The 47663-nt window shown below is 37.2% G+C and carries 54 protein-coding genes and 2 pseudogenes (1 of these 56 only partly in view); 37 read left to right on the forward strand and 19 right to left on the reverse strand.

Annotated features, from left to right (window positions below; all coding sequences use genetic code 11):
* Positions 1-1060, forward strand: the 3' portion of a protein-coding gene (gene mutL, locus CYJ36_RS05250; protein ID WP_101565450.1) for a DNA mismatch repair endonuclease MutL. 785 nt of this gene lie to the left of the window's left edge; 1060 of the gene's 1845 nt are visible here — the last part of the coding sequence; the start codon falls outside the window, past its left edge; the stop codon is at positions 1058-1060.
* 554 nt (positions 1061-1614) lie between these two features.
* Here mutL and CYJ36_RS05255 read toward each other — a convergent pair.
* Positions 1615-2535 carry a S66 peptidase family protein gene (locus tag CYJ36_RS05255; RefSeq protein ID WP_101565452.1) on the reverse strand — a complete coding sequence of 307 codons (921 nt, stop codon included), beginning with the start codon at positions 2533-2535 and terminating at the stop codon, positions 1615-1617.
* A 92-nt stretch (positions 2536-2627) separates the two neighbouring features.
* Here CYJ36_RS05255 and CYJ36_RS24295 point away from each other — a divergent pair, with 92 nt between their 5' ends.
* Positions 2628-2750 carry a DUF6877 family protein gene (locus CYJ36_RS24295; RefSeq protein ID WP_257962391.1) on the forward strand — a complete coding sequence of 41 codons (123 nt, stop codon included), beginning with the start codon at positions 2628-2630 and terminating at the stop codon, positions 2748-2750.
* A 200-nt stretch (positions 2751-2950) separates the two neighbouring features.
* A complete protein-coding gene (locus CYJ36_RS05260; RefSeq protein ID WP_101565454.1) occupies positions 2951-3175 on the forward strand; it encodes a hypothetical protein in 225 nt (74 codons plus the stop codon).
* A gap of 168 nt (positions 3176-3343) precedes the next feature.
* Here the strand turns inward: CYJ36_RS05260 and CYJ36_RS05265 are convergent, their stop codons facing one another.
* Complete coding sequence (locus tag CYJ36_RS05265) at positions 3344-3823, reverse strand: hypothetical protein (protein ID WP_101565456.1); 480 nt, start codon at positions 3821-3823, stop codon at positions 3344-3346.
* A gap of 177 nt (positions 3824-4000) precedes the next feature.
* On the opposite strand from CYJ36_RS05265, the gene CYJ36_RS05270 reads away from it, so the two are divergent.
* From CYJ36_RS05270 to spoVK, 4 genes and pseudogenes are all read left to right on the forward strand, one after another.
* Positions 4001-4378, forward strand: coding sequence for a YmaF family protein (locus CYJ36_RS05270; protein ID WP_101565458.1), 378 nt, complete (start codon positions 4001-4003; stop codon positions 4376-4378).
* A 112-nt stretch (positions 4379-4490) separates the two neighbouring features.
* The gene (miaA, locus tag CYJ36_RS05275) at positions 4491-5426 is read left to right on the forward strand and encodes a tRNA (adenosine(37)-N6)-dimethylallyltransferase MiaA (protein WP_101565460.1); all 936 of its coding nucleotides are present in this window, start codon (positions 4491-4493) and stop codon (positions 5424-5426) included.
* A 42-nt stretch (positions 5427-5468) separates the two neighbouring features.
* Complete coding sequence (gene hfq / locus CYJ36_RS05280; protein WP_101565462.1) at positions 5469-5693, forward strand: RNA chaperone Hfq; 225 nt, start codon at positions 5469-5471, stop codon at positions 5691-5693.
* Between the two features lie 380 nt (positions 5694-6073).
* A pseudogene (spoVK, locus tag CYJ36_RS05285) lies at positions 6074-6892 on the forward strand (stage V sporulation protein K); the annotation flags it as partial.
* Positions 6893-6911: 19 nt separating this feature from the next.
* On the opposite strand, the gene CYJ36_RS05290 reads toward spoVK, so the two are convergent.
* Positions 6912-7514: a trimeric intracellular cation channel family protein gene (locus tag CYJ36_RS05290; protein WP_101565466.1), complete on the reverse strand. Its 603-nt coding sequence runs from the start codon at positions 7512-7514 to the stop codon at positions 6912-6914.
* Between the two features lie 169 nt (positions 7515-7683).
* Between CYJ36_RS05290 and hflX the strand changes: the two genes are divergently transcribed.
* From hflX to CYJ36_RS05335, 7 genes and pseudogenes are all read left to right on the forward strand, one after another.
* Positions 7684-8967 carry a GTPase HflX gene (hflX, locus tag CYJ36_RS05295; protein ID WP_224773296.1) on the forward strand — a complete coding sequence of 428 codons (1284 nt, stop codon included), beginning with the start codon at positions 7684-7686 and terminating at the stop codon, positions 8965-8967.
* Positions 8960-10228 carry a methionine gamma-lyase family protein gene (locus CYJ36_RS05300; RefSeq protein WP_101565468.1) on the forward strand — a complete coding sequence of 423 codons (1269 nt, stop codon included), beginning with the start codon at positions 8960-8962 and terminating at the stop codon, positions 10226-10228. The genes hflX and CYJ36_RS05300 overlap by 8 nt, the downstream gene beginning before the upstream one ends.
* Positions 10229-10318: 90 nt before the next feature.
* Positions 10319-10720 carry a MerR family transcriptional regulator gene (locus tag CYJ36_RS05305; RefSeq protein WP_101565471.1) on the forward strand — a complete coding sequence of 134 codons (402 nt, stop codon included), beginning with the start codon at positions 10319-10321 and terminating at the stop codon, positions 10718-10720.
* Positions 10721-10786: 66 nt separating this feature from the next.
* Positions 10787-12121, forward strand: a complete 1335-nt coding sequence (glnA, locus tag CYJ36_RS05310) for a type I glutamate--ammonia ligase (protein WP_101565473.1) — start codon at positions 10787-10789, stop codon at positions 12119-12121.
* A 581-nt stretch (positions 12122-12702) separates the two neighbouring features.
* On the forward strand, positions 12703-12900 hold the full coding sequence (locus tag CYJ36_RS05325) for a hypothetical protein (RefSeq protein ID WP_101565481.1): 198 nt from the start codon (positions 12703-12705) through the stop codon (positions 12898-12900).
* A 338-nt stretch (positions 12901-13238) separates the two neighbouring features.
* A complete protein-coding gene (locus CYJ36_RS05330; protein ID WP_101565482.1) occupies positions 13239-14171 on the forward strand; it encodes an L-lactate dehydrogenase in 933 nt (310 codons plus the stop codon).
* Positions 14172-14212: 41 nt separating this feature from the next.
* A pseudogene (locus CYJ36_RS05335) lies at positions 14213-15789 on the forward strand (L-lactate permease).
* Positions 15790-15864: 75 nt separating this feature from the next.
* On the opposite strand, the gene CYJ36_RS05340 reads toward CYJ36_RS05335, so the two are convergent.
* Positions 15865-17322: a hypothetical protein gene (locus tag CYJ36_RS05340; RefSeq protein ID WP_101565484.1), complete on the reverse strand. Its 1458-nt coding sequence runs from the start codon at positions 17320-17322 to the stop codon at positions 15865-15867.
* 95 nt (positions 17323-17417) lie between these two features.
* A complete protein-coding gene (lexA, locus tag CYJ36_RS05345; protein ID WP_101565486.1) occupies positions 17418-18038 on the reverse strand; it encodes a transcriptional repressor LexA in 621 nt (206 codons plus the stop codon).
* 159 nt (positions 18039-18197) lie between these two features.
* Between lexA and yneA the strand changes: the two genes are divergently transcribed.
* The 6 genes from yneA to CYJ36_RS05375 all read left to right on the forward strand — a co-directional run bounded on the left by yneA (position 18198) and on the right by CYJ36_RS05375 (position 22535).
* Entirely contained in the window at positions 18198-18509 is a 312-nt protein-coding gene (gene yneA / locus CYJ36_RS05350; protein ID WP_191561597.1) for a cell division suppressor protein YneA, read from the forward strand.
* A gap of 17 nt (positions 18510-18526) precedes the next feature.
* Positions 18527-19177: a YneB family resolvase-like protein gene (locus CYJ36_RS05355; RefSeq protein ID WP_101565490.1), complete on the forward strand. Its 651-nt coding sequence runs from the start codon at positions 18527-18529 to the stop codon at positions 19175-19177.
* 63 nt (positions 19178-19240) lie between these two features.
* Complete coding sequence (locus CYJ36_RS05360) at positions 19241-19471, forward strand: DUF896 domain-containing protein (RefSeq protein ID WP_101565492.1); 231 nt, start codon at positions 19241-19243, stop codon at positions 19469-19471.
* Between the two features lie 174 nt (positions 19472-19645).
* Positions 19646-21652, forward strand: a complete 2007-nt coding sequence (tkt, locus tag CYJ36_RS05365) for a transketolase (RefSeq protein ID WP_101565494.1) — start codon at positions 19646-19648, stop codon at positions 21650-21652.
* A 132-nt stretch (positions 21653-21784) separates the two neighbouring features.
* Entirely contained in the window at positions 21785-22231 is a 447-nt protein-coding gene (gene sirA, locus CYJ36_RS05370) for a sporulation inhibitor of replication protein SirA (RefSeq protein WP_101565496.1), read from the forward strand.
* Between the two features lie 85 nt (positions 22232-22316).
* Entirely contained in the window at positions 22317-22535 is a 219-nt protein-coding gene (locus CYJ36_RS05375) for a YneF family protein (RefSeq protein WP_029281123.1), read from the forward strand.
* 352 nt (positions 22536-22887) lie between these two features.
* On the opposite strand, the gene CYJ36_RS05380 is transcribed toward CYJ36_RS05375, so the two are convergent.
* Positions 22888-22986 carry a YjcZ family sporulation protein gene (locus tag CYJ36_RS05380; protein WP_101565498.1) on the reverse strand — a complete coding sequence of 33 codons (99 nt, stop codon included), beginning with the start codon at positions 22984-22986 and terminating at the stop codon, positions 22888-22890.
* A gap of 618 nt (positions 22987-23604) precedes the next feature.
* Positions 23605-23784 (reverse strand): aspartyl-phosphate phosphatase Spo0E family protein, encoded by a 180-nt coding sequence (locus tag CYJ36_RS05385; RefSeq protein WP_101565500.1) that lies wholly within the window; start codon positions 23782-23784, stop codon positions 23605-23607.
* Between the two features lie 269 nt (positions 23785-24053).
* On the opposite strand from CYJ36_RS05385, the gene CYJ36_RS05390 reads away from it, so the two are divergent.
* The 3 genes from CYJ36_RS05390 to CYJ36_RS05400 all read left to right on the forward strand — a co-directional run bounded on the left by CYJ36_RS05390 (position 24054) and on the right by CYJ36_RS05400 (position 25819).
* Complete coding sequence (locus tag CYJ36_RS05390; protein WP_101565502.1) at positions 24054-24761, forward strand: cytochrome c biogenesis protein CcdA; 708 nt, start codon at positions 24054-24056, stop codon at positions 24759-24761.
* Between the two features lie 115 nt (positions 24762-24876).
* Positions 24877-25236, forward strand: a complete 360-nt coding sequence (locus CYJ36_RS05395; protein ID WP_101565504.1) for a response regulator — start codon at positions 24877-24879, stop codon at positions 25234-25236.
* 100 nt (positions 25237-25336) lie between these two features.
* Positions 25337-25819, forward strand: coding sequence for a CcdC family protein (locus CYJ36_RS05400; protein WP_101565506.1), 483 nt, complete (start codon positions 25337-25339; stop codon positions 25817-25819).
* A 186-nt stretch (positions 25820-26005) separates the two neighbouring features.
* On the opposite strand, the gene CYJ36_RS05405 is transcribed toward CYJ36_RS05400, so the two are convergent.
* The 3 genes from CYJ36_RS05405 to CYJ36_RS05415 all read right to left on the reverse strand — a co-directional run bounded on the left by CYJ36_RS05405 (position 26006) and on the right by CYJ36_RS05415 (position 27010).
* The gene (locus CYJ36_RS05405) at positions 26006-26431 is read right to left on the reverse strand and encodes a DUF2621 domain-containing protein (RefSeq protein ID WP_101565508.1); all 426 of its coding nucleotides are present in this window, start codon (positions 26429-26431) and stop codon (positions 26006-26008) included.
* A gap of 71 nt (positions 26432-26502) precedes the next feature.
* Positions 26503-26697 (reverse strand): hypothetical protein, encoded by a 195-nt coding sequence (locus CYJ36_RS05410; protein ID WP_101565510.1) that lies wholly within the window; start codon positions 26695-26697, stop codon positions 26503-26505.
* Between the two features lie 148 nt (positions 26698-26845).
* Positions 26846-27010, reverse strand: coding sequence for a DUF2639 domain-containing protein (locus CYJ36_RS05415; protein WP_101565707.1), 165 nt, complete (start codon positions 27008-27010; stop codon positions 26846-26848).
* A gap of 140 nt (positions 27011-27150) precedes the next feature.
* On the opposite strand from CYJ36_RS05415, the gene CYJ36_RS23555 reads away from it, so the two are divergent.
* Complete coding sequence (locus tag CYJ36_RS23555) at positions 27151-27303, forward strand: hypothetical protein (RefSeq protein WP_180850080.1); 153 nt, start codon at positions 27151-27153, stop codon at positions 27301-27303.
* 256 nt (positions 27304-27559) lie between these two features.
* Here CYJ36_RS23555 and CYJ36_RS05420 read toward each other — a convergent pair whose 3' ends face one another.
* Positions 27560-27964: an Hsp20/alpha crystallin family protein gene (locus tag CYJ36_RS05420; RefSeq protein WP_180850082.1), complete on the reverse strand. Its 405-nt coding sequence runs from the start codon at positions 27962-27964 to the stop codon at positions 27560-27562.
* Positions 27965-28222: 258 nt separating this feature from the next.
* Positions 28223-28369: a small acid-soluble spore protein P gene (locus tag CYJ36_RS05425; RefSeq protein WP_101565513.1), complete on the reverse strand. Its 147-nt coding sequence runs from the start codon at positions 28367-28369 to the stop codon at positions 28223-28225.
* Positions 28370-28502: 133 nt separating this feature from the next.
* Between CYJ36_RS05425 and CYJ36_RS05430 the strand changes: the two genes are divergently transcribed.
* Positions 28503-28766 (forward strand): hypothetical protein, encoded by a 264-nt coding sequence (locus CYJ36_RS05430; protein WP_101565515.1) that lies wholly within the window; start codon positions 28503-28505, stop codon positions 28764-28766.
* A gap of 28 nt (positions 28767-28794) precedes the next feature.
* Here the strand turns inward: CYJ36_RS05430 and sspO are convergent, their stop codons facing one another.
* Entirely contained in the window at positions 28795-28944 is a 150-nt protein-coding gene (gene sspO, locus CYJ36_RS05435) for a small acid-soluble spore protein O (RefSeq protein ID WP_101565517.1), read from the reverse strand.
* Positions 28945-29186: 242 nt separating this feature from the next.
* Here sspO and acnA point away from each other — a divergent pair, with 242 nt between their 5' ends.
* From acnA to CYJ36_RS05470, 7 genes are all read left to right on the forward strand, one after another.
* Entirely contained in the window at positions 29187-31913 is a 2727-nt protein-coding gene (acnA, locus tag CYJ36_RS05440; protein ID WP_101565519.1) for an aconitate hydratase AcnA, read from the forward strand.
* A 163-nt stretch (positions 31914-32076) separates the two neighbouring features.
* Positions 32077-32583: a redoxin domain-containing protein gene (locus CYJ36_RS05445; protein ID WP_101565522.1), complete on the forward strand. Its 507-nt coding sequence runs from the start codon at positions 32077-32079 to the stop codon at positions 32581-32583.
* A gap of 115 nt (positions 32584-32698) precedes the next feature.
* Positions 32699-32830, forward strand: coding sequence for an FbpB family small basic protein (locus CYJ36_RS05450; protein WP_101565524.1), 132 nt, complete (start codon positions 32699-32701; stop codon positions 32828-32830).
* A gap of 67 nt (positions 32831-32897) precedes the next feature.
* The gene (locus CYJ36_RS05455; RefSeq protein WP_101565526.1) at positions 32898-33041 is read left to right on the forward strand and encodes an acid-soluble spore protein N; all 144 of its coding nucleotides are present in this window, start codon (positions 32898-32900) and stop codon (positions 33039-33041) included.
* A gap of 83 nt (positions 33042-33124) precedes the next feature.
* Positions 33125-33358, forward strand: coding sequence for a small acid-soluble spore protein Tlp (tlp, locus tag CYJ36_RS05460; protein WP_374702772.1), 234 nt, complete (start codon positions 33125-33127; stop codon positions 33356-33358).
* A 125-nt stretch (positions 33359-33483) separates the two neighbouring features.
* The gene (locus tag CYJ36_RS05465) at positions 33484-33900 is read left to right on the forward strand and encodes an acyl-CoA thioesterase (RefSeq protein WP_101565528.1); all 417 of its coding nucleotides are present in this window, start codon (positions 33484-33486) and stop codon (positions 33898-33900) included.
* A gap of 9 nt (positions 33901-33909) precedes the next feature.
* Positions 33910-34212, forward strand: coding sequence for a hypothetical protein (locus tag CYJ36_RS05470; RefSeq protein ID WP_101565530.1), 303 nt, complete (start codon positions 33910-33912; stop codon positions 34210-34212).
* Positions 34213-34226: 14 nt separating this feature from the next.
* On the opposite strand, the gene CYJ36_RS05475 is transcribed toward CYJ36_RS05470, so the two are convergent.
* From CYJ36_RS05475 to plsY, 3 genes are all read right to left on the reverse strand, one after another.
* The gene (locus CYJ36_RS05475) at positions 34227-34526 is read right to left on the reverse strand and encodes a HesB/YadR/YfhF family protein (RefSeq protein WP_101565532.1); all 300 of its coding nucleotides are present in this window, start codon (positions 34524-34526) and stop codon (positions 34227-34229) included.
* Positions 34527-34595: 69 nt separating this feature from the next.
* Positions 34596-35702, reverse strand: a complete 1107-nt coding sequence (locus tag CYJ36_RS05480) for a CapA family protein (RefSeq protein ID WP_101565534.1) — start codon at positions 35700-35702, stop codon at positions 34596-34598.
* Between the two features lie 182 nt (positions 35703-35884).
* Entirely contained in the window at positions 35885-36469 is a 585-nt protein-coding gene (plsY, locus tag CYJ36_RS05485) for a glycerol-3-phosphate 1-O-acyltransferase PlsY (protein ID WP_224768290.1), read from the reverse strand.
* 116 nt (positions 36470-36585) lie between these two features.
* Here plsY and CYJ36_RS05490 point away from each other — a divergent pair, with 116 nt between their 5' ends.
* The 3 genes from CYJ36_RS05490 to parC all read left to right on the forward strand — a co-directional run bounded on the left by CYJ36_RS05490 (position 36586) and on the right by parC (position 41883).
* Positions 36586-36999 (forward strand): CoA-binding protein, encoded by a 414-nt coding sequence (locus tag CYJ36_RS05490; RefSeq protein ID WP_374702773.1) that lies wholly within the window; start codon positions 36586-36588, stop codon positions 36997-36999.
* A gap of 485 nt (positions 37000-37484) precedes the next feature.
* Entirely contained in the window at positions 37485-39452 is a 1968-nt protein-coding gene (parE, locus tag CYJ36_RS05495) for a DNA topoisomerase IV subunit B (protein WP_101565536.1), read from the forward strand.
* A gap of 4 nt (positions 39453-39456) precedes the next feature.
* Positions 39457-41883: a DNA topoisomerase IV subunit A gene (gene parC, locus CYJ36_RS05500; protein ID WP_101565538.1), complete on the forward strand. Its 2427-nt coding sequence runs from the start codon at positions 39457-39459 to the stop codon at positions 41881-41883.
* Positions 41884-42070: 187 nt separating this feature from the next.
* Here parC and CYJ36_RS05505 read toward each other — a convergent pair whose 3' ends face one another.
* Positions 42071-42388, reverse strand: a complete 318-nt coding sequence (locus tag CYJ36_RS05505) for a hypothetical protein (protein WP_101565540.1) — start codon at positions 42386-42388, stop codon at positions 42071-42073.
* Between the two features lie 175 nt (positions 42389-42563).
* Here CYJ36_RS05505 and CYJ36_RS05510 point away from each other — a divergent pair, with 175 nt between their 5' ends.
* A complete protein-coding gene (locus tag CYJ36_RS05510; RefSeq protein WP_101565542.1) occupies positions 42564-43985 on the forward strand; it encodes an alanine/glycine:cation symporter family protein in 1422 nt (473 codons plus the stop codon).
* Positions 43986-44712: 727 nt separating this feature from the next.
* On the opposite strand, the gene CYJ36_RS05515 is transcribed toward CYJ36_RS05510, so the two are convergent.
* Positions 44713-44931: a spore germination protein gene (locus CYJ36_RS05515; protein ID WP_101565543.1), complete on the reverse strand. Its 219-nt coding sequence runs from the start codon at positions 44929-44931 to the stop codon at positions 44713-44715.
* A gap of 522 nt (positions 44932-45453) precedes the next feature.
* Positions 45454-46470: a hypothetical protein gene (locus CYJ36_RS05520; RefSeq protein ID WP_101565545.1), complete on the reverse strand. Its 1017-nt coding sequence runs from the start codon at positions 46468-46470 to the stop codon at positions 45454-45456.
* A 232-nt stretch (positions 46471-46702) separates the two neighbouring features.
* Between CYJ36_RS05520 and CYJ36_RS05525 the strand changes: the two genes are divergently transcribed.
* The gene (locus CYJ36_RS05525) at positions 46703-47524 is read left to right on the forward strand and encodes a glycerophosphodiester phosphodiesterase (protein WP_101565547.1); all 822 of its coding nucleotides are present in this window, start codon (positions 46703-46705) and stop codon (positions 47522-47524) included.
* The last annotated feature ends 139 nt before the right edge of the window (positions 47525-47663 follow it).

A 47663-nucleotide genomic window follows, 5' to 3' on the forward strand; every position in this document is an offset into this window, starting at 1 on the left:
GCTTGTTAAAGCGATTCAGTCGGGCTATCATACATTGCTTCCGATTGGCAGATTCCCGATCGTCTTCCTTGAAATCAATATGGATCCAATATTAGTAGATGTAAATGTTCATCCTGCAAAAATGGAAGTTAGATTGAGTAAAGAAGCTGAATTAAATGAACTGATTACTTCAGGCATTAAAGATGCTTTTTCACACAAAAAGCTGATTCCTGAAGCCGCACAGCCTAAAAGGAAAGAAAAAAGCTTTGATGAACAGCAGACCTTTTCTTTCAGTCATACTGAAAAAAAACCAATGAATTTATCACCGCAAGTGTCTGAGATAACTGAAAAAAAATCTCTGCCGGTATTCGAATTAGATGAGGAATCAGTTCAAATAGCTCCAAGCATACCGATTATTGAAGAAGAAACTGAAACCTATCATGATACGTTAGAAGAAAATCAAGAATTTCAGGAAACAGCAGCAGCGGAATCCGAATCTAGAGTCCCTGCTCTTTATCCTATTGGGCAAATGCATGGCACGTACATTCTTGCTCAAAATGAAACTGGATTATATATTATCGACCAGCATGCTGCGCAAGAAAGAATCAACTATGAATACTTTAAAGAAAAAGTGGGACAAGTTGAAACAGAGGTTCAAGAGCTTCTTGTTCCAATAACGCTTCACTACTCTGCAGATGAAGCTTTGATAATAAACGAGCAAATGCTTGCATTAGCTGAAGTAGGAATCTTCCTGGAGCCTTTTGGGGGAAACAGCTATATTGTCCGCTCTCATCCGCAATGGTTTCCGCGCGGGGATGAAAAGAATCTGATGGAAGAAATCATTCAGGAAGTTCTTGATCATAAAAAGGCGGATATCAAAAAACTTCGGGAAAAAGCTGCAATCATGATGAGCTGCAAAGCTGCGATAAAAGCAAATCATTACCTAAGAAATGATGAAATGTTTGCCTTGCTTGCGACACTTAGGAAAACAACTGATCCATTCACATGTCCTCATGGAAGACCGATTATCATCCATTATTCTACTTATGAAATGGAAAAGATGTTTAAACGTGTGATGTAGAAAGGTGTGAAGCAGGGGAGGTAATGTTTTGTCCACCTAGTTCCTTAAATACCTTTCTAACTTCATTACATTTTCATCTTCATATTTCTTTGTAATGTGAAGATAAACATCAGCTGTCATGTTGACAGTAGTATGGCCTAAACGTTCACTAACAAACTTATATCTGCGCCACTTTCTAAAAGAATGATTGCATGAATGTGTCATAAACCATGCGGAGAAATGTGGTGCAGTTTTGTTTTTTCTAAATTGTATCTATGATTTTATTCATTCAAAATAATCCCATCGTTTTTTCGTTTGGAGAGGTAATTTAAAAATCTGAATCTATATAGTTTGCACAATACTTCATTTTATTTTTATTTTTTGCCAAGTTTAGTATTTCTTTAGGTCCAAAATTAAAGATTCATCTATAACAATTTTTCTAATACTTGAATTAGTTTTTGTCTTCTTGACAAATTGAAAGGAATCATGAAGCAAATGGCTTCAGGTCAGCATCAGGAAACATTCGATGTATCAAACATCCTTAACCGTACCCGAAAACTACTTTTTTCAAATCACTAAGAAACGGTTGGTTCAAGCACAGTCAATGTAGCATCTGTCGAATTGAGATTAACATTAGCACCAATAGGAATAGCAGCTTTATAAAAGCCATGCCCTGTTGCTAGGTTGACTATCAGTGGTTTTCCCAGGGGGACTAACAAATCATTAATTAAATCATCATAAGTTGTATCATAAGATACTAGGCAATTTGTACATTCTCCCATGATAATACCAAGACAATCTTGAAATTTACCTGACATCAATAATTGAGTTAGATACCGAAAAACCATTGTGGTAGGAGAATGGACCTCTTCTAAAAAAAGTATTTTCCCTTTTGTATTAATTTCATATGGGGTACCAAGAGTATTGACTAAAGAAGTCATATTTCCACCTACTATTTGACCCGTTACATTTCCTGGTACTAAACTCGTTAGGGACATATTCGGTGGATTTTGGATAATCCTGGGAGAAGTCAATGTGGAATTTGCTTCAAAGAATTGATTAAAATTATAAGCAGGTGTCTCAATTCTAAAATCAATAAGCATTAGGCTATGGAACGTAATTAAATTACTAAATTGATACAAACTATTTAGTAATACTGTAATGTCACTATAACCAGATATAATTTTAGGGTTCTCTCTTATGACTTCAAAATCCAGGTAAGGAAGAATAGTCTGAACCCCAGTCCCTCCTCGTGTGGATAGTATCATTTTGACGCTCGGATCTTTGAACATATTCATTACATCTTCGGCTCTTTGCCTAGCAGATGCAGCTGTGATGCCCTCATAAGAATAAACGTACCTTCCAAAAACTATATTAAAGCCGATATCTCTCAAATATTGTACTCTGGCATTAATAGTATTTGCATCAAGAGGGCTCCCAGGTGTAACCAGCCCAATCGTATCACCTCTTTGCAGCATCGGAGGTCTTATTGCCATATTTTCCTCTCCCTGTATTTGATTCATTTATTATTTACGATAATAAAAGGTATTAGAAGGTGATCTGATATATGTCATATTGGAGTGAGGAAATGACTAAATCGAACGCAATTAATGAAATTTCTTCAATAGCGAATCATTTACCTTTCGATGTTTTGCAAGACATTAAACACCGTATTGGGGATTGGTTAGAAAGTGGGGGCAATGAAATTTAAATCTTTTTCTAAGGTATCCACCAGGCAAATCTTATGTATGTACTCGCATATCATAACTTCTTGTGGGATTGGAGCTTTCATTGGTAAACTCCTTTACTCATTTCTATCCATAGATTATACGAATGTATGTTTGTAAAATCATTTGTATTCAAATGTATGTTCGTATATAATTAAAGTACAACAGAGGAGCTGATAATAATATGAAGGGCTTATTAGAAAGATCAAAAGAGCAGCAGGCGCCAGTTGAAATAATTTATCTGTCTGACAAAGGGGCTATTACTCACCGAACAGTAATTGTGAACAAAGTCAAAGAGAATCACATAAAGGCTTTCTGCTTCTCTAAACAGCAGGTCCGTATTTTTAAGCTCGACAATATATTATCAGCTGCAAAGACAAAGAGAAGAGATGGGGTCAAATATGCGTAGCGATAATCTAACGGTGAGGCGTCAGAGGTATTTAATGCTTTGTGAGTTTATAGCTAAAGAGGGGCTGCCGCCTTCATACTCGGATAATTCTACTTATGAGATGGATAAGATATTTAAAAGGATCATATAAAAGGAAAGCCATTGGATGTCTTTCCTTTTTATCTATTATTAATCGAGCTGACTGCAGCTTTTTCCGTATTTAAGAACGTCATATATCGATCTTCCATCAGAAGAATGCGTTTCAGAATACTTTATTGGCAAAAGAGAAAAGAAAACAAAAGAAACAGAAAAATAAACAAATTGATAGAAAAAAATATGCGGTTGAAGGAAGCCTTTATGAATCAACAGATTAATAATCAAGATTGAAGAAAGATTAAACAGGGACCCAGCTGCGTAAACAAGTGCATGTGTGTATCGATTATCCCACTTTAAATTATCGTATTGACAGAATGAATCTAGAAAATAGTATTGATTCACTTCGAATTTTCCAAACTTAAAAAGAAGGTTTCCTCTGCCAAGAATAAAAATGGCCTTTCCCCCAAACATCCAAACGAAAACAAAATGTCCAAGCTGATGAATAAACGCAACAAGAGGCAGTACAAAAAAGAAAGCCCAAAAAAATGAAATCATATCCTCCAGCTGAAACATGAAAATGCGCCTCCTATAATTATTACTAAGGATTAAATTCCCTTACATATCAGATTAAAACTGAAAAATATAAGATGAATTCTTTATACTAGAAATATGAAAATATTTTCCTCATTCATGCGCCTTAATGCTTAAAGACTCATAGCTTATAGCAGAAGAAAAAGAGGAGTGTTCATCATGGAATGTACTCGGCAGCCGCTTCAAATTCCTCACGCGCATTTTTTTCAAGGAGTAACAGAAATGAAAGAAGGCCACTTTCATAATTTGACTGGCTTTAGCAAACCATTAAATGGAAATTCGTATGACGGCCATTTTCACTACATTGAAGGATTAACAACATTCGATAATCAGCATTATCACCGTTATTATGCAAAAACCGGTCCTCCCATTCCAATGCTGGATGGATCTCATTATCATTTGTTTTTTGGGAAATCCTACCGCAATTACACGGACTCGGAACCAACTCAGTTTGGAGGAGTTGTTTATTCTCAGCAGCAGCGCCCTGTTCACCAGCATTTTTACAGCGGGCGTACAAGTGGACCTATCGGATATTAGAAAAAGTGAGTTTGACAGAAACGAAAACTGGAAATAATAAACTGGTATTCACTGATTTAAAGTGATAAGATGTTGAAAAGTGGACTAAATGTAACGAAAGAGTGGTTGCAAGTTGAAGAAAGAAAAGCTGGTCGTAATCATTGGACCAACTGCTGTCGGCAAAACGAATCTCAGTATTCAGTTAGCCAAAAAACTGAATGGTGAAATCATTAGCGGAGACAGTATGCAAGTTTACCGTGAATTAGATATAGGAACTGCAAAAGTTATGCCAGATGAAATGGACGGGATTGAACACCATTTAATCGATATAAAAGACCCGGATGAAGACTTTTCCTCGGCTGAATTTCAGCAAATCGTCCGGCCCTTAATTACAGAAATCCATTCAAAAAAGAAGCTGCCGATCATTGTTGGAGGAACTGGATTATATATTCAGTCTGTCATTTATGATTATCAATTTACTGAAGCAGCGTCTGATCCTGAATTCAGGGAACAGCTTGAAACGCAGAGCAAAAATGACGGAAATGAAGTGCTTCATCAACAGTTAGCAAAGATTGATTCTAAATCTGCAGAAAGAATTCATCCTAATAATGTAAGACGCGTCATCAGAGCGCTTGAAATTTTTCATTGTACGGGTCAAACCATGACAGAATATCTTCAGAATCAAGAACAAATTCTGCTTTATGATGTTGTCATCGTAGGACTTACAATGGAAAGAGAACAGCTTTACACAAGGATTAACCAAAGAGTTGACAGGATGATGGAACAAGGTTTACTCAATGAGGTAACCGCCCTATATCAGGAAGGATTACGCGATTGTCAGTCGATTCAAGCCATTGGCTATAAAGAATTATATGAATACCTCGACGGCTGGATTTCGCTTGATGAAGCCACAAACCAGCTAAAACAAAATTCAAGACGATATGCAAAGCGCCAGCTGACGTGGTTCCGAAATAAAATGGATGTAAAATGGTTTGATATGACTCAGCCATTAGATATGGATAAGAGATTCAATGAAATTTTTACATATATAGCAGGAAAGCTTGACTGAAGCTAGAATACATAACATATAGAGAAAAGAGGAGGACGAAACATGAAGCAATCAGTAAATATTCAAGACCAATGTTTAAATTCAATGCGTAAAGATGGTACATTTGTAACGGTTTTTTTGCTTAATGGATTTCAATTGAGAGGACTTGTTAAAGGGTTTGACAACTTTACGGTTCTTTTAGAAACAGATGGAAAACAGCAGCTTATTTATAAGCACGCAATTTCAACTTTTGCACCGCAGAAGAATATAACGCTTGAATTAGAATAGCTTGATAAGAAAAGCAGCCTCCGTAAATTCGGAGGCTGCTTTTTACACATACGACGAAAATATTTCATCCTGAATCCCAGATGGAAATAGTGAAATTATTTCTCGGGAAAGCGCATAATCCAACAAAACACCTCAAATACTAACAATTTTTTTCGACATTTAAAATTATTTTCATATTTTATATAGGCATCTGTCACGATTTGGGACCATGCGACGTATAGTAGTAAAAGAATGTGAGGTGAACATCTTTGGATCAAGCAGTCACATTTAAAAACAATGGTCAAATTAATGTGATTTTGAATGGACAAAAAAAGACTCATCAAGAACGAATAAGCGAAACTTCAACTTATGAAATTAAAATTCCGAAAACACAGCCTCAGCATGTCATCCTTAAAGAAATGGAAGCTGAATTGAACACACTTGTAGGCATGGAAGAAATGAAACGGATGCTGAAGGAAATCTATGCCTGGATCTTTATTAATAAAAAGAGGGAAGAACAAGGGCTTAAAGCTGGAAAACAGTCGCTTCATATGATGTTCAAAGGAAATCCCGGAACAGGTAAAACAACAGTTGCCAGGCTGATCGGCAAATTGTTTTTTGAAATGAATGTTCTCTCAAAGGGACATCTGATTGAAGCTGAACGGGCAGATTTAGTAGGAGAATATATTGGCCACACCGCTCAAAAAACAAGAGATCTGATAAAAAAATCGCTTGGCGGGATTCTTTTTATAGATGAAGCATATTCACTTGCACGCGGCGGAGAAAAAGATTTTGGCAAGGAAGCTATTGATACGCTTGTAAAGCATATGGAAGATAAACAGCATGAATTTATTTTGATTTTAGCAGGGTACTCTAGAGAAATGGAACATTTCCTCTCTCTTAATCCGGGTCTTCATTCCAGATTTCCGCTTGTTGTTGATTTTCCCGACTATTCGGTCGATCAATTAATGGAGATATCGAAAAGAATGATGGCAGAAAGAGAATATGCATTCAGCAAAGAAGCAGAATGGAAGCTGCGCGATCATTTAAATTTGATTAAAACGAATATGGCTCCCGCAAAATTTTCAAATGGAAGATACGTTCGAAATGTCATTGAAAAATCAATCAGATCTCAGGCAATGAGATTATTAACTTCTGATCAATATCATCGCGATGACTTGGTTATGATTAAAAGCCAAGATCTCGTCATAAAAGAATAAAGCCGCAGCTGCGGCTTTATTAGTGATGGATCGATTTATTCGGCAAGCGCCATTTATTTGTATACGAAAGAACTCTGCACACAACAAGCATGATAAAGAGAGTATAAAGATGCAAGGAAGAATGTGCAAGATCAAATCCGATGACAAGGCCGGCGAGCACTGCCCAGACTGCATAGATTTCTGATTTCAGGACAAGCGGTTTTCGCCCTGCCAATAGATCGCGAATGATTCCGCCGCCACTTCCGGTTAGAACTGCTGCTACTACGACAGCACTTATCGGATGATTCATATCTGATGCATATAAAGCACCTTGAATGGCGAATGCAGACAGGCCGATTGCATCTGTGAAATTCCCCCATTTTTGCCAGTGTCGAAGTAAGTTATTCGGAAATAAAAACACAGTTGTCATAGCAAGTAATGCAATTTGAAAAAGCATTCCCTGTTCCCATAGTGCATAGATTGGTTCACCAATCAGCAAGTTTCGAATGGCTCCGCCTCCGAACGCTGTAACAATACCTAATATATATACTCCTAAAATGTCATATTCTTCTTCCATTGCAACAATAGCTCCGCTGACTGCAAATGCAATTGTGCCAATGATGCTTAATACTTCCCACGTCATGAAATGTATCCCCTTTGCCTTAACGCTCTAGATGTAACCGTTTTGATTTTAAATGGCATTCAGGAGAAATGCAACTATTTTTCATCATATATATTGGAATGAATTAGTGAATTCGCGTTTTTTTTGTTATGATTAGAATGCAAAATTCTATTTAAAGGATGGTACGCGTTTGAAAGAGAACATATATTCTGATATCGAAAAAGTAATCCTTGTTGGCTGCCAGCTCCCGAAAACGGATGATGAGGCCTTTCAATATACAATGACCGAACTCGCATCATTAACGAAAACTGCAAATGGTGAAGTGCTGATTCAGCTGTCGCAAAAAAGAGAAAGAATCCATCCTGCTACATACATAGGCAAAGGCAAAGTTGAAGAGCTTCTTGCTCTCTCAGAAGAACTTGAACCCGATTTAATCATATTTAACGATGAGCTTTCTCCAAGTCAGCAGCGGAATCTCACAGCAGCTTTGGATATCAAAATTATTGATCGCACCCAATTAATTCTCGATATTTTTGCGACACGCGCAAAATCAAGAGAAGGAAAACTTCAGGTTGAGCTTGCGCAGCTGCAATACTTATTGCCGAGACTAAGCGGACAGGGAATAAACCTATCTCGTCAAGGAGCGGGAATCGGTACAAGAGGACCGGGAGAAACCCAGCTTGAAACGGACAGAAGGCATATTAGAAGCAGAATTCACGAAATTAAACTGCAGCTTGCTGCAATAGTCAATCATCGTAACCGCTACCGCGAAAGAAGAAAGAAAAATCAGGCTTTCCAAATTGCGCTTGTAGGCTATACAAATGCAGGCAAATCAACATTATTTAACAGAATTACAGATGCAGGCACTTTTGAAGAGGACTTGTTGTTTGCAACGCTGGATCCGATGACTAGAAAAATGACACTTCCGTCTGGATATCAAGCCCTGCTGACAGATACGGTTGGTTTTATTCAGGATTTGCCGACAACTCTTGTCGCTGCTTTCCGTTCTACATTAGAAGAGGTTAAAGAAGCGGATCTAATCCTTCATATTGTAGATAGCTCAAATGAGGATTACGTTAATCATGAAAAAACGGTTTATAAATTATTGGAAGAACTGAAGGTTTCAGCGATACCAGTTCTGACTGTCTACAACAAGAAGGATAAACAATCAATCGAATTTGTCCCCTCTCCAAATGAGGAACATATTTTGATTAGCGCATTCAGTCAAGCGGATATCGACCTTTTAAAAAACAAGATCCAAACTGTTTCGATTCACCAAATGGAGCCATTTAACATTGAAGTTCCGGCTTCAGAGGGAAGACTTCTTTCCTTAATAAAGACGGAAACAATGGTCCACCAATTTTTATTCAATGAAGAAACAAATAAATACGAAATTCAAGGACATTATTTGCCGCAGCATTCAATTGCCGGTCAAATTCAGATGTACAATAGAAAGGGCAACAGCAATGTTTAATCAATTAAAATATGGCGAAAAAATCTCACAATTATCAAATTCAGCAGAAGCCAAAATAGGAGATATCCACAAAAAGATTGATGAGAGAATGGAAAGTAATCAGTATCGTGTCCTGCAAAGCTATAGAGCTCACAAAGTGAGTGATTCTCATTTTATTCCCACAACTGGATATGGGTATGATGATCATGGACGTGACACGCTTGAGAAAATTTACGCAGACGTTTTTGGAGGGGAATCAGGGCTTGTCCGTCCGCAGATCATTTCTGGAACACATGCGATATCCATTGCCTTGTTCGGAATACTCCGCCCATTTGACGAGCTTCTATATATAACAGGGAAGCCCTATGATACGCTTGAAGAGATTGTAGGAATTCGCGGAAGCGGAATCGGATCACTCAGTGAATACAGAATAAGCTATAACGCAGTAGATTTAACGGAAGAAGGGAAAGTAGATTTTAACGCAGTAAAAGCAGCAATGACCAATAAGACAAAAATGATTGGCATTCAACGTTCAAAAGGCTATGCAACAAGACCTTCCTATACGATTGCTGAAATAAAAGAGATGATCGATTTTGTAAAATCGATTAATAAAGATGTTGTTGTTTTTGTTGATAATTGTTACGGAGAATTTGTTGAGGAACTTGAACCTTGTCATGCAGGTGCAGATCTAATTGCAGGTTCTCTAATAAAAAATCCGGGCGGAGGATTGGCAAAGACAGGCGGTTATTTAGTTGGAAAGAAAGAATTAATTGAAGCCTGTTCTTATAGGATGACGTCACCGGGTATTGGCGCTGAAGCTGGTGCTTCTTTATATAGTCTGCAGGAAATGTATCAAGGATTTTTCCTTGCACCGCATGTAGTGGCACAAGCTCTTAAAGGGGCGGTGTTTACAGCAGCCATTTTAGAAATGGCAGGTTTAACTACAAATCCTTCTTGGGATTCTGTACGGACAGATCTCATCCAATCCGTCCAATTTAATCAGGCTGACTTAATGGTTGCTTTTTGTCAGGCCATTCAATATGCATCTCCTATTAATTCTCATGTTACGCCTTATCCAAGCTATATGCCTGGCTATGATAATGATGTTATTATGGCTGCAGGGACATTCATTCAAGGAGCAAGTATTGAACTTTCAGCCGATGGACCCCTTCGCCCTCCGTATACTGCATACGTACAAGGCGGTTTGACTTATTCGCATGTTAAAATAGCCATTTGCTCAGCTATTGATCATTTGCTTGAAAAAGGACTCATTCATCTGTAATAAAATCGATGTCATTTTTCCTAACATGATATTGACACATTATATGACATGGAATATAATAATACTAAGTTAAGAAAAGGAGGGAATATGATGGGTGATACAATTCGACGCACGATGCCCTTATTCCCGATCGGAATTGTTATGCAGCTGACTGAACTTTCAGCAAGACAAATTCGATATTATGAAGAAAATGGATTGGTTTCTCCAGCAAGAACTGAGGGGAACAGACGATTATTTTCATTTAATGATGTTGACACCCTTCTTGAAATTCGAAGTTTAATCGAACAGGGCGTCAACCTGGCAGGCATTAAACAAATCTTTTCCAAGAAAGAGAGTTTTGGTTTGCCAAATGAGGAACAACCTAAAAAAGTGGAAAAACCGGATTTATCCGATGCTGAACTGCGAAAATTGCTGAAAGCTGAGCTTATGCAGGCAGGGCGTTTTCAAAGATCATCTTTAAGACAAGGAGACATGTCGAGATTTTTTCACTGATACGAACTTAGATTCACCTAAATTAAAATAAATAAATCATTGTATTGTTAGGAGAGGATTTTCAGAATGGCTAAGTATACTAGAGAAGATATTGTACAATTAGTACAAGAAGAAAACGTAAAGTACATCCGTTTACAGTTTACAGATATCCTTGGAACAATTAAAAATGTTGAAATTCCAGTGAGTCAGCTTGAAAAAGCATTGGACAACAAATGTATGTTTGATGGTTCTTCTATCGAAGGTTTTGTCCGTATTGAAGAGTCTGACATGTATCTGTTCCCTGACATCGATACATTTGTTATCTTCCCATGGACTTCTGAAAAAGGAAAAGTAGCTCGTTTTATCTGTGATATTTATAGCCCTGATGGAACTCCATTTCAAGGAGATCCCCGTAACAATTTAAGACGTATGCTTAAAGAAATGGAAGACTTAGGATTCACAGATTTCAATCTTGGGCCTGAGCCGGAATTCTTCTTATTCAAACTTGATGAAAAAGGCGAGCCAACTCTTGAATTAAATGACCATGGCGGCTACTTTGATTTAGCTCCTACGGATCTTGGCGAAAATTGCCGACGCGATATCGTGCTTGAGCTTGAAGAGATGGGCTTTGAAATTGAAGCTTCCCACCATGAGGTAGCTCCTGGACAGCATGAAATTGATTTCAAATACGCTGGTGCAGTAAAAGCTTGTGACGACATTCAAACGTTTAAACTTGTTGTTAAAACGATTGCCCGCAAACATGGTCTGCATGCTACATTCATGCCAAAACCACTGTTTGGTGTAAACGGATCTGGAATGCACATGAACTTATCATTATTCACAAACGGCGTAAATGCTTTTTATGACAAAAACAGTGAACTTGAATTAAGCGAAACAGCTAAACATTTCATCGCCGGCATCATTAAGCATGCTCCAAACTTCACAGCTGTTACAAATCCGACTGTTAACTCTTACAAACGATTAGTTCCTGGCTATGAGGCGCCATGCTATGTTGCTTGGTCAGCACAAAACAGAAGTCCGTTAATCCGTATCCCAGCATCACGCGGTTTAAGCACACGCGTAGAAGTACGAAGTGTTGATCCTGCTGCTAACCCATATTTAGCAATGTCTGTGTTGCTTGCAGCTGGATTAGATGGAATCAAGAACAAACTTTCTGCTCCAAAACCAATCGATCGCAACATCTATGTGATGACTAAGGAAGAACGTGTAGAAAATGGGATTGTAGATCTTCCTGCAACACTTGCACAAGCACTTGATAACTTGAAAACAGATGAAATTATTATTAATGCGCTTGGCGATCATTTATACGAGCACTTTATCGAAGCGAAAGAAATTGAATGGGATATGTTCCGTACTCAAGTTCACCCTTGGGAAAGAGAACAGTATATGTCTCAATATTAATACCTAAAAACCCTGATGCCATTGGTGTCAGGGGTTTTTTATAATTCTTAAAATTTTATATAGAATAGCGTTGACCACAAATCTGACCATTTTTTGACCACCAAATTTTTATGAATGACTTTTTTCGTGTATTACAAAGATTAATAAGAAATAAGGTTAGAAGTCCCCATGCACTTGTATTCCACATTAAAGGCGTTAAATCTGCAGCAGTCCCTCAGTTTTGAAATTAAGGGCTTTTTTGATGATTCTGACATACAAAAATAATAATTACATAAATTAAATTAATCAGTTACCTGCTGAAATGAGGTGGACCTATGTTTATTTATATAGTTAAATCTAGTGATTCCTTATTCTCTATTGCAGCAAAATATCAAGTTTCTATGGATAGCATACGCATAATGAACGGATAAAAACGGATATTTAGTACCAGGACAAGATTTACTCATTCCAACAGATATGTATATTGTTCAACCTGGGGATTCGTTATATTCCATTTCCAAAATGAGTTTCACTCCAGTTGAAACTATACGTTTATATAACGGTCTGCTATCGGATATTTAATGATTGGAATGAGGTTGTATTTGCCTGCTAGAACTAAACATGCAGTAGAAAATTTTGGTTTTATAACACCTTCTACACCTGAAAAGAATCAACTGTTAGTTCAGAGCTTTGCACCGATTCATACTTATTGTGGTATTTTTGAATACCATATTTTTGAAGATGGAAGTTTGAGTACTTTAGATGCTAAACACAGTATCGGCATCCCTTGTAATATATGACTGTGGTTAGTATTTGAGATTTTAAAGATTCTATTCATTTGAATAAGATAGGAATACATAGGTTAAAGCGTAAGAATTGTGACATATACGTGAACTCTATTGAAGTTCTGAAAAAACAGGAGTATATTTAAAGCGTGGAAATAATGTGAATCTTTTTACAAACTAACATGTGAAATATTTCACAAATTAAAAGAGAAATAAGCAGTGAATACAGGATAAATTTCACTATTTAGAAAATGGTTAAACTAAAGTATGTTTCACCAATTCGTAAATGGAATTTGTCCATTTCATATTATTCTTTCTTGTGAAATACTTCACAAAAATAGGAGGCAATCGTTATGAATTTAACACTGGGTAATAAAGTGGTTTTAATTGGAACAGGTTCAGTAGGTTCAAGTTACGCGTATGCATTGATGAATCAAGGTATATGTGATGAGTTGGTTCTTGTTGACTTAAATGAAGAAAAAGCAAAAGGCGATGTAATGGACCTAGATCATGGTATTGTTTATGCCCCTAGCGCTATGAAAATTAAATTTGGTTCATATGAAGACTGTATGGATGCCGCACTTGTAGTTATTTGTGCTGGTGCAGCACAAAAACCGGGTGAAACTAGACTTGATCTTGTAGGTAAAAACGTGAATATTTTTGAATCTATTGTAGGCAGAATTATGGCATCTGGATTTAATGGCATTTTCTTAGTTGCAACGAATCCAGTGGATATATTGACATATGCTACATGGAAATTCTCAGGTCTGCAGAAAGAAAGAATTATTGGTTCAGGGACAATATTGGATACTGCAAGATTTCGCTTTTTATTAAGTGAAGAATTTGATACTGCACCAACAAGTGTTCATGCCTATATCATTGGTGAACATGGTGATTCACAACTTCCGGTATGGAGTACGGCGAATATTTCTGGAACACCAATAGCTCCAAAGTTAACAGAAGAAAGAAAAGAAGAGATTTCCGTAAAGGTTCGTGATGCTGCATATAAAATTATTGAATCCAAAGGAGCAACGTATTATGGAATAGCAATGGGATTAGCACGAATAACAAGAGCAATTTTAAAAAATGAAAATGTAATCTTACCAGTTGGAGCATTTTTAAAAGGTGAATATGGTCACGAAAATGTTTATGTTGGTGTTCCATCTGTCATTACACGAACAGGTGTAAAAAATATTGTTGAGATTTCATTAAATGAAAGCGAAAAAGAAAAGTTTTCACATTCTGTTAAAACTCTTAAAGATATTCAGGCTCTATTTTGGGAGTAGGCTTATTTCTTAAGTAAGAAATATGTAAGGGAGCAGTTATTATGTTAGTAGATACTTTCAATCCTTTTAATAATCTTATCATTTCAGCAATAGTTGCAGCTATACCGATCCTTTTGTTCCTTTTATGTTTGACCGTATTTAAAATGAAAGGTATTCATGCAGTGCTTTTAAATCTATTGGTAACCTTCCTCATCGTCCTTTTCGTATTCAAGTTACCTATTGGAGATTTAATAGGGAGTGTCATACAAGGTGCAATACAAGGGGTATGGCCAATTGGGTACATTATTGTAATGGCAGTTTGGCTTTATAAAATTGCAGTTAAATCGGGGAAATTTGATATTTTACGTGGCAGTATAGCGGGGATTTCAAAAGACCAGCGTCTTCAGCTCTTATTAATTGGATTCTGCTTTAACGCATTTCTTGAAGGAGCGGCAGGTTTTGGTGTTCCAATTGCAATATGTGCTGTTCTATTAGTTTCGTTGGGATTCAAACCATTACAGGCAGCAATGCTTTGTTTGATAGCTAATGGTGCATCAGGGGCTTTTGGAGCAATTGGTATTCCTGTGGGCATCATAGATACATTTGGTCTGGAGGGTAATGTAACCTCAATGAATGTGTCAATCATGACTGCTTTAACACTGCCAATCATTAATTTCACCATTCCATTTTTATTAATATGGTTAATCGATGGGATTAAAGGTATAAAAGAAGTATTACCAGCTATTTTAGTGACATCGATTACCTATACAGTGACCCAAGCTATTATTACGCTATTTGTAGGACCAGAGTTAGCTGATATTATACCTTCTCTTTTAGCTATGGGACTGTTGGCATTATTTCTTAAAAAATGGCAGCCTAAACAAATATTTTTACTCAATGGGAAGAACTGTGAAGTTGAAAAGCATTCAATGAGCGAAGTTATAAAGGCATGGTCTCCATTTTATTTATTGACCATATTTATATTATTCTGGAGTCTGCCAGCATTTAAAGGTTTATTTACTGAAGGTGCAATCCTTGAATCTTCTGTAATGAAATTCGTTATACCAGGATCATCAATAAATATTGGCATTGATTTAATAGGAGCTACAGGTACAGCCATTTTATTAGCAAATTTAACAACGATAGGCACTACTAAAGCAATTAATTTCAGTGAAGGATTTGTTCTCTTAAAAAAACAGTTTCAGAATTTTGGATACCTATCATTATGATATGTGCAATTATCGGTATAGCTAAGTTAATGACATATGGTGGATTAACAACTGTTTTAGGGGAAGCAATTTCTACAACAGGAGATATTTTCCCAGTATTATCTCCAATATTAGGATGGATCGGAGTATTTATGACTGGGTCTGTAGTAAATAACAATACGTTATTTGCTCCAATACAAGCTACAGCAGGTAATATCATAGGAACAAACCCATCATTATTAGTTTCTGCGAACACTGCCGGGGGAGTTATGGCAAAACTAGTTTCTCCACAATCTATTGCAATTGCAACTGCAGCAGTTGGTGAAACAGGAAAAGAATCTGCTTTAATGAAAATGGCATTAAAATATAGCTTTGGTTTATTAGCTTTTGTTTGTATTTGGACATTTATTTTATCGGTATTTTTACAGTGAACTAAGCACCTTTGTGTTGAGGGTTTTTGCTTTAGGATAAAATATATTAAAATCAGAAAACCTTGACAAAATCATTCAGTCAAGGTTTTCTGATTTTCGTTTATCTAAATAATCTTTCATTAATTTTATTATTGCAATTCCAGCAAGGAAACCGCCGACAGCAATGCCAGATAATGCGACGATTAGTGAGATGTATTCAAATAAGGAATATTCTGCAAGCTTACTCCATTCAATTTTACCTTTCCAGTCTTCTATAACTAAATTCATTCCATAAATACCAGATATAACGGTATATGTCGTTAATATCAGCAAGAGAGAATTATGACGTTTGCTTGCCAGCTTCTCTTGGTTCTGATAAAGACTGTCCATTGTATTATTTACTTCTTTGTAAAGTGTTTCGATCTTGAAACGATCCTTCATCATAACAGATAATTCTTGGCCTTCTGTACGGCTGCTGATTTCTGAAAAAATGTATTTCGCAGTAAAATTCGTAATGGAACGAATAAGTTTATCCATTTTATCTTGTTTTTGGTCTATATAGAGCTGTGAATAGCTGTATGAAAGTTTTAATAACACGATTTTATAGAACAGGTGAAGAATCAAATTATAATAGAGCTGTCCGTACATTTCCTCGGCTATTATTTTTTCATTTTCAATGTCATTTGTAAGACAGGCAAAAGTATGATCACTGATGATATGATAACTGGCTGGAGCCCATCGTTCATATACATGCTTCTTAATATAATTGTGGATGTATTCTGGGTTGCTTGCAGCTAAATATGGTTTCCCGTTTTTGTCAAAGCCATTCATGTGGCCAATCCTGAACAATTCTTCATCTGTGATTTTCTCATCGGAAGACGTCACTAATAGACTGGAAACGAACATTCTTTCATCTATAAAATATGGCAGACTTCCGAGATAGGTAGACTGATCATTTTTGCTTTTTTCAATAAAAGGAACGATGTAAGGACAGAGGTCTTGGAAGATAAATTCCTGAATTTTATCGTATTTTTGTTGTTCAGCATAAATGGACGTGCCTTTTTCCTCAGTAATCAGCGGTTCCAGCACACGGAAGTGATCCATAAAATCGAGTGCTTCACTTAAAGTGAGGATCTTATCCATACTGTAAGGTTCCGCTCTGATTGTAATCATCCCAATCGAAAAGGGACAAATATAAATATCAATAGAATGGATTTTCATATTGTAGGAATTGTGGGCAGTTTCTAAGCGGCAGTCTAAATTTAAAGATTTAGAATATCGGTTAATTGCTTTCTCTTTAAATTGATTTGGAAAGAGAATCTGTTCTATGTATGGAAGGAAATAATGGTTTAAACGCTTGTGCGGAATATTGACATTTTCCCCGTAAAAGCTGCTTTTCCGTGAAGGATTATTAATAGAAAAGAATTCAAAGCCATTATTGATAAGCTCGTCTATTAATTCTTTGACACAATCCTGTTTCCATGAAAAAGGGAAAATGAATTGTGAAATAGTCCTCTGTATCTTGGGTTCATTAAGATCAGTAATGGATTTCATAAAGTACCTCATCATTTTGTTTTATGTTTATTTTCCCCGTGACGAGCTTCTTAAAACAAATAAATAAAAAAATCCAGCTTAGTAAAAGCGGGATTTTAATGAATATTTCTATATACTCCAACTACTTTTCCTAAGATTGTTACATTTCGAAGAATGATAGGGTCCATAGTTGAGTTTTCGGGCTGCAGTCGAATATAATCTTTTTCCTTGAAGAAGCGTTTAACGGTTGCTTCGTCATCTTCTGTCATGGCTACGACAATATCCCCATTATTTGCTGTTTTTTGCTGTTTGACAATAACCATGTCGCCATCAAGGATACCGGCTTCTATCATACTGTCTCCCATAATTTCCAGCATAAAAATGTGATCATCTGCTGCAGCGAACGAATCTGGTAGAGGAAAGTATTCTTCAACATTCTCAATTGCAGTTATTGGTGAACCCGCTGTTACTTTACCGATAATCGGTACATTAATGACATTCATCCGAGGAATATGTGATGTTTCTTCTTCTAAAATTTCAATAGCTCTTGGTTTTGTTGGATCGCGTCTGATTAAGCCTTTGCTTTCCAATCTTGCTAAATGGCCGTGTACTGTTGAACTTGAAGCAAGGCCGACAGCTTCGCCAATTTCACGTACAGAAGGCGGATAACCCTTTTTTTGAACTTCTAATTTGATGAAGTTTAAGATATCCTGCTGTCTTTTTGATAGTTTTGTCATCTTTTGCACCTCGCGTCCTGTAATTTATGTTGATTATAGCATGTTTTTCCTTTGCATACAAACATAAGTTCGAGAAACCCGTTGACAGAAACGTTTGTTCGCATTATACTAAAAATATCAGAAGTACGAACAAACATTCTATTCGAGGTGGAGATCATGTTGAAAGAATCATTCTCATATTTACTATCATTTTTTATCGTCGTTATTGTAGCTGTATTTGCATTATCTTATACTGGGGAAAAGGACAGCATGGAGAATTTCGTGCATGTAGAAATCAATGAAGGTGACAGCATCTGGAGCATTGCTGATCAATTTAAAGAACATCATAATCTCTCTAAAGCTGAATTTGTCGAGTGGGTTCAAGAAAAGAATGGAATGCAGACAGCAATCATCAAGCCCGGGGATACCGTTTTTATTCCAATTGACAAGAATGCATATTATGATATGAACCAGCTAGCAAGCAAGAAATAAGTGGGGAGTGGAAAAAACTGAACGCTATCATCTATTGCAGAGTCAGCACCACGAAAGAAGAACAAGAGTCTTCTCTGCATAGGCAGAAGGAAGAACTTATGATGCTTGCCGAACAGCACCAAATGACTATTGTAAAAGTGATTGAAGAGCAGGCAAGCGGATATGACATTGAAAGAGATGGAATTTTTGAACTTTTTGATTTCATAAAAGAACGATCAGCAGATGCAATCTTAATTCAGGACGAAACTAGGTTAGGAAGAGGAAATGCAAGAATTGCACTTATTCATTTCTTTCAAAAAGAAGGAATCACTCTTTATTCAGTGACGCACAATGGTAAGCTATTACTATCTGAAGCTGATTCAATGGTCTTGGAAATCGTAAGTATTGTTGAGGAATATCAGCGAAAGATTCATAATCTAAAAATCAAACGGGGCATGAAGCGAGCTGTACAAAACGGGTATAAGCCAGAAAAAAACCTTTCTAATATTCATTTGAGCCCCGGTAAAGACAGAAAAGAACTGCCAATTGATGAAATTGTCCGATTAAAACAAAATAAGCTCACATTTGCTGAAATTGCAGCCACTTTAAGAGGGTTTGGACATGATGTCTCAAAAGCAACTGTTCATCGGAGATACCAGGAATACATGAAACAAACTACAATCCAATAAGTTGTTTTTTACAATCATTTTTAGTACGATAGCATAGTGAATCTATTCAAAGGAGTTACCAGCATGCTTTCAAAAGATAAAATGGCAAGAATTAACGAACTTTCTAAAAAGGCTAAGACAACAGCCCTTACAGATAAAGAATTGCAGGAACAGCAAAATCTTAGACAAGAATATCTGCAAACATTCAGAGGTTCTATGAAAAATACGTTAAAAGGCGTTACTATTCTAGATCCAAATGGGAAAGATGTAACACCACAAAAATTAAAAGATGAAAAGAAAAGAAACCTACATTAATAAAAGGAATACGTCAATTTGTGATGTATTCCTTTTCAATTTGCGCATAATACATTAGAATAGTTTCTTACACATCTAAACTTCTTGTAAAATTTCATGCGAAATGGTTGTATGATATAGTGTGTATCGCTATGATAAGAAAGTAGAATGTTATTTCTGAAAGGATGGTCAATCATGTCACACTCAATTCAAGACTTATCAATTGCAACGATCAGAACATTATCAATCGATGCAATCGAGAAAGCAAATTCAGGACATCCTGGAATGCCAATGGGGGCAGCTCCAATGGCTTACACTTTGTGGACGCAATTTATGAATCATAACCCGAAAAGCCCGGAATGGTTTAATCGTGACCGTTTTGTACTGTCTGCAGGCCACGGTTCAATGCTATTATATAGCCTTCTTCATTTATCAGGGTATGATCTTTCAATGGAAGATATCAAATCTTTCAGACAGTGGGGCAGCAAAACGCCGGGGCACCCTGAGTTCCACCATACAGCTGGTGTAGATGCAACAACTGGACCATTAGGCCAAGGAATTGGAATGGCTGTTGGTATGGCGATGGCAGAGCGTCACTTAGCACATACATATAATAAAGAATCTTATCCTGTAGTTGACCACTTTACATTTGCAATTTGCGGAGATGGCGACTTAATGGAAGGTGTTTCTTCAGAAGCTGCATCTCTTGCAGGTCACTTGCAGCTTGGAAAACTAGTTGTTTTATATGACTCCAACGATATTTCATTAGATGGTGATTTAGACCGTTCTTTCTCTGAAAATGTTGAAAATCGCTTTAAATCAATCGGATGGCAAGTGATTCGTGTAGAAGATGGCAATAACATAGAAGAAATTTCCAATGCTATTAAAGAAGCGAAGCAAGACGTTACAAGACCAACATTAATTGAAGTAAAAACAACTATAGGCTATGGTTCTCCGAATATGTCAGGTAAATCAGATGTTCATGGCAAGCCTCTTGGATTTGATGAAATCAAGCTTACAAAGGAAGCATATGCTTGGACATTCGAGGAAGATTTTTATGTTCCTGACGAAGTATATGCTCATTTCAAAGAATCAGCTGAAGTTTCAGGATCTAAGAAAGAGCAAGAATGGAACGAGCTTATGGCAAGCTATGAGAAACAATATCCTGAGCTTGCTAAACAATTGCAAGCAGGGATTAAAGGCGAATTACTAGAAAACTGGGATCAATCAGTACCAGTATATGAAGAAGGTAAAGCACTTGCATCACGAGCTTCATCTGGTGAAGTATTAAATGCAATTGCGAAGGAGATTCCTTATCTTTTTGGAGGATCTGCTGATTTAGCAGGATCAAATAATACTTCAATTAAAGGTGCTTCAGACTTTACAGCACAGGATTACAGCGGACGTAATATTTGGTTCGGCGTTCGTGAATTCGCTATGGGAACTGCATTGAATGGAATGGCGCTTCATGGCGGATTGCGTGTGTTTGGAGGAACTTTCTTTGTATTCTCTGATTACTTGCGTCCAGCGATTCGGTTAGCTGCATTAATGGGACTTCCTGTAACATATGTATTTACACATGACAGCATAGCTGTTGGTGAAGATGGACCAACTCATGAGCCGATTGAGCAGCTTCCTTCACTTCGCGCGATGCCTAATTTATCGGTCATTCGTCCTGCTGACGGAAACGAAACTGCAGCTGCATGGAGACTTGCGTTAGAGTCTGAAACGTCTCCGACTGCACTTGTTTTGACAAGACAAAACTTAAAAACAATTGCAGGTACTTCTGAGACAGCATATGATGGTGTTTCCAAAGGAGCTTATACAATCTCTGCAAGCAGAAAAGAAACAGCTGATGCTTTGCTGTTAGCTACAGGATCTGAAGTAGGACTGGCTGTGGAAGCTCAGGAAGCACTGCTTAAAGAAGGTATTGATGTGGCTGTTGTCAGCATGCCATCTTGGAACAGATTTGAAAGCCAAACAAAAGAATACCGTGAATCTGTTCTTCCTAAATCAGTTAAGAAGCGTCTTGCCATTGAAATGGCTGCACCGCTTGGCTGGGAACGTTACACAGGTGATGAAGGCGATGTTCTTGCTATTAATCAGTTTGGTGCATCTGCTCCTGGTGACAAGATTATGAAAGAATACGGCTTTACTGTTGAAAATGTTATGGCAAGAGTCAAAGCATTGTTAGAAAAATAATCAATCCAGAGAGGACGAATATTCGTTCTCTCTTTTTCGACAAAAAAAGTGTTATCTTCCTCCTTTATTTAGACAAATTTTTAGTGTCTCCTTCTATTATAATGGCGATAACAGTTATCAAGGGGTGGAAGTATGAGGCACTATTATGTCTATTTAATAGAAGAAGAATTTGCAAATCACTTTTTCGGCCGAGAAGCAAAGCTATTCCATCTTTTTCAGGAATACTTTCGGACAAGCCCTGAGCAAAAAGAATTTTATCATTTATATAAGCAAATTAACTATATTACTAAGGAGATTCCTGCTCAACCAATAGAGAATATCCTTAAAACAAATCTGGTTAACCGTTACAATTATGTCCGTGATGAGTCGAGCCATAAAATTGACAGCGAGACAAAGCAGGGGAACGCTCTTCTTCATGTTCGAGATCAGTATATAGAGGTCACTTCTGTAGGTAGCTTTGATATGGAAGCTATCTTTTTTGAAATTTTGAGGAAGATTGATTCATGTTTTTTAGCAATGGATTTCGAGTCAAAAAGGTACGGATGGCTAAAACCGATAAAAGAAAGAAAATTTGTCTAAAAAGGCAGAAATTATGGAGTAAATGTTGTATAATATCCTATGGTTTAGTACACTGTAAAATAGACAACATGAAGGAGGAAATACAATGGATCTGTGGGTAGTCATTCTAGTAGGCGTTCTGGCATTACTTGCTGGAGTAGCACTAGGATTTTTCATTGCTCGCCAATATATGATGAGTTACTTGAAGAAAAATCCGCCAATTAATGAGCAAATGTTAAAAATGATGATGATGCAAATGGGAATGAAACCTTCTCAAAAGAAAATTAACCAAATGATGAAAATGATGAACAATCAAGCAAAATAAAAATTCCTTGAATACGGGTTTTTTAAAGGGTTTTAGGTAAATAATTTAAGCATTTTGTTTTTTTGCATAAACCCTCTGACTTAATCCTTCATCATAAATACTTAAAAAATGCTTAATCTTTCTTTTTACCAATTCAAAACCGCTTTTTCTGTTGAAAATTAACAGGAAGGCGGTTTTTTTATTGAAATTTGGTTTGAATCATTGCTTTGCCAAGGATTCATAGAGAGACCGATGATAAGTAAGTGCCAGGGAAGAGAGAGGTAAGATCGATTTAGGTTTAAATAAAACAAAAAAAGATCAGGCACAAGCCTGACCAAAAATTAAGCGGTTGGTATTGAATGAGTTTTGTCTATTAGTATCTTCCCAAAAAAGATGCTCCAACAATAATTAAAAGAACGAATAAAACAACAATCAATGCAAAATTGTTGTCTCTTCTTCCATAGTCGCTCATATTTTATTCCCTCCTTTGTGTAGGACTACTATATCTTATGAGGAAAGGATTAGATTAGATTAGACAAATTTCACACATTTATTAATAAATGTTAATTAATACGACAACATACTTAAGTAGTTAACTAATGCCAGATGACATAGACGAATTCTAAAAAAGTATATGTGTTCTTCTTAAGATGTTAAAGTATTTGATCAAGGATAAAAAATAAGGGACATTATTATTATGCATAAGGCCATGAAGTAATAAAGGAAGGAGATAGGCGGATTGCTTATGAGCTTTCCGAAATAAGTGCACAAATGATCACTGAATTCCGATATGCCGTAATCGAGGGGGATATGGAGTTTTATCTTTCAATATAAAAAGCACGCATGCAGCGTACTTTTTTATTTAGGCTGTTTTGCATTGATTGTTGTTTTTTGGTTATAAATTTCGCCAGTGTATTTCCGCTGCAGGCACTTGCTTTCCGCAGGGAGGAATGGGAGCCTCCTCGGCTATGCCTGTGGGGTCTCCCATTCCCCTCTATTTCCCGCAGGAGTCAAGTGCCTTCCGCTACAATCCACTAAAGGTTTTAACCATTTCTATAAAAGCAACAAATTTTACGAAAAGAGCCTTTATTTATGAATAGCTCACTTTTTTTAATGTAGTATAGCTGTATCGGTTGTATTCATTTAGCAAGTGATCGAGTTCTTGACTGTATTGAATGGACACGTTTGAATTGATTCCATTCTTTATTGCTATATCGATCATTTCCGCACGTTTTTTTTCTATAAGCTTCAATAGTTCTTGTTTAGACACGAAAACTTGTCCTTTCTTTATGTAAGTTCATAACGATCTTTTTGCTATTAATTTCTATTATATCCTAATTTGGAAAATAATTCGAAGGGAAAATAAGGATTTTTATTTATGATATATAGCCATTATATAGGTATCCGATCTGTGAAGAAATCTCTTTTGCATAGTTGTTAGGGAATTGACATAAAAATGTCACATAGTGAAACATATGATTTTCAAAGTGTTTTTGCTAGAATATAGTGTGACTTATTATAGAGAGGAGGAGCTGAAAGATGACGGATGTGAATCTCTTTTTAGCTTTTGGAGCTGGTTTCTTATCTTTTATCTCACCTTGCTGTTTGCCATTATATCCTGCATTTTTATCATACATAACAGGTGTATCGGTCGGTGAAATAAAAACGGAAAATGCAATGCTTCAAAGAAGAAGCTTCCTGCATACTTTGTTTTTTTTACTTGGATTCTCCATTATTTTTATTGCACTCGGTTTTGGCGGATCATTTATCGGACAATTCTTTTTTGATTATAAAGATTTAATCAGGCAAATCGGTGCCATTCTTATCATTTTTTTCGGTCTAGTAATTGTAGGGGTATTCCAGCCGGAATTTTTAATGAAAGAACGCAGATTTGAATTAAAGAACAGACCATCAGGATATTTAGGTTCTGTGCTGATTGGACTTGCATTTGCTGCTGGATGGACCCCGTGTACTGGACCTATTTTAACAGCAGTTTTCGCCTTAACTTTAAGCAATCCTGGTTCTGCAATGGTTTATATGCTTGCTTATGTGCTTGGTTTTGCCATACCATTTCTAATTCTTGCTTTTTTTATTGGAAGACTTGGATGGATTCGAAAGCACAATTTGAAGATTATGAAGGTTGGCGGATGGCTGATGATCATTATCGGGATTATGCTCTTTTTTAATTGGATGACACAGATTATTATTGTATTCAGCCGATTATTTGGAGGATTTACAGGATTTTAGACCTAACTAAATAAAATTTTTGAGTCAATATTACTATCTTTTGTTCTTTTTTTTGATATAATATCTCATAGAGCAGTAGATTTTGCTTTCGGTGGAATTGTGGGGAGGAACTTACATGGCTAAAGTACTGATTGTGGATGATGCAAAGTTTATGAGATTGACATTATCTAAAATACTGACAAACAGTGGACATGAGATAATTGGCGAGGCTGAAAACGGAGCAGAGGCGATTACCCTTTTTCGAACACTGCAGCCGGACCTGGTTACGATGGATATTACTATGCCGGAAATGAACGGAATCGAAGCACTGAAAGAAATAAAAAAAGAATTCCCCCAATCAAAAATCATTATGTGCTCAGCAATGGGACAGCAAAAAATGGTTGTTGAAGCAATAGAAGCCGGGGCAAAGGACTTTATCGTTAAGCCATTTGACGAAACAAGAGTAAGTGATGCAATTAACCGTGTTTTAGGCTAAAATGCATATAACGAAAAGCCATCCAGATTATTATGTGATGGTTTTTATTTATTCTATAAGATGTATTATAATAGAAGTAACTCCGTGTAAAGGATTGATCATGTTGGTCATTTATTCAACGATAATTGCTGTAATTATGGCTATAGCTGTCATGATGATACGCATGAAAGCTTCAAAAAAACCTGCAAGTGCAAAAAAAATTATCCTGCCTCCGATTTTTATGAGTACTGGTGCACTGATGTTTTTGCATCCAATGTTTCGAGTTACTCCACTGGAGTTTTTGGAAGCGATCACACTCGGATGTATTTTTTCTATCTTTCTTATTAAAACCTCAACCTTTGAAGTGAAAGATGAAAAAATTTATTTAAAACGATCTAAAGCATTTGCTTTTATTTTGATAGGGCTTCTAGTATTAAGAATTGCATTGAAATTCTACTTAAGCAACTCGATCGATGTAGGCGAACTCAGCGGTATGTTTTGGATTCTCGCATTCGGAATGATAGTTCCTTGGCGAATTGCCATGTATGTTTCTTATCGAAAACTTGAAAATCAATTGAACCCTCCTAATATTCAAGCAACCTAAAAAACCATCGAAAGTCTCCGATGGTTTTTTTTGAAAAGATAAGAAAGTATAAAATTTTGCGCATTGGTGTTTAGTTCCAACGCCCAACTCCTAGGCCAGAACAAATCCGTCAAAAAAGTCAAAACAGGACTTTTCTGCCGGATTCTTTTCTGTCATGCCTGCGCTAAACGGGCTCTTGCGCTTTTATTAAAACAATGCTCGATATGGTGAGTGGTCGATTTTTTTTTCTTTGAGACGTTTCAATAAAAATTTATGATCCCGTTTTGGTGTTGCTACGATATATCCGCGAATCACCAAATCCTGAGAAATTTGTTTTGCCTTTTCTTCTAATGCAAGCTGTCCAATTTTCCCTGCAATTTTTGCCCTGGCAACATCTCTGAATAGTTCAGGAACGGGCTCGACAAGATCTTCTAGAAGTGCCTTTTGTTTCGTATCCCAAAGATGTCTCGTTTGCTGTATGTAGTAAGCTTCCCAATCAAGGTCTGACTTTCCATCTTCTTTCGGTAAACGCTTTAAAAATTTTCGAAACATAAAAAAACCGCCAATGCCAAGCATACCTGCCAAGAAGACGACCCAGAATAAAATAAACCATAAAAACCAGCCATCTAACATTAAAATAACCTCCGGTCCATACTGCAATCTGATATTATTATACACGACCGAATAGAGGTTGGAAAGCTAGGTCAATCTGAATGAACCTGTTTTGCTAATTCCATGAGTGACTTTTTGATCGCTTTGCGTTTGCTCCGATCTTTTCCCATTGATAGATGCCCTCCAAGCTCAGCGTGAGCAGTATATGAAGAGCGTTTATATGATAAATCAATGCGAATCGTTCCAGATTTTGTAGGGAGATAAAGGATTTCATAAAGCAGAGTCATAAACGATCCTCCTTGCTGACATTTTCATATTACGTCTATTATATGATTAAAATTTACTATAAAAAAGAATTTTTTTCCTTATTAATGTTATTTTTTTGTAATTATCTAAAATATAGTGATTCTAAATACCTACAAATAATAAAACTTCCTAATTTAAGGAAGTTTTATTATCTTCTGCTGTTAAATTTTCATATAGATTTCGCAGAACAAACGTTTTGTAGAGCTTAAGTTTTTTTCTTTCAATTGGGTGTCTTGTCAATCCCGTTTCTCTTAGCTTATTGACATACCATCCTTTTGAACCATAATAAGCCATACGAAACCCCTTTTTATCTATTTTAAAAAAAATATGTGAATCTGGAGAAAAAAAGAACGAAGAAGGTTGTTCATCATTATAAAAAAATGAAACTTTCATCTCTTTCATTCATATAGTGATATATAATGGGAGGCATGAAAATGGAAAAGTACTATTGTGTGAATTGTATGCTGCTTTTAAATAATAATGATGTTTGCAAACGATGCGGAAATCATGATATTAATAAAATAGAAATTAATGTTCAAACCCAAAAGCTTAAAATCCAAGATTTTAAAAATAAGCCCGACTCTTAAAACGACATCCTAAAATGGTGTCGTTTTCATTTTTCCTTCTTCTTAAGCTGCCGCATCCTGAACGGATTTATTTTTTTCCACGGCTCCTGCAAGAGTGGAATTTTCCGTAGTTAACGACACCAACCGAAATTTCGCTGATCACGAGATTTTTAATTAATACACCCATATTTCTCTTTACTTATATATAAATGAGAAGGACTTGTCTAAACATAGACCTTTAAATAGAAAAATAAAAAAGCAAGAATAAAACCTTGCTTTAATTTGTATATTGAACAGGGATATGGCATCCTTTTCGAACGCAGCTTCCGTCTTTAGCTATTTTAACTTCCAGGATATCATTTGAAAAAAAAGCCTCTATTACTTTTTTTTCAAGGGTAAAGGGTAGAAGAATCGTTCGTTCCAGCTGATCTTTTTCATCATTCTCAGACAGTGTGGCAAGGACTTTAATAATTAACGATTCTTGATTGATCTCAATTCGTATTTGCTCTGGGTTCATATCTGTAAATTCTGCCTCAACAATGTAATCCTCACTTGTTTCGAATAAATCAACGCGAAAAGAATGGTAGTCAATCAGTGCTGAGAATGGATCTGTGAAGAATTGATTCATCCACTCTTCAATACAGCTAAGATCAGAAGGCTTTGAACGTTTTTTTTTGTCCATCTCAGGTTGACCTCCAAAAACCATGCTACTTAAATCTTATTCAATTCATAAACAATGTGTGAAAGGAATTAAACAAGCTTTGAAGAGAAAAAACAATTAATTTTTCCAGTGTTTTTTAAAGCGGGTTTTTTCGAGTATAAGTAAGCAGAAGAGGGTAAGATGATTCGCTTAAGATATTTTATTAATTGACATGAACGTTCATGCATAGGCAAAAAAATAAAAATGAACGGCTGCAGATTGCAGAGCCGTTCAAAAAGCTTACATATCGTGATGTGAATTGTGTTTTTCACGAGAATGGTTACGGTTTTTAACCTTTTTTGACCCATCTAAAGGTTCAGGCTGCCCGGGATTATTTCCCTTTGGAGCATTTTTGTGCATATCTTTGCTTGAATTTTTGTTCGTCATTTTTTTCACCTTCCTTGCTAGTTAGGATAAAACATTTAAGGAGGTATCATTCAAAATTCAGCCTGTATAATATGTCCATATATTCACCACACTAAGGTTCAGGCAGGTCAGCACCAGTAAAGGAGGGAAACAAATGCCTTATCATAAAAACAAGCAGCAGGCGTTTCAGGCAGCACAGCAAGGAGCTGCACAGGCAGAAAATGTTTTTCAGCAGCTAGAGAAAGATGGATCAGACTATGGGATTCAGCTAAGCCATTTAAAAGAAGAAGTGAATGAAGCATATGAACAAATTAACAATGCATTAGAGGTTGCTTCTGAAACACAGCGTGAAACACTTGAACAGTATCGAAGAGATCTTGCACGGATTGTTGATGAAGTGAATATTGAGGAACAGTAAAAACGACGGGAAATCCGTCGTTTTTTGTTTACTGATTTTTTTTGCGCTTTTTATTATTCTGTTTCTGTGCTGCAGTAAGAGGCTCATTCGAGTATTCCTCATTATAGCCAGCACCTTTTCCTTGTGCAGAAGCCGCGTTCATACCTTCCATTACGTGGTTTGCTTTGCGTTTTGCCATACTTCTCACCCCCATGGCCATAGTGTTTGTTTGTCAGGGGAAAAAGATGTGTCCGGTTACAATTCAATATATTAAAAAAGTACTGAAGTTTATAACTATAAGCATGGCTTATGATGTTTGATAACAGCATTGTTATTTACTTATGTTAAAACATGTATTAAGATGAAAATGTGCGAATAATTTGGTGGGAGAGACCGAGATTTCGACACACGTCGATTTTGATTTAAAAGGGGAGAAAACATATGACGAAACAGCAGCAATTATCACATCACGATGTTTTCCAAGCGCGTAAAAGTTTTACTGTAGGCGGAAAAACATACAACTACTATTCATTAAAAGCATTAGAAGATGCAGGAGTTGGCAATGTTTCTAAATTGCCGTACTCAATCAAAGTTTTACTTGAGTCTGTTTTAAGACAAGTAGATGGAAGAGTTATTACAAAAGAACATGTTGAAAATCTCGCTCGCTGGGGCACGGCAGAGCAAAAAGAGCTCGACGTTCCATTTAAGCCATCACGTGTCATTCTTCAGGATTTTACTGGTGTACCTGCAGTTGTGGACCTAGCTTCTTTAAGAAAAGCTATGGCAGACATTGGCGGAAACCCGGATGTTATCAATCCTGAGATTACAGTTGATCTAGTTATTGACCATTCTGTACAGGTTGACAAAGCGGGAACAATGGATTCCCTGCAATTTAACATGGAGCTTGAATTCGAACGTAACGCTGAGCGCTACAAATTCTTAAGCTGGGCAAAGAAAGCGTTTAATAACTACCGTGCTGTTCCTCCTGCGACAGGCATCGTTCACCAAGTAAACTTAGAGTACTTGGCTAATGTTGTCCATGCAGTTGAGGGCGAAGATGGTACTTTTGAAACATATCCTGATTCACTTGTAGGTACGGATTCACATACTACAATGATCAACGGAATCGGTGTTCTAGGATGGGGTGTAGGCGGTATTGAAGCTGAAGCTGGAATGCTTGGACAGCCATCTTATTTCCCAGTTCCTGAAGTAATCGGAGTAAAATTAACAGGTCAAATGCCAAATGGCACAACAGCAACGGATTTAGCTTTAAAAGTAACACAAGTTCTTCGTCAAAAAGGCGTTGTAGGAAAATTCGTTGAATTTTTTGGACCTGGTGTATCAAAGCTTCCTCTTGCGGACCGTGCAACAATTGCAAATATGGCACCAGAATACGGTGCAACTTGCGGATTCTTCCCTGTAGACGATGAAGCATTGCAATACATGACATTGACTGGACGCGATCAAGAGCTGGTAAATGTAGTAGAAGCATACTGCAAAGAAAATGGACTATTCTTCTCACCAGATGTAGAGCCAGACTATACATCTGTTGTTGAAATCGATCTTGCAGAAATTGAAGCAAATCTTTCTGGACCAAAACGTCCTCAAGATTTAATCCCTCTATCTGCTATGCAAAAATCTTTTCAAACTGCACTTGCTGCTCCAAGCGGCAACCAAGGCTTCGGTTTGGAAGCATCAGAAGCTAATAAAGAAATTAAAGTAACAATGGCGAATGGCGAAGAAACAAAAATGAAGACTGGTGCGATCGCAATTGCTGCTATCACAAGCTGTACAAACACATCTAACCCATATGTTTTGGTTGGAGCTGGTTTAGTCGCTAAAAAAGCAATTGAAAAAGGCATGAAAGTACCTGCTTATGTAAAAACTTCTTTGGCTCCAGGCTCAAAAGTTGTTACTGGCTATCTTGAAAATTCAGGCTTGCTGCCATATATGAATCAATTAGGTTTCAACGTTGTAGGGTATGGATGTACAACTTGTATCGGCAACTCTGGTCCTTTGGCTGATGAGATTGAAAAAGCAGTAGCTGAAAACGACCTGCTTGTTACATCAGTACTTTCTGGTAACCGTAACTTCGAAGGAAGAATTCATCCGCTTGTAAAAGGTAACTATCTTGCTTCACCACCGCTCGTTGTCGCATACGCTTTAGCGGGAACAGTAAATATCGACTTAAAGAATGAATCTTTAGGTAAAGACAAAGATGGAAATGATGTCTTCTTTAACGACATCTGGCCATCAATGGATGAAATAAATGAAATTGTAAAACAAACGGTAACACCAGAACTATTCCGCCAAGAATATGGCAGAGTATTTGATGATAATGAGCGCTGGAATGCGATTCAAACAACAGATGAGGCTTTGTATCAGTGGGATGAAGATTCTACTTATATTCAAAACCCTCCATTCTTTGAAAACTTAAATCCAGAGCCAGGTCTTGTTGAGCCGCTTACGAATTTACGAGTAGTTGCAAAATTCGGGGATTCTGTAACAACGGATCATATCTCGCCAGCTGGTTCAATCGGAAAAGATACACCTGCCGGACGCTATCTGCAGGAAAAAGGCGTAAGCCCTAGAGAGTTTAATTCTTACGGATCACGCCGAGGAAATCATGAAGTTATGATGCGCGGTACATTTGCTAATATCCGCATCAAAAACCAAGTAGCACCAGGAACAGAAGGCGGCTATACAACATACTGGCCAACTGGTGAAGTAACTTCTATCTATGATGCTTGCATGAAGTACAAACAAGATGGAACAGGTCTTGTTGTGCTTGCAGGGAAAGATTATGGTATGGGAAGCTCACGTGACTGGGCAGCAAAAGGTACAAACCTTTTAGGCATCAAAACAGTAATCGCTGAAAGCTTCGAGCGTATTCACAGAAGCAATCTTGTCTTTATGGGAGTTCTTCCACTACAGTTTAAACAAGGTGAAAGTGCTGAAGTACTTGGCTTAACTGGTAAAGAAACAATCGAAGTTTTGATTGATGAATCTGTTAAACCTCGTGACCATGTAAAAGTGAGAGCAACTGATGAAGAAGGAAATGAAAAAGAGTTTGAAGTGCTTGTGCGTTTTGACAGTGACGTTGAAGTTGACTACTACCGTCATGGCGGCATCCTTCAAATGGTATTACGCGAAAAAATTAAAGGCTAACAAGTGAAAAGGACGGAATTTCCGTCCTTTTTTTAATGTATTTTATTGTTCTTTTGAAATAAAGATGATTTAATGAAATGGTACACATACATATAGGTTGTCCTAATTAATCAGGAAGTACATATAATTGGTGTAGTAGCGTGTGGGACAAGGGGGACTTGATTTGAAAAGGATACTTGCAATTGGGCTGCTGGTGTTTTTGGCTGGCTATGCTATTTGGTTCGCCGTCTTGCCAAAAGAACCAAAAGAAGGGCTCGAAATCGGCAATAAGCCGCCTGAGTTTAATTTAGAAATGCTAAACGGTGAACAAGTTACACTTGAAGATGTAAAAGGCAAAAAAGTGATGATCAATTTTTGGGCAACATGGTGTCCTCCGTGTGAAGCAGAAATGCCTGAAATGGAAAAACTTCAGAAAGAACAAGGTGATCGTGTCATTGTTTTAGCTGTAAATATGACAAATGCGGAGAAAAGCATAAAAGATGTAGAATCATTTATATCTAAACGAAATTTGACTTTTCCTGTAGCCTTGGATAAAGATGGAAGGGTCAGTGTTCAATATGAAGTCTATTCGTATCCGACCACTTATTTTCTAGATGAAGAAGGTAATATATTAAACATTTCACGTGGAGCCATGACAAAAGAAACAATGGAAAAAATGCTGGAATTATAAGTTTGATTAGACTGTACATCTTAATGGAACAGTCTTTTTTTATTTTTTCAAAAAACTTGTACTATTTTTTCTATTTAATGGAAAAGCTGTGTTTAATACATATGGAGGTGCACGAATGAGAAAAATAAAAAAACTTACATTTGAAGAATTGGTGCAGGAAAATAAAAGAGAATTGTTAAAAGATGAAGAAGCAATAAACAGACTTGAAGAGAGAGTGGAGCAGCGTCTGCTGAATAAGCTGAGCTAAATCCAACACTTGGTTATCATGACCTGAGCCCTTCATGGAAAAGATAAATGTGAGGAGGCGAAGAATCATGACAAACTCTAACGATAAACAAAGCCACTTTACTCCCAATCATATCGGTACTAAATCAAGAGGCTTTGGGGGAAATAAAGGCAAAAAAATGCAGAATAAAACAAATGAACATCCACAGGTCATGCAAACAAAAGGCGAGTAGTATAAAAAACATAATAATATTATGTTAACTAATTGTTTATACAAGTGTTTTTTGATTAAATAATGGTAAGGATGTGTTCTCTCATGGGTTATAAAACAAATCCAGATGATCGTTCAGATAATGTAGAAAAGCTTCAGGACATGGTTCAGAACACAATTGCAAACATTGAAAAAGCACAAGAAACCGCAGAATTTGCAAGTGGAGAAGAACGTGAAAGAATTGAAGCTAAAAATCACCGCCGTGAGGAAAGTATTGAAGCATTTCGTGCTGAGATCAGCGATGAAGCGGCTGCTCGTGAAAATGGTTATAAATCATAAAAATCCAATCAGAGATGGCCTCTATAGGTCATCTCTTTTGTTTTGTGCCAAATTCAGTGGGTATGGTATGATAATATTTATTCGTTGTCCTATTTTTGGATGCTGCATAAGGAGAGGGAAGATTCATGCTTGTTTCAAAAAAAGAGATTGAGGTAAGGTACGCAGAAACAGATCAAATGGGTGTTGTATACCACGCAAATTATTTAATTTGGATGGAAGTCGGGAGAACACAGCTTATAAAAGATCTCGGTTTTTCATATGCCGATATGGAAAAAGAAGGAATTATCTCACCGGTTGTTGATTTGCAGGTACAGTATAAAAAACCGATGAAATATGGTGAAAGAGTAACTGTACATACTTGGATCGAAGAATATAACGGATTTAAAGTAGCTTATGGCTATGAAATGTACAAAGATGATGGAGAATTGGCACTTCAGGCTGTATCGAATCATGTATGTGTTAAAAAAGAGAATTTTAAGCCAATACAAATTCGAAAAAAGTATCCGGAATGGCATGAGGCATATGAAAAAGCAAAAAAGTAGGGGTAATGAATGGCATTTGGAATTAAACGTAAGGAACTTGTGGCCTGGAAAACAAAAGTAGCCGCCGGTGAACTTGCTTTTTTAACTCATTATTGGATAGATCCGCGGTTTTCGAAATCACATGCTGTTACAAAAGCGGGCTGCTCAGATATTAAAAAACTAATTGCCTGGGGAGAAATCTACGGCTTAAAAAAAGAGTGGATTCATCAGGACAAGCATTATCCGCATTTTGACCTGATGGGGGACGTTCAAATTAAGGTTTTAACAGCTCATAACCTGACGGATCAGATTGAACGCTTCCGTTTACAATAAAAACCCGCAGATCATTAATCTGCGGGTTTTTTATAATCAAAAGCGGGCTCGCCTTTTTCTTTATCAAAATCAATAACTAGATCGTTTTGATCGAAATACCAGATATCACTTTCTTCAATAAAAAAGGTAATGCCATCTCTTTCTGTTTTTGCACCAATTTGTTCAGGCTGATCTTTTACAACACCTAGGGAAAAACCTTTTTGAATTGTGCTATTTCCTCCATACCTGACGAAAAAACGAAAGGAATCTCCGCTTACAATATTCATCTCCTGCTGATACCACTTTACAGCCTCATCGCTAATATGTATGTTCATCTGAGTATCACTCCTTCCCTCATACGATACCACGAAAAGACAAAACAAAAACAGAAAAGAGCAAATTTCCTACTTAAGATATTGAAACATGTGCTCATATATCGCTTTATTTCTTTCACTATCTACATTTTCAAGCTCTTTTACACGGTAGTTCGTTTGATTGACAACAATCGTCGGAATAAAACCAGGCTCAGACAATTCAATCTTCTTTGTTCCATTTTTTAGCTCTTTCGTCATTTTAATGGAGAATATTCCGCCAATATCTTTATAATCACCAACTTGACCTGATAAGAAGTTACCCAAAGAATAGACAACAAACGTTTTACTCCCGTTTTGACCTTCCAGCCATTCCATCGGCTGAAGAACATGAGGGTGATGGCCAATGACTAAATGGACGCCTTGATCAGCCAGAAACTGGGCTAACTCCTGCTGTTCTTCATTTGGAAGCCGAATATACTCAACCCCCCAATGCATGCTTACAATAACTACGTCTGACAGCTTTTTCATTTCTTCAATTTCTTTTTTCATTTTATCTTTATCAATTAAATTAACGAGATAAGGTTTCCCTTCTGGTACAGGAATGCCATTTGTTCCGTATGTATAAGCAAGAAAACCTAATTTTACCCCATTTTTATTTATGACACGTGGAGTATTTGCATCTTGCTGATTGCGATAGCCGCCTACATAAGGAAGACCAATTTCATCATACCGGTCGGTTGCATTTAATATTGCCTTCTCACCGCGATCCAGTGTATGATTGTTGGCAATGCCGGCGATATCGACACCTGCATCCTGAAAAGCATCTACAACTTCAAAAGGGCTGTTAAATGATGGATAAGTAGATAGTCCGATTTCTGTTCCGCCAATCATCGTTTCCTGATTGGCGAACGTGATATCTGCCTTTCCAATTAAAGGTTTAACATCTTGTATCATTGGTTTAAAATTATAGGAACCGCTTCCTGTCTTTGCCTGATTGTAGACCCTGCCGTGAATGAGGATATCTCCAAGTGCAGATAGCGTAACCTCTGATTTAAATGATTTAGAAGTATGACCCATATTCAATCCTGAATGCGCTTTCGATGGGTACGTCTTTTCCGCATTGGGTATTACAAAAATAAAAAGTGATATTACGATTAAAGCGAGTATAGCAATTACTGTGATTATCCATTTTTTCATCTGCCTATTCTCCTGTTAAGATCTTTTTTACTATCATAAACGATACATTGTAAAAAAGAAATCATGTTCAAAAAACCAATTAAGATCCAGATGGAACAGGTGCTAACTGTCTGCTATATAGCCATTGTCTTTCATTATAAAATTTTTTTGCGAAAATGAAAAAAGCCGCCAGCAAGGCAGCTTTATATCCATTTAACTTTAGGCTCTGTTTTGTCCTTTATGCGTTTAATGTTTGCCCGATGACGGTATATAACAAATAAGGTCAAGATGCTGACTACTAAAATCAGAATCGGATCTCCATTGAAGATGCTGAATATGATAGCATAGATGCCTGTGAGCATAGAAGACAGCGATACGTATTTTGTGATGTATAATATGAGAAAGAATACAGCTAGCATTGTGACGAACAATATTGGTGTAAAGAACAGCAGAATGCCTCCTGATGTTGCAACTGCTTTACCGCCCTTAAAATTAGCAAACAGAGGGTACGTATGGCCGATGACAGCAAAAAGTCCAATAAGCAGCGGATGCACGCTTTCTACTCCAAATAGGAAAGGGAGAGATGCAGCAAGTGTTCCTTTCAGAATATCAGCAATTGTTACAATCAAGCCAGCTTTTACACCAAGTGTCCGAAATGTGTTCGTTCCCCCAAGGTTCCCGCTGCCGTGCTCACGAATGTCAATACCATATCCAACCTTCCCTACAATTAAGCCAGAAGGAATGGAACCGAGTAAATAAGCTAAAATAATAATGATTGCAATCATCAATGGATACGCTCTCCTTTAATCTTAAAATGAATAATCTTATTTTATCATGTAACTAGCACTTAAGACTACGTCATAAGAAAGAAACGGAAAAAAATCATCTAAAAGGAGTTTTTTATATGAGTATATCAATCCCTTCAAGAGAAGAAATCGGCAGCATTTTAAAAAAGAGCAAACGCATTGCCGTTGTAGGTTTATCTGATCAGCCAGACCGGACATCTTACATGGTGAGCAAAGCCATGCAGGATGCGGGATATGAAATTATCCCTGTAAATCCAACAATTAAGGAAGCATTAGGAGTTAAAGCTGTCGGCTCATTGAAAGAAATAGATGGACACATAGATATCGTGAACGTATTTCGCCGCTCAGAACAATTGCTTCCGGTTGCAGAAGAATTTTTAGAAATTGATGCTGATGTTTTTTGGGCACAGCTTGGACTTGTGAATGAAGAAGCTTATCAGCTGCTGAAAGAAAAAGGCTACACCGTCATCATGGATCGCTGCATAAAAGTAGAACATGCGTTAACGAAATAAAAATCGCAGGGTATGATCCCTGTGATTTTTCTTATACATCAAATCATTCCCTTCCTGTTTTAGTTTCCTCCAGCTGCTGCCGATGCACATGCCCCAAAACAGTTCAGAAGCTTTGGCCTTTGCTATCGTATCCTTTAGCAGGAAAAAATAATAATTGCTCCTTTTGTATGATTATATCCATTTGAAATCACATAATGACAATGCTGAATTGAGTATAAACTTCAACATTTTTCCAAAATATTTTTCATTTTAGCTGACTTCTGCTAATATTTAGTTTGCGAAATTATTTGTAACCGATAAAATATAGCTTGGGTATTGATTTTTATACGCTACTTTTTCTAAACAATGGTAAAATTAATAAAGAGTAAAGGTGCAGGACTTGTCACGTTGCCAGAATGTAAGATACGATATAGAAACATACGTTCTTTGATACGCAGCAAATCTCTGACGTGACATTTGTTTTTTTTGAAAGGAGCTTAAATCGTTTGGGTAAGCAGCAACAGTTTGATTACAATGATGATGCGATTCAAGTATTAGAAGGTTTGGAAGCAGTGCGGAAAAGACCGGGTATGTATATCGGAAGCACTGATTCAAGAGGTTTGCATCACCTCGTTTATGAAATCGTTGATAATTCCGTTGATGAAGCATTAGGCGGATTTGGAGATCACATAATCGTTAAAATACATAAAGACAACAGTATATCTGTACAAGATAAAGGACGCGGCATGCCAACAGGAATGCACAAGCTTGGCAAACCGACAGCTGAAGTCATTATGACCGTTCTTCATGCAGGCGGGAAGTTCGGACAAGGCGGCTATAAGACTAGCGGAGGACTGCATGGCGTCGGTGCATCAGTAGTAAACGCACTGTCTGAATGGGTGATCGTAACCATTCATCGTGATGGATTTATATATGAACAGCGTTTTGAAAATGGCGGTAAACCTGCAACGACTCTTGAAAATATCGGGAAGACAAACAAAACGGGAACAATTATCCATTTTAAACCAGATCCGCTTATTTTCAGCAACACAACTTATAACGCTGAGACACTAAGCGAGCGTTTGCGTGAATCAGCATTTCTTTTAAAAGGGCTGAAAATCGAGTTGATTGATGATCGAAATCAGACGAAAGAAATCTATCATTATGAAACAGGAATTGAAGCGTTTGTTTCCTATTTAAATGAAGAGAAGGACTCCCTGCATACGGTAGTGTCCTTTGAAGGAATTCAAAACAGCATAGAGGTGGAATTTGCCTTTCAATTTAACGACGGATATTCCGAGAACATTCTCTCGTTTGTAAATAACGTTCGCACAAAAGATGGCGGTACTCATGAAGCGGGTTCTAAAACAGCTATGACACGTGCATTTAACGAATACGCTAGAAAAGTGGGTATTTTGAAAGAAAAAGATAAAAACCTTGATGGTTCAGATATTCGTGAAGGCCTTTCTGCCATTATTTCTGTCAGGATTCCTGAAGAGCTCCTTCAATTCGAAGGTCAGACAAAGGGAAAGCTTGGCACGAGTGAAGCAAGATCGGCTGTAGATTCTGTCGTATCGGAAAATCTTGCCTACTTTTTAGAAGAAAACCCTGAGACGAGCACATTGCTTGTCAGAAAAGCCATTAAAGCATTTCAGGCTCGTGAAGCAGCTAGAAAGGCCAGGGAAGAAGCAAGAAGCGGGAAGAAGAGAAAGCGTTCAGAAGCGACACTTAGCGGAAAGCTCACTCCCGCACAGTCAAGGAATCCTCAAAGAAATGAAATCTACCTGGTTGAGGGTGATTCAGCAGGCGGTTCAGCTAAACAAGGACGCGATCGCCGTTTTCAGGCTGTGCTCCCACTAAGGGGTAAAGTTATCAATACTGAAAAAGCCAAGCTTGCAGATATCTTTAAAAATGAAGAGATTAATACAATAATTCATGCGATCGGTGCAGGCGTCGGAGCAGACTTTAACGTAGAAGACTGCAATTACGATAAAGTCATCATCATGACAGATGCAGATACAGATGGTGCACACATTCAAGTTCTGATTTTGACTTTCTTTTATCGTTATATGAAGCCGCTGATTGAAGCTGGCAAAGTATTTATTGCACTGCCGCCATTGTATAAAGTAAGCAAAGGCACCGGAAAAAAAGCAGTTGTGGAATACGCGTGGTCTGATGAAGAACTTCAAGACGTTCTGAAAAAAGTGGGAAAAGGCTACATGATTCAGCGCTATAAAGGCCTTGGAGAAATGAATGCAGATCAGCTATGGGAAACGACTATGGACCCTGAGACAAGAACGTTAATCCGTGTCCGCATTGATGATGCAGCCCGTGCTGAGAGACGTGTGACTACCTTAATGGGGGACAAAGTTGAACCAAGGCGTAAATGGATTGAGAGCAACGTTGCCTTTGGCTTAGATGAAGAAACCAACATCTTAGAAAACGAGAACTTGTCCGTCGCAGAGGAGGAATAATAAAATGACACAGCCAGAAAAATTTCGCGATCTCCCTCTTGAAGATGTGATAGGTGACCGTTTTGGACGCTACAGTAAATACATCATTCAAGACAGAGCATTACCTGATGCACGTGACGGGTTAAAGCCTGTACAGCGCAGAATCCTGTATGCCATGCATGTGGATGGAAATACAAATGATAAAAATTTCCGTAAATCAGCAAAGACAGTCGGTAACGTTATCGGCAACTATCATCCTCATGGAGATACGTCTGTATATGACGCTATGGTAAGGATGAGCCAGGATTGGAAAGTCCGCAATCTGCTCATTGAAATGCATGGAAATAACGGAAGCAATGATGGAGATCCTCCGGCAGCCATGCGTTATACAGAAGCCAGGCTTTCACCGATAGCAGCTGAACTTTTGCGTGATATTGATAAACGAACGGTCGAATTTGTTCCTAACTTTGATGATACAAGTCAGGAACCTCTCGTCCTCCCAGCCATGTATCCGAACTTGCTTGTGAATGGTTCAACAGGAATATCAGCAGGCTATGCGACAGATATTCCTCCTCATCATCTTGGTGAAGTCATTGATGCTGTTATGAAACGAATTGATCAGCCAGATTGTTCGGTTGATGATTTAATGCAAGTTATCAAAGGTCCTGATTTTCCAACAGGAGGCATTATTCAGGGAATCGATGGCATTAAGAAAGCCTATGAAACGGGAAAAGGCAAGATCATTATCCGCAGCAAAGCAGAAATTGAAAGCATTAGAGGCGGGAAACAGCAAATCGTCATCACAGAAATACCGTTTGAAGTGAACAAAGCCAATCTTGTCAAACGGATGGATGAGTTCCGAGTTGAACGTAAGCTTGACGGCATTGCAGAGGTCCGTGACGAAACAGATCGCACGGGTCTGCGGATTGTGATTGAGCTGAAAAAAGAAGCAGATGGGCAGGGTATATTAAATTACCTATATAAAAACAGCGATTTGCAAGTGACTTACAATTTCAACATGGTTGCTATACATAACCGCAGACCAACATTAATGACGCTTCCGACGATATTAGATGCGTATATAACGCATCAGAAAGAAGTCATTACGAACCGCTCTAATTATGATTTGCAGAAAGCACGAGAAAGACAGCATATTGTTGAAGGGTTAATTAAGGCATTATCTATACTAGATGAAGTGATTGCGACCATCCGCGCTTCAAAAGACAAGCGGGATGCAAAAGACAACATAATTTCAAAATTTCAATTTACGGAGCTTCAGGCAGAAGCCATTGTATCTTTGCAGCTATATCGCTTAACAAACACAGATATTACAGCCCTGCAAAGTGAAGCAAAGGAACTTGATGAAAAAATAACAACGCTGCTTGAAATCTTAAACAATGATAAAAGATTGTTCCAAGTCATAAAATCAGATTTGAAAAAAATCAAAAAAACGTATGCTGATGAAAGAAGATCTGTGATTGAGAATGAAATACAGGAAATCAAAATCAATCTGGAAGTCATGATTGCATCAGAAGATGTGATTGTGACGGTTACAAAAGATGGGTACATTAAACGAACAAGCGGGCGATCATACGCAGCCTCAAACGGACAGGACTTCGGTATGAAGGAAACAGATCGATTGCTTGCAAAATTTGATGTGAATACAACTGAAGTAGTCCTTCTCTTTACGAATAAAGGAAATTACATTTATTGTCCTGTTCATGAACTTCCAGATATCCGCTGGAAGGACCTTGGACAGCACATCGCGAACATTGTGAATCTTGAGCGGGATGAACAGCTGATAAAAGCGATTCCTGTCAAAGATTTCAGCACAGAACAATATCTCTTATTTGTGACGAAGAACGGCATGGTCAAGAAAACAGAACTAAGGTTATATAAGGCTCAGCGATATTCTAAAGCATTAATGGCAGTTAACCTTAAAGACCAGGATGTTCTTATTGACGTTCATGTAACCTCAGGAAAAGATGAAATCTTTTTAGCCACTCAAAATGGATACGGTCTATGGTTTTCTGAGGAAGAAGTCAACATCGTTGGAGCCAGAGCAGCGGGAGTTAAAGGTATTAACTTAAAAGAAGATGACTTCTTAGTCGGAGGTTCGGTATTCCGCTCAGGTGAAATTCCTTCCATTATCATTGTCACTCAAAGAGGTGCAGCGAAAAAGATGTCGCTGAAGGAATTCGAAAAAACATCACGTGCAAAACGGGGACTGATCATGCTGCGGGAGCTGAAAAATAATCCTCATCGCATTGTAGGCATGAACCTTATTCAGACAGATGACAAAATTATCATCAAAACAGAAAAAGGCCAAATCGAAGAAATTGAACCCAAAACTTTAAGAGCAAATGACCGTTACAGCAACGGGTCATTCTTTATAGACGAGGGAGAAGCAGGTCCGGTAAAAGAGGTTTGGCTCGTTACAGCTAAACAATAAGTCAAAAAAAGACATCCTTCTAGTAAAAAAGAGGATGTCTTTTTCTTTTATTTATTTTTAGTGAAGTAATCAGTGAATGCATGCATAATCTCAATACCCTGATACAAAAATAGACTGACAGCCGTTAATGAAAAACTTGTCACCATGATCAATCTTAACCAAAACATCGTGGCGGCCTCCTCCTTTTTTAATTGTCTTTAGGATGGAAGCGATGTTGGCCGAAATAGGAAGATTGATAAAAGACAGCCAGTAAAAACCTTTTGCCGGCAAGCAAACTAGCCAGCATGCACAGATTAAAAAGAGCAACTAAAAGATAAGACTCTTTTTCTCCTGTATCAAACTCTGTGAAAAATGTGAATTTAAAATCATCTTCTTTACTATCACCGAAAGGTTTCACATGCTCTTCAAGATCAAATGCAGGAAAAACAGATTTATAATGCTGGACGTGCTGAATTGTTCCTGCAAGGAGTAAGGCAATGAGAATTAAGAGGATACGCTGTGTCATAACACTCCTCCTCTTTTTAATAATAGACCTATCATAACGCAATATCACAATTTAGCATAGAGGAAATTTTTTTGTTTTTCCTATACAAACCGACTAAAAGTGATATAATTTACTTTTGTGATGTTAGATTACCTAACATAATTATTAAATTATCATTATTTTCAGGAGGTTTTACATGGAGTTTTTAAAAGCAATCATCTCAAGCGGAAATACGGTTCTTTGGTCTTATTTGCTTATTTATATGCTCGTAGGACTTGGATTATATTTCACAATCCGTTCTAAATTCGTGCAGTTTCGTTATTTTGGAGAAATGTTCCGGTTATTAAAAGAACCAGGCATGGTATCGAAAGAAGGAAAAAGAGGCATTTCATCGCTGCAGGCCTTCTTTATCAGTGCAGCCTCACGTGTCGGCACAGGAAACCTGGCAGGCGTTGCCATAGCAATTGCAGTCGGCGGACCAGGAGCAGTCTTCTGGATGTGGCTAATCGCCATTGTCGGTATGGCTTCAAGTTTTGTAGAAAGCACACTTGCTCAAGTCTACAAAGTAAAAGATGGCGATCAATTCAGAGGCGGACCAGCTTATTATATGGAAAAAGCGTTAAATGCAAAGTGGATGGGAGTCTTATTTGCAATCTTGATTACGCTTTGCTTTGGATTAATTTTTAATGCAGTGCAGGCGAATACGATCGCACTTGCATTTGAAAGTTCATTTAACGTGGATAAAACGGTCATGGGCATTATTCTTGCTGTATTCACAGGAATTATTATATTCGGCGGATTAAAGCGCATTGCTGCTGCCAGTCAGATTATTGTTCCTGTAATGGCCTTGATATACATAGGTGTGGCTTTAGTAGTCGTTATCGGCAATATATCGGAAGTGCCTTCGGTCATGGCTGTTATTTTCACTAATGCATTTGGTTTTGAACAAGCTGTAGGCGGCGGAATAGGTGCAGCGATTGAAAATGGAATCAAAAGAGGCTTGTTCTCAAATGAAGCTGGTATGGGGAGTGCGCCAAACGCGGCTGCAACGGCAAGTGTTACTCATCCGGCAAAACAAGGCTTTATTCAAACACTTGGTGTTTTCTTTGACACAATCATAATCTGCAGCACAACGGCGTTCCTTATCCTATTATTTGATACGACACCAGATTCAGCATTAGATGGCATCCAGATTACTCAAGCTGCTTTGCAGTCACATATCGGCGACTGGGCTGGAACATTCTTGGCTGTTGCCATTCTGCTGTTCGCATTCAGTTCGGTTATCGGAAATTATTACTATGGCGAAACAAATATTGAATTCTTGAATGGAAATAAAACGGTTTTATTTATTTATCGAATAGCTGTAATTGGAATGGTGATCTTTGGATCTGTTTCAGGCTTCCAGCTTATTTGGGACATGGCAGATCTATTTATGGGTCTAATGGCTGTAACCAACCTGATTGCAATAGCTATTCTTTCTAAACTTGCGTTTGCAGTTTTAAAAGATTACGGACGCCAGCGCAAGGAAGGGAAGAACCCTGTATTTAAAGCAAGCTCAATTCCAGGCCTGAAAAACACAGAGTGCTGGGGAGATAATGAGATAGAAGAAACTAAATAAAAGGTAAAAAACCGAATTTCTGAATCTTCATTGAGCCTAAAAGGTTTCCGACTTTAGCCGGGAATGAAAAAAATCGATGACGACATTACCAAAGAATTTCCTTTACAGGACATGCTTATGGGAATGTCTTTTTTTGGGTTGAATAAACTGAACCCTGTTTGTGCTTTTCGATTGCTTATTTAAAGATGTCCCCTACTAGCAAATATATAGAAATTTGATTGTCTATAAAAATGGTCCCTAAAGAAAAGTGCTAAAAAAACGAACGAAGTGTAAGGGACTTTCAAAAGTGGCTATCAATTTTATGATTCTACAATTAAAGTGTAACATCGTACAATAAAAGCTTTGTTGTTGTTTAAATATTAGCTCCTAATAGAAAGTTAACAAAAACAAAACCCCTTGGGTGCCCAAGGGGTTTCAATCTGTCTAAATGAATCGTTAATGAAGGCATTTATTCATTATTGATGAATAAATGCTTTCGGCTTCTAGGAATTCAATTTAAAGCATAAAGAAAAAAATCACGTGGAGTAGTATAACCGATTCTACCTGCATACTCTGCTGCTATGTTTGTCCTTTAACTTCCTCTTTATTTTAGACATAAATGATCGTTACAGAGGCTTTGGCATTAAAAAATGTCGAAACTACATAAGGATCTTAAAGTGGATAGTAGTTCTGTTTTAATAGCATTATCATTTCGGAGTATTAGAAATTCGTGGTGTTGTTAAGACATTTAAAGATTTGCTGCTTGATTCAGATCATTAACATCAGGATCAATACTATTGGTTTTGCTAATACCATTATTAACTGTAATAAAATTTCCGTTATTGCCTCCGCCGGACCCAGTAATCGCTTTAGACACACTTTTAGGGGAGATATTAAAAGAATCTCCAAAATTCACAACTCCGCCAGATACTGTATTGATATTGATAGATCCTATAATTGAAGGCATAGTCTCATTCCTCGTCCACTAATTATATAGCTATCTTATTCAGGTGGAAATGTTTTTGTCTATTAAAAACACCCAATACATCTCATATATAATAGAAAATAATAAAAAATGGACTATAAAATTAGCCCATAGTGCTAAGGAATCTGACAAAATTATATTAGAAATAGGACTTTACCTAAAGTGTCTGTGATATTTAACTCACAAGGTCTACAACTTCTATCCAAGAAGAAGGAGAAAGCCTTTAAGTGATACGTTCTCAAGTAAGGGGGGATATTGAATGTCGTTCTGTATGGGTCTTGTAAATATGGTGGTGGCTATGAAGGTGAGATGACGAAGTATAACCGTTTTCGTTGCTTATCATTAAAATAATAAAAATAACAAATAAGAAAAGTGGTGAAAAATCACCACATAAAACATGTTGTTTCACCAGAGGAGAGCGAGTGGCACTATTGTAAATCGATTTTAAAACAAGTTCAATCCCAGGTTTGAAAAACACATACTGCTGAGAAGATCGATGGATATTTATTTGATTGAAATTAGATTACTATCTATATTAAGATAGATATCTTTTGTTTCAAAACCAATTGAGGTATTGAGATCAAGTACGTCAACTGTAACTTTGACAGTTTGTGAAAGATACTCCTGATTCAATAAGTCCTGCATTGAAATTTTCAATTCATTCGTATCGGGAGATGAAATCCTGAGAATTTCTTTTGTATCCTTTTTTATACCATCCTCATAAAACGTAAAATTGACTTTATAGGCAACATCTTTTCTCTCTGTTATTTTGAAAATGACTTCTTGATTCTTGGCTTCTATTAAGGTTGGTGTTTTTAATAGTCGATCTTTATCAACTTTTAAGCCGCTTGCTTCCTCAAGATAAGTAATGAGCTCCTTATTTCCCAAGACATTTGGAATATCCTCGTTTTCGTGCTGTGTTCTCAAATAAAACGCTTCATTGCTGCTTGTTACATCTTGCATGTATCCTTTTTTCCCAGATCCATATAAAAGCACATAATCTTCAGCTATTATTTCTTGCGGATACCATTTATGATTTTCGTCAGCATAGTTCCAATAAGCATCCCATCTTACAGGCTTCTTTTCCAATCCTCTAATTTTACTCCATTCGGAAAATGGAAAGTGATGAGACTGCAGATAATGATAAGCAAAATGATGACCATACTCATGTGAAAGTGTGTCCGTGTAAGAAGAGACATCCGTATATTTATCACCCTGATAAAGAGTGATTGTATCTGTTAAAGCATGAAAACTGCCTTTTGTTGTTGATGCACCAAATGCACCGCCTCTGACTCGAACTTCTTGAAGAAACTGAAGTTCATCTCCATGCTTATTTTTAATTAATTCCTGGTAAAGCTGTTTCAATTTTTCTTCGTCCCAAGCATTGGTATAGCTAAGGAAAAGAATACCTTCTGGAGATTTATAAATGGCATGATAATCAGAATCGTAGGTAAGTGGATCCAAGCTAAGCAATATAGGTAAGAATAATAATAGAATAATATGTTTTATAATCCACTTCAAAGTCATCACTTCCTTCACGCTATTTTATCATGCCGTGAACTTCAAAATAGCTGTTTCATTTTTCCAAGAGAGGGAGAACTGGTCTGAAATGTTTGTAAATGAAAGTATGAAAATCATCCTATTCTTCTTCACGGTAATGAAAATATTCTGACATATTTTCCACATACTTAATAAACAATTTTCTATTAGACTAAGAGTGTTTCAAAAATTAATAGTATGGGAGAGGTTGAAATTGAATAAAAAATGGCTAGCAGGAGCGGGTTTCGCACTTGCATTATTTGTCAGTCCGTTCAACCAAGCATTTGCAGCAGAATCAGCGGGGCAGAAGGTGGATAATGTTGCTCATCGTGGAGCTTCAGGATATGCACCAGAGAACACCATTGCAGCTTTTGACAAAGCGGTGGAAATGAAAGCAGACTACATTGAGATTGACGTACAAAGAAGCAAAGACGGTAAATTAGTGGTGATTCATGATACAACAGTTGACCGTACAACTGATGGCAGCGGACTTGTTCAATCTCTCACGTATGAAGAATTACGAAATTTGGATGCAGGCAGCTGGAAGGGAGAAGAATTCACTGGCGAAAAAATTCCTGCCTTTGATGAAATTCTTGATCGATATCACGGTAAAATCGGTATTTTAATTGAATTGAAGGCACCTGAACTATACCCTGGAATCGAAAAAAGCGTTGCAAAAGAGCTAAAAAAACGAAACCTGGATAAACCTCAAAATGAGAAAACAATCATTCAATCATTTAATTTTGAATCGATGAAGATAATGAATAAACTCCTGCCAAAAATGCCAATCGGTGTGCTAACATCATCACGTTTAGATACAACAGAGCCAGCATTAAAAGAATTTAGTACTTATGCAGATTATTTTAATCCAAGTTATACAATCGTTTCGAAAGATCTTGTAAATCAGGTGCATAAAAAAGGAATGAAAATTCAATCATGGACCGTTCGAAGTCAAGAAACAGCTGATTTTCTTTTGGAAATGAAAGTAGATGGGATTATTACGGATTATCCGGATTATGTGGATCCAGTGAAATAAATGCTCATAGCGAAATATTTTATCAGAAAGATTGACCATAATTAATACAAGGTCAATCTTTTTGATTGTGAAATGAAAACCCCGGGCTAGGCCCGGGGTTCCAAAAAGCTTTCAGCGTGGTATTAAAAAAACTTCCTCA

It is taken from the genome of Bacillus sp. UMB0893 (genome assembly GCF_002858905.1).
In the GTDB taxonomy this organism is placed as follows: Bacteria; Bacillota; Bacilli; order Bacillales; family Bacillaceae; genus Bacillus_P.

Excerpts from the sequence above, each read along its gene's own strand:
- CYJ36_RS05255 (WP_101565452.1), bottom strand. The coding sequence starts at position 2,535 with ATGGCAATAAGACCTCCGATGCTGCAAAGAGGTGATACGATTGGGCTG.
- CYJ36_RS24295 (WP_257962391.1), top strand. The coding sequence starts at position 2,628 with ATGACTAAATCGAACGCAATTAATGAAATTTCTTCAATAGCGAATCAT.
- CYJ36_RS05260 (WP_101565454.1), top strand. The coding sequence starts at position 2,951 with ATGAAGGGCTTATTAGAAAGATCAAAAGAGCAGCAGGCGCCAGTTGAA.
- CYJ36_RS05265 (WP_101565456.1), bottom strand. The coding sequence starts at position 3,823 with ATGTTTCAGCTGGAGGATATGATTTCATTTTTTTGGGCTTTCTTTTTT.
- CYJ36_RS05270 (WP_101565458.1), top strand. The coding sequence starts at position 4,001 with ATGGAATGTACTCGGCAGCCGCTTCAAATTCCTCACGCGCATTTTTTT.
- hfq (WP_101565462.1), top strand. The coding sequence starts at position 5,469 with ATGAAGCAATCAGTAAATATTCAAGACCAATGTTTAAATTCAATGCGT.
- CYJ36_RS05290 (WP_101565466.1), bottom strand. The coding sequence starts at position 7,514 with ATGACGTGGGAAGTATTAAGCATCATTGGCACAATTGCATTTGCAGTC.
- CYJ36_RS05300 (WP_101565468.1), top strand. The coding sequence starts at position 8,960 with ATGTTTAATCAATTAAAATATGGCGAAAAAATCTCACAATTATCAAAT.
- CYJ36_RS05305 (WP_101565471.1), top strand. The coding sequence starts at position 10,319 with ATGGGTGATACAATTCGACGCACGATGCCCTTATTCCCGATCGGAATT.
- glnA (WP_101565473.1), top strand. The coding sequence starts at position 10,787 with ATGGCTAAGTATACTAGAGAAGATATTGTACAATTAGTACAAGAAGAA.
- CYJ36_RS05330 (WP_101565482.1), top strand. The coding sequence starts at position 13,239 with ATGAATTTAACACTGGGTAATAAAGTGGTTTTAATTGGAACAGGTTCA.
- CYJ36_RS05340 (WP_101565484.1), bottom strand. The coding sequence starts at position 17,322 with ATGAAATCCATTACTGATCTTAATGAACCCAAGATACAGAGGACTATT.
- lexA (WP_101565486.1), bottom strand. The coding sequence starts at position 18,038 with ATGACAAAACTATCAAAAAGACAGCAGGATATCTTAAACTTCATCAAA.
- CYJ36_RS05360 (WP_101565492.1), top strand. The coding sequence starts at position 19,241 with ATGCTTTCAAAAGATAAAATGGCAAGAATTAACGAACTTTCTAAAAAG.
- tkt (WP_101565494.1), top strand. The coding sequence starts at position 19,646 with ATGTCACACTCAATTCAAGACTTATCAATTGCAACGATCAGAACATTA.
- sirA (WP_101565496.1), top strand. The coding sequence starts at position 21,785 with ATGAGGCACTATTATGTCTATTTAATAGAAGAAGAATTTGCAAATCAC.
- CYJ36_RS05375 (WP_029281123.1), top strand. The coding sequence starts at position 22,317 with ATGGATCTGTGGGTAGTCATTCTAGTAGGCGTTCTGGCATTACTTGCT.
- CYJ36_RS05380 (WP_101565498.1), bottom strand. The coding sequence starts at position 22,986 with ATGAGCGACTATGGAAGAAGAGACAACAATTTTGCATTGATTGTTGTT.
- CYJ36_RS05390 (WP_101565502.1), top strand. The coding sequence starts at position 24,054 with ATGACGGATGTGAATCTCTTTTTAGCTTTTGGAGCTGGTTTCTTATCT.
- CYJ36_RS05395 (WP_101565504.1), top strand. The coding sequence starts at position 24,877 with ATGGCTAAAGTACTGATTGTGGATGATGCAAAGTTTATGAGATTGACA.
- CYJ36_RS05400 (WP_101565506.1), top strand. The coding sequence starts at position 25,337 with ATGTTGGTCATTTATTCAACGATAATTGCTGTAATTATGGCTATAGCT.
- CYJ36_RS05405 (WP_101565508.1), bottom strand. The coding sequence starts at position 26,431 with ATGTTAGATGGCTGGTTTTTATGGTTTATTTTATTCTGGGTCGTCTTC.
- CYJ36_RS05410 (WP_101565510.1), bottom strand. The coding sequence starts at position 26,697 with ATGACTCTGCTTTATGAAATCCTTTATCTCCCTACAAAATCTGGAACG.
- CYJ36_RS05415 (WP_101565707.1), bottom strand. The coding sequence starts at position 27,010 with ATGGCTTATTATGGTTCAAAAGGATGGTATGTCAATAAGCTAAGAGAA.
- CYJ36_RS23555 (WP_180850080.1), top strand. The coding sequence starts at position 27,151 with ATGGAAAAGTACTATTGTGTGAATTGTATGCTGCTTTTAAATAATAAT.
- CYJ36_RS05420 (WP_180850082.1), bottom strand. The coding sequence starts at position 27,964 with ATGGACAAAAAAAAACGTTCAAAGCCTTCTGATCTTAGCTGTATTGAA.
- CYJ36_RS05425 (WP_101565513.1), bottom strand. The coding sequence starts at position 28,369 with ATGACGAACAAAAATTCAAGCAAAGATATGCACAAAAATGCTCCAAAG.
- CYJ36_RS05430 (WP_101565515.1), top strand. The coding sequence starts at position 28,503 with ATGCCTTATCATAAAAACAAGCAGCAGGCGTTTCAGGCAGCACAGCAA.
- sspO (WP_101565517.1), bottom strand. The coding sequence starts at position 28,944 with ATGGCAAAACGCAAAGCAAACCACGTAATGGAAGGTATGAACGCGGCT.
- acnA (WP_101565519.1), top strand. The coding sequence starts at position 29,187 with ATGACGAAACAGCAGCAATTATCACATCACGATGTTTTCCAAGCGCGT.
- CYJ36_RS05450 (WP_101565524.1), top strand. The coding sequence starts at position 32,699 with ATGAGAAAAATAAAAAAACTTACATTTGAAGAATTGGTGCAGGAAAAT.
- CYJ36_RS05455 (WP_101565526.1), top strand. The coding sequence starts at position 32,898 with ATGACAAACTCTAACGATAAACAAAGCCACTTTACTCCCAATCATATC.
- tlp (WP_374702772.1), top strand. The coding sequence starts at position 33,125 with ATGGGTTATAAAACAAATCCAGATGATCGTTCAGATAATGTAGAAAAG.
- CYJ36_RS05465 (WP_101565528.1), top strand. The coding sequence starts at position 33,484 with ATGCTTGTTTCAAAAAAAGAGATTGAGGTAAGGTACGCAGAAACAGAT.
- CYJ36_RS05470 (WP_101565530.1), top strand. The coding sequence starts at position 33,910 with ATGGCATTTGGAATTAAACGTAAGGAACTTGTGGCCTGGAAAACAAAA.
- CYJ36_RS05475 (WP_101565532.1), bottom strand. The coding sequence starts at position 34,526 with ATGAACATACATATTAGCGATGAGGCTGTAAAGTGGTATCAGCAGGAG.
- CYJ36_RS05480 (WP_101565534.1), bottom strand. The coding sequence starts at position 35,702 with ATGAAAAAATGGATAATCACAGTAATTGCTATACTCGCTTTAATCGTA.
- CYJ36_RS05490 (WP_374702773.1), top strand. The coding sequence starts at position 36,586 with ATGAGTATATCAATCCCTTCAAGAGAAGAAATCGGCAGCATTTTAAAA.
- parC (WP_101565538.1), top strand. The coding sequence starts at position 39,457 with ATGACACAGCCAGAAAAATTTCGCGATCTCCCTCTTGAAGATGTGATA.
- CYJ36_RS05505 (WP_101565540.1), bottom strand. The coding sequence starts at position 42,388 with ATGACACAGCGTATCCTCTTAATTCTCATTGCCTTACTCCTTGCAGGA.
- CYJ36_RS05510 (WP_101565542.1), top strand. The coding sequence starts at position 42,564 with ATGGAGTTTTTAAAAGCAATCATCTCAAGCGGAAATACGGTTCTTTGG.
- CYJ36_RS05515 (WP_101565543.1), bottom strand. The coding sequence starts at position 44,931 with ATGCCTTCAATTATAGGATCTATCAATATCAATACAGTATCTGGCGGA.